This is a genomic window from Leifsonia sp. (assembly GCF_051955155.1).
Lineage (GTDB): Bacteria > Actinomycetota > Actinomycetes > Actinomycetales > Microbacteriaceae > Leifsonia.
Window position 1 is genome coordinate 1 of sequence record NZ_JBQCGZ010000018.1, and the last position, 52,515, is coordinate 52,515.

The 52,515-nt window shown below is 72.6% G+C and carries 65 protein-coding genes (1 of these 65 only partly in view); 35 read left to right on the plus strand and 30 right to left on the minus strand.

The features are described 5' to 3' along the window. Window positions 1-819: carbohydrate ABC transporter permease (locus ACTHMF_RS01775; protein WP_440316054.1), on the minus strand; the 819-nt coding region annotated here is incomplete at its 3' end. After that, window positions 819-1,802, minus strand: coding sequence for a carbohydrate ABC transporter permease (locus ACTHMF_RS01780; protein WP_440316055.1), 984 nt, complete (start codon window positions 1,800-1,802; stop codon window positions 819-821). The genes ACTHMF_RS01775 and ACTHMF_RS01780, both read right to left, overlap by 1 nt. Before the next feature lie 271 nt (window positions 1,803-2,073). Between ACTHMF_RS01780 and ACTHMF_RS01785 the strand changes: the two genes are divergently transcribed. The 4 genes from ACTHMF_RS01785 to ACTHMF_RS01800 all read left to right on the plus strand — a co-directional run bounded on the left by ACTHMF_RS01785 (window position 2,074) and on the right by ACTHMF_RS01800 (window position 4,409). Next, on the plus strand, window positions 2,074-3,108 hold the full coding sequence (locus ACTHMF_RS01785) for a LacI family DNA-binding transcriptional regulator (RefSeq protein WP_440316056.1): 1,035 nt from the start codon (window positions 2,074-2,076) through the stop codon (window positions 3,106-3,108). Between the two features lie 171 nt (window positions 3,109-3,279). After that, complete coding sequence (locus ACTHMF_RS01790) at window positions 3,280-3,696, plus strand: DUF6098 family protein (protein WP_440316057.1); 417 nt, start codon at window positions 3,280-3,282, stop codon at window positions 3,694-3,696. A gap of 131 nt (window positions 3,697-3,827) precedes the next feature. Beyond that, on the plus strand, window positions 3,828-4,040 hold the full coding sequence (locus ACTHMF_RS01795; protein WP_440316058.1) for a hypothetical protein: 213 nt from the start codon (window positions 3,828-3,830) through the stop codon (window positions 4,038-4,040). Between the two features lie 15 nt (window positions 4,041-4,055). Beyond that, entirely contained in the window at window positions 4,056-4,409 is a 354-nt protein-coding gene (locus ACTHMF_RS01800; protein ID WP_440316059.1) for a hypothetical protein, read from the plus strand. A gap of 69 nt (window positions 4,410-4,478) precedes the next feature. On the opposite strand, the gene ACTHMF_RS01805 is transcribed toward ACTHMF_RS01800, so the two are convergent. Beyond that, on the minus strand, window positions 4,479-4,670 hold the full coding sequence (locus ACTHMF_RS01805; RefSeq protein WP_440316060.1) for a hypothetical protein: 192 nt from the start codon (window positions 4,668-4,670) through the stop codon (window positions 4,479-4,481). Window positions 4,671-4,690: 20 nt separating this feature from the next. After that, the gene (locus ACTHMF_RS01810) at window positions 4,691-4,990 is read right to left on the minus strand and encodes a hypothetical protein (RefSeq protein WP_440316061.1); all 300 of its coding nucleotides are present in this window, start codon (window positions 4,988-4,990) and stop codon (window positions 4,691-4,693) included. 90 nt (window positions 4,991-5,080) lie between these two features. Here ACTHMF_RS01810 and ACTHMF_RS01815 point away from each other — a divergent pair, with 90 nt between their 5' ends. Further along, entirely contained in the window at window positions 5,081-5,452 is a 372-nt protein-coding gene (locus ACTHMF_RS01815; RefSeq protein WP_440316062.1) for a cupin domain-containing protein, read from the plus strand. A 5-nt stretch (window positions 5,453-5,457) separates the two neighbouring features. On the opposite strand, the gene ACTHMF_RS01820 is transcribed toward ACTHMF_RS01815, so the two are convergent. The 10 genes from ACTHMF_RS01820 to ACTHMF_RS01865 form a co-directional block, all read right to left on the minus strand. Then, entirely contained in the window at window positions 5,458-6,108 is a 651-nt protein-coding gene (locus ACTHMF_RS01820) for an HAD family hydrolase (RefSeq protein ID WP_440316063.1), read from the minus strand. A gap of 54 nt (window positions 6,109-6,162) precedes the next feature. Beyond that, window positions 6,163-6,861 carry a hypothetical protein gene (locus ACTHMF_RS01825; RefSeq protein ID WP_440316064.1) on the minus strand — a complete coding sequence of 233 codons (699 nt, stop codon included), beginning with the start codon at window positions 6,859-6,861 and terminating at the stop codon, window positions 6,163-6,165. 31 nt (window positions 6,862-6,892) lie between these two features. Continuing rightward, a complete protein-coding gene (locus ACTHMF_RS01830) occupies window positions 6,893-7,141 on the minus strand; it encodes a hypothetical protein (protein ID WP_314148737.1) in 249 nt (82 codons plus the stop codon). A gap of 56 nt (window positions 7,142-7,197) precedes the next feature. After that, window positions 7,198-7,719: a GNAT family N-acetyltransferase gene (locus ACTHMF_RS01835; RefSeq protein ID WP_440316065.1), complete on the minus strand. Its 522-nt coding sequence runs from the start codon at window positions 7,717-7,719 to the stop codon at window positions 7,198-7,200. Window positions 7,720-7,802: 83 nt separating this feature from the next. Then, window positions 7,803-8,825 carry a Gfo/Idh/MocA family protein gene (locus ACTHMF_RS01840; protein ID WP_440316066.1) on the minus strand — a complete coding sequence of 341 codons (1,023 nt, stop codon included), beginning with the start codon at window positions 8,823-8,825 and terminating at the stop codon, window positions 7,803-7,805. 56 nt (window positions 8,826-8,881) lie between these two features. Continuing rightward, window positions 8,882-9,880, minus strand: coding sequence for a Gfo/Idh/MocA family protein (locus ACTHMF_RS01845; RefSeq protein WP_440316067.1), 999 nt, complete (start codon window positions 9,878-9,880; stop codon window positions 8,882-8,884). A gap of 153 nt (window positions 9,881-10,033) precedes the next feature. Beyond that, window positions 10,034-10,849, minus strand: coding sequence for an ABC transporter permease (locus ACTHMF_RS01850; RefSeq protein WP_440316068.1), 816 nt, complete (start codon window positions 10,847-10,849; stop codon window positions 10,034-10,036). Beyond that, the gene (locus ACTHMF_RS01855; RefSeq protein WP_440316069.1) at window positions 10,846-11,880 is read right to left on the minus strand and encodes an ABC transporter ATP-binding protein; all 1,035 of its coding nucleotides are present in this window, start codon (window positions 11,878-11,880) and stop codon (window positions 10,846-10,848) included. Before ACTHMF_RS01855 ends, ACTHMF_RS01850 begins: the two co-directional genes overlap by 4 nt. After that, window positions 11,873-12,853, minus strand: a complete 981-nt coding sequence (locus ACTHMF_RS01860; protein WP_440316070.1) for a permease prefix domain 1-containing protein — start codon at window positions 12,851-12,853, stop codon at window positions 11,873-11,875. Before ACTHMF_RS01860 ends, ACTHMF_RS01855 begins: the two co-directional genes overlap by 8 nt. Then, entirely contained in the window at window positions 12,850-13,236 is a 387-nt protein-coding gene (locus ACTHMF_RS01865) for a PadR family transcriptional regulator (RefSeq protein WP_314148728.1), read from the minus strand. Before ACTHMF_RS01865 ends, ACTHMF_RS01860 begins: the two co-directional genes overlap by 4 nt. A gap of 79 nt (window positions 13,237-13,315) precedes the next feature. Between ACTHMF_RS01865 and ACTHMF_RS01870 the strand changes: the two genes are divergently transcribed. The 3 genes from ACTHMF_RS01870 (at window position 13,316) to ACTHMF_RS01880 (ending at window position 16,166) form a co-directional block, all read left to right on the plus strand. After that, entirely contained in the window at window positions 13,316-14,074 is a 759-nt protein-coding gene (locus tag ACTHMF_RS01870; protein WP_440316071.1) for an alpha/beta fold hydrolase, read from the plus strand. A gap of 88 nt (window positions 14,075-14,162) precedes the next feature. Further along, complete coding sequence (locus ACTHMF_RS01875; RefSeq protein WP_314148726.1) at window positions 14,163-14,507, plus strand: hypothetical protein; 345 nt, start codon at window positions 14,163-14,165, stop codon at window positions 14,505-14,507. A 354-nt stretch (window positions 14,508-14,861) separates the two neighbouring features. Then, window positions 14,862-16,166 (plus strand): sodium:proton exchanger, encoded by a 1,305-nt coding sequence (locus ACTHMF_RS01880; RefSeq protein ID WP_440316072.1) that lies wholly within the window; start codon window positions 14,862-14,864, stop codon window positions 16,164-16,166. Window positions 16,167-16,216: 50 nt separating this feature from the next. On the opposite strand, the gene ACTHMF_RS01885 is transcribed toward ACTHMF_RS01880, so the two are convergent. Further along, a complete protein-coding gene (locus ACTHMF_RS01885; protein ID WP_440316073.1) occupies window positions 16,217-16,777 on the minus strand; it encodes a TetR/AcrR family transcriptional regulator in 561 nt (186 codons plus the stop codon). A 106-nt stretch (window positions 16,778-16,883) separates the two neighbouring features. Here ACTHMF_RS01885 and ACTHMF_RS01890 point away from each other — a divergent pair, with 106 nt between their 5' ends. Further along, window positions 16,884-17,720, plus strand: a complete 837-nt coding sequence (locus ACTHMF_RS01890; protein ID WP_440316074.1) for an alpha/beta fold hydrolase — start codon at window positions 16,884-16,886, stop codon at window positions 17,718-17,720. A 158-nt stretch (window positions 17,721-17,878) separates the two neighbouring features. Beyond that, entirely contained in the window at window positions 17,879-18,196 is a 318-nt protein-coding gene (locus tag ACTHMF_RS01895) for a DUF7882 family protein (RefSeq protein ID WP_314149711.1), read from the plus strand. Window positions 18,197-18,205: 9 nt separating this feature from the next. Here the strand turns inward: ACTHMF_RS01895 and ACTHMF_RS01900 are convergent, their stop codons facing one another. The 6 genes from ACTHMF_RS01900 to ACTHMF_RS01925 form a co-directional block, all read right to left on the minus strand. Then, a complete protein-coding gene (locus ACTHMF_RS01900) occupies window positions 18,206-19,054 on the minus strand; it encodes a hypothetical protein (RefSeq protein WP_440316075.1) in 849 nt (282 codons plus the stop codon). 22 nt (window positions 19,055-19,076) lie between these two features. Beyond that, entirely contained in the window at window positions 19,077-19,343 is a 267-nt protein-coding gene (locus ACTHMF_RS01905) for a DUF7218 family protein (RefSeq protein WP_314149709.1), read from the minus strand. Between the two features lie 131 nt (window positions 19,344-19,474). Continuing rightward, a complete protein-coding gene (locus ACTHMF_RS01910) occupies window positions 19,475-20,188 on the minus strand; it encodes a hypothetical protein (RefSeq protein ID WP_440316076.1) in 714 nt (237 codons plus the stop codon). A gap of 46 nt (window positions 20,189-20,234) precedes the next feature. Continuing rightward, window positions 20,235-21,725 (minus strand): FAD-dependent oxidoreductase, encoded by a 1,491-nt coding sequence (locus tag ACTHMF_RS01915; protein WP_440316077.1) that lies wholly within the window; start codon window positions 21,723-21,725, stop codon window positions 20,235-20,237. 9 nt (window positions 21,726-21,734) lie between these two features. Beyond that, complete coding sequence (locus tag ACTHMF_RS01920; protein ID WP_314149887.1) at window positions 21,735-22,010, minus strand: hypothetical protein; 276 nt, start codon at window positions 22,008-22,010, stop codon at window positions 21,735-21,737. 91 nt (window positions 22,011-22,101) lie between these two features. After that, complete coding sequence (locus ACTHMF_RS01925) at window positions 22,102-22,440, minus strand: hypothetical protein (protein ID WP_314149886.1); 339 nt, start codon at window positions 22,438-22,440, stop codon at window positions 22,102-22,104. Window positions 22,441-22,527: 87 nt separating this feature from the next. Here ACTHMF_RS01925 and ACTHMF_RS01930 point away from each other — a divergent pair, with 87 nt between their 5' ends. From ACTHMF_RS01930 to ACTHMF_RS01955, 6 genes are read left to right on the plus strand one after another with little or no spacing between them, the layout of a single operon-like run. Next, entirely contained in the window at window positions 22,528-23,139 is a 612-nt protein-coding gene (locus ACTHMF_RS01930) for a flavodoxin family protein (RefSeq protein WP_314149885.1), read from the plus strand. 26 nt (window positions 23,140-23,165) lie between these two features. Then, window positions 23,166-23,939, plus strand: coding sequence for a putative protein N(5)-glutamine methyltransferase (locus tag ACTHMF_RS01935; RefSeq protein ID WP_440316078.1), 774 nt, complete (start codon window positions 23,166-23,168; stop codon window positions 23,937-23,939). 47 nt (window positions 23,940-23,986) lie between these two features. Then, a complete protein-coding gene (locus ACTHMF_RS01940; protein ID WP_440316079.1) occupies window positions 23,987-24,823 on the plus strand; it encodes a TspO/MBR family protein in 837 nt (278 codons plus the stop codon). A 21-nt stretch (window positions 24,824-24,844) separates the two neighbouring features. Next, complete coding sequence (locus tag ACTHMF_RS01945) at window positions 24,845-25,768, plus strand: LysR family transcriptional regulator (RefSeq protein WP_440316080.1); 924 nt, start codon at window positions 24,845-24,847, stop codon at window positions 25,766-25,768. A gap of 53 nt (window positions 25,769-25,821) precedes the next feature. Beyond that, window positions 25,822-26,535, plus strand: a complete 714-nt coding sequence (locus tag ACTHMF_RS01950; RefSeq protein WP_440316081.1) for a FadR/GntR family transcriptional regulator — start codon at window positions 25,822-25,824, stop codon at window positions 26,533-26,535. Continuing rightward, window positions 26,532-27,755 carry an MFS transporter gene (locus ACTHMF_RS01955; protein ID WP_440316082.1) on the plus strand — a complete coding sequence of 408 codons (1,224 nt, stop codon included), beginning with the start codon at window positions 26,532-26,534 and terminating at the stop codon, window positions 27,753-27,755. Before ACTHMF_RS01950 ends, ACTHMF_RS01955 begins: the two co-directional genes overlap by 4 nt. Window positions 27,756-27,765: 10 nt before the next feature. Here ACTHMF_RS01955 and ACTHMF_RS01960 read toward each other — a convergent pair whose 3' ends face one another. Together ACTHMF_RS01960 and ACTHMF_RS01965 are read right to left on the minus strand one after the other, a co-directional pair. Beyond that, window positions 27,766-29,187 (minus strand): basic amino acid/polyamine antiporter, encoded by a 1,422-nt coding sequence (locus ACTHMF_RS01960; protein WP_440316083.1) that lies wholly within the window; start codon window positions 29,185-29,187, stop codon window positions 27,766-27,768. A gap of 28 nt (window positions 29,188-29,215) precedes the next feature. Beyond that, complete coding sequence (locus ACTHMF_RS01965) at window positions 29,216-29,566, minus strand: ArsR/SmtB family transcription factor (protein WP_314149662.1); 351 nt, start codon at window positions 29,564-29,566, stop codon at window positions 29,216-29,218. A gap of 278 nt (window positions 29,567-29,844) precedes the next feature. Here ACTHMF_RS01965 and ACTHMF_RS01970 point away from each other — a divergent pair, with 278 nt between their 5' ends. From ACTHMF_RS01970 to ACTHMF_RS01985, 4 genes are read left to right on the plus strand one after another with little or no spacing between them, the layout of a single operon-like run. Continuing rightward, window positions 29,845-30,249: an arsenate reductase ArsC gene (locus tag ACTHMF_RS01970; RefSeq protein ID WP_314149663.1), complete on the plus strand. Its 405-nt coding sequence runs from the start codon at window positions 29,845-29,847 to the stop codon at window positions 30,247-30,249. After that, window positions 30,246-30,974: a GNAT family N-acetyltransferase gene (locus ACTHMF_RS01975; protein WP_440316084.1), complete on the plus strand. Its 729-nt coding sequence runs from the start codon at window positions 30,246-30,248 to the stop codon at window positions 30,972-30,974. Before ACTHMF_RS01970 ends, ACTHMF_RS01975 begins: the two co-directional genes overlap by 4 nt. A gap of 4 nt (window positions 30,975-30,978) precedes the next feature. Further along, window positions 30,979-31,905 (plus strand): AEC family transporter, encoded by a 927-nt coding sequence (locus ACTHMF_RS01980; RefSeq protein WP_440316085.1) that lies wholly within the window; start codon window positions 30,979-30,981, stop codon window positions 31,903-31,905. A gap of 28 nt (window positions 31,906-31,933) precedes the next feature. Then, window positions 31,934-33,049: an FAD-dependent oxidoreductase gene (locus ACTHMF_RS01985; RefSeq protein WP_440316086.1), complete on the plus strand. Its 1,116-nt coding sequence runs from the start codon at window positions 31,934-31,936 to the stop codon at window positions 33,047-33,049. Between the two features lie 10 nt (window positions 33,050-33,059). Here ACTHMF_RS01985 and ACTHMF_RS01990 read toward each other — a convergent pair whose 3' ends face one another. Genes ACTHMF_RS01990 through ACTHMF_RS02000 form a run of 3 tightly spaced genes read right to left on the minus strand, consistent with a single transcriptional unit; the run spans window position 33,060 to window position 34,527 of the window. Beyond that, a complete protein-coding gene (locus tag ACTHMF_RS01990) occupies window positions 33,060-33,503 on the minus strand; it encodes a tetratricopeptide repeat protein (protein ID WP_314149844.1) in 444 nt (147 codons plus the stop codon). Window positions 33,504-33,562: 59 nt separating this feature from the next. Then, window positions 33,563-33,907 (minus strand): iron chaperone, encoded by a 345-nt coding sequence (locus ACTHMF_RS01995; protein WP_440316087.1) that lies wholly within the window; start codon window positions 33,905-33,907, stop codon window positions 33,563-33,565. Window positions 33,908-33,912: 5 nt separating this feature from the next. Beyond that, window positions 33,913-34,527: a TOPRIM nucleotidyl transferase/hydrolase domain-containing protein gene (locus ACTHMF_RS02000; protein WP_440316088.1), complete on the minus strand. Its 615-nt coding sequence runs from the start codon at window positions 34,525-34,527 to the stop codon at window positions 33,913-33,915. Window positions 34,528-34,580: 53 nt separating this feature from the next. Here ACTHMF_RS02000 and ACTHMF_RS02005 point away from each other — a divergent pair, with 53 nt between their 5' ends. Continuing rightward, window positions 34,581-34,850, plus strand: coding sequence for a hypothetical protein (locus ACTHMF_RS02005; protein WP_440316089.1), 270 nt, complete (start codon window positions 34,581-34,583; stop codon window positions 34,848-34,850). Between the two features lie 3 nt (window positions 34,851-34,853). Here ACTHMF_RS02005 and ACTHMF_RS02010 read toward each other — a convergent pair whose 3' ends face one another. Next, complete coding sequence (locus ACTHMF_RS02010; protein ID WP_440316090.1) at window positions 34,854-35,381, minus strand: hypothetical protein; 528 nt, start codon at window positions 35,379-35,381, stop codon at window positions 34,854-34,856. Window positions 35,382-35,416: 35 nt separating this feature from the next. On the opposite strand from ACTHMF_RS02010, the gene ACTHMF_RS02015 reads away from it, so the two are divergent. The 3 genes from ACTHMF_RS02015 (at window position 35,417) to ACTHMF_RS02025 (ending at window position 39,083) form a co-directional block, all read left to right on the plus strand. Next, window positions 35,417-36,346, plus strand: coding sequence for an aldo/keto reductase (locus ACTHMF_RS02015; RefSeq protein WP_440316091.1), 930 nt, complete (start codon window positions 35,417-35,419; stop codon window positions 36,344-36,346). A gap of 165 nt (window positions 36,347-36,511) precedes the next feature. Further along, window positions 36,512-37,774 carry an MFS transporter gene (locus tag ACTHMF_RS02020; protein WP_440316092.1) on the plus strand — a complete coding sequence of 421 codons (1,263 nt, stop codon included), beginning with the start codon at window positions 36,512-36,514 and terminating at the stop codon, window positions 37,772-37,774. 91 nt (window positions 37,775-37,865) lie between these two features. After that, window positions 37,866-39,083, plus strand: a complete 1,218-nt coding sequence (locus tag ACTHMF_RS02025; RefSeq protein ID WP_440316093.1) for a hypothetical protein — start codon at window positions 37,866-37,868, stop codon at window positions 39,081-39,083. Between the two features lie 7 nt (window positions 39,084-39,090). Here the strand turns inward: ACTHMF_RS02025 and ACTHMF_RS02030 are convergent, their stop codons facing one another. Further along, window positions 39,091-39,999, minus strand: a complete 909-nt coding sequence (locus ACTHMF_RS02030; protein WP_440316110.1) for a 5'-3' exonuclease — start codon at window positions 39,997-39,999, stop codon at window positions 39,091-39,093. A 99-nt stretch (window positions 40,000-40,098) separates the two neighbouring features. On the opposite strand from ACTHMF_RS02030, the gene ACTHMF_RS02035 reads away from it, so the two are divergent. The 8 genes from ACTHMF_RS02035 (at window position 40,099) to ACTHMF_RS02070 (ending at window position 49,114) form a co-directional block, all read left to right on the plus strand. Beyond that, the gene (locus tag ACTHMF_RS02035) at window positions 40,099-41,307 is read left to right on the plus strand and encodes an ROK family protein (RefSeq protein WP_440316094.1); all 1,209 of its coding nucleotides are present in this window, start codon (window positions 40,099-40,101) and stop codon (window positions 41,305-41,307) included. Continuing rightward, on the plus strand, window positions 41,307-42,260 hold the full coding sequence (locus ACTHMF_RS02040; protein ID WP_314148369.1) for a carbohydrate ABC transporter permease: 954 nt from the start codon (window positions 41,307-41,309) through the stop codon (window positions 42,258-42,260). The genes ACTHMF_RS02035 and ACTHMF_RS02040 overlap by 1 nt, the downstream gene beginning before the upstream one ends. Next, the gene (locus ACTHMF_RS02045; protein ID WP_440316095.1) at window positions 42,253-43,068 is read left to right on the plus strand and encodes a carbohydrate ABC transporter permease; all 816 of its coding nucleotides are present in this window, start codon (window positions 42,253-42,255) and stop codon (window positions 43,066-43,068) included. Before ACTHMF_RS02040 ends, ACTHMF_RS02045 begins: the two co-directional genes overlap by 8 nt. Before the next feature lie 82 nt (window positions 43,069-43,150). Continuing rightward, a complete protein-coding gene (locus ACTHMF_RS02050) occupies window positions 43,151-44,392 on the plus strand; it encodes an ABC transporter substrate-binding protein (protein WP_440316096.1) in 1,242 nt (413 codons plus the stop codon). Between the two features lie 66 nt (window positions 44,393-44,458). Further along, window positions 44,459-45,619, plus strand: coding sequence for a glycoside hydrolase family 15 protein (locus ACTHMF_RS02055; protein WP_440316097.1), 1,161 nt, complete (start codon window positions 44,459-44,461; stop codon window positions 45,617-45,619). Further along, window positions 45,616-47,844 carry a glycoside hydrolase family 31 protein gene (locus ACTHMF_RS02060; RefSeq protein WP_440316098.1) on the plus strand — a complete coding sequence of 743 codons (2,229 nt, stop codon included), beginning with the start codon at window positions 45,616-45,618 and terminating at the stop codon, window positions 47,842-47,844. The genes ACTHMF_RS02055 and ACTHMF_RS02060 overlap by 4 nt, the downstream gene beginning before the upstream one ends. Continuing rightward, entirely contained in the window at window positions 47,841-48,632 is a 792-nt protein-coding gene (locus tag ACTHMF_RS02065) for a hypothetical protein (RefSeq protein WP_440316099.1), read from the plus strand. Before ACTHMF_RS02060 ends, ACTHMF_RS02065 begins: the two co-directional genes overlap by 4 nt. A 32-nt stretch (window positions 48,633-48,664) precedes the next feature. Then, the gene (locus tag ACTHMF_RS02070) at window positions 48,665-49,114 is read left to right on the plus strand and encodes an SRPBCC family protein (RefSeq protein ID WP_440316100.1); all 450 of its coding nucleotides are present in this window, start codon (window positions 48,665-48,667) and stop codon (window positions 49,112-49,114) included. A gap of 26 nt (window positions 49,115-49,140) precedes the next feature. On the opposite strand, the gene ACTHMF_RS02075 is transcribed toward ACTHMF_RS02070, so the two are convergent. Both ACTHMF_RS02075 and ACTHMF_RS02080 read right to left on the minus strand, forming a co-directional pair. After that, on the minus strand, window positions 49,141-49,494 hold the full coding sequence (locus ACTHMF_RS02075; protein WP_440316101.1) for a hypothetical protein: 354 nt from the start codon (window positions 49,492-49,494) through the stop codon (window positions 49,141-49,143). A 304-nt stretch (window positions 49,495-49,798) separates the two neighbouring features. Next, window positions 49,799-50,158 carry a nuclear transport factor 2 family protein gene (locus tag ACTHMF_RS02080; protein ID WP_314148377.1) on the minus strand — a complete coding sequence of 120 codons (360 nt, stop codon included), beginning with the start codon at window positions 50,156-50,158 and terminating at the stop codon, window positions 49,799-49,801. Window positions 50,159-50,200: 42 nt separating this feature from the next. Between ACTHMF_RS02080 and ACTHMF_RS02085 the strand changes: the two genes are divergently transcribed. The 3 genes from ACTHMF_RS02085 to ACTHMF_RS02095 form a co-directional block, all read left to right on the plus strand. Next, the gene (locus ACTHMF_RS02085) at window positions 50,201-50,605 is read left to right on the plus strand and encodes an NUDIX hydrolase (protein WP_440316102.1); all 405 of its coding nucleotides are present in this window, start codon (window positions 50,201-50,203) and stop codon (window positions 50,603-50,605) included. A gap of 113 nt (window positions 50,606-50,718) precedes the next feature. Next, on the plus strand, window positions 50,719-51,723 hold the full coding sequence (locus ACTHMF_RS02090) for a LacI family DNA-binding transcriptional regulator (protein ID WP_440316104.1): 1,005 nt from the start codon (window positions 50,719-50,721) through the stop codon (window positions 51,721-51,723). Window positions 51,724-51,920: 197 nt separating this feature from the next. Continuing rightward, a protein-coding gene (locus ACTHMF_RS02095) for a xylulokinase (RefSeq protein ID WP_440316106.1) crosses the window boundary here: on the plus strand, window positions 51,921-52,515 show its beginning. The gene runs 1,046 nt beyond the window's last position; the window shows 595 of its 1,641 coding nt (coding positions 1-595); the start codon lies at window positions 51,921-51,923; its stop codon lies off the right edge, out of view.

Here is a 52,515-nt window from a genome sequence, read left to right on the forward strand (position 1 = left end):
CGGGCTGAACGTCGTCATCGCGTACGAGATGCCGAGCGGAACCGTGAAGCCCTCGACGCCTCCCGCGTTCAGGTAGATCAGGGCCGCCTGCAGGTTGTTCCAGCTGGCCTGGAACTCGAACAGGAAGATGATGATGAACGAGGGGATGCTGAGCGGCATCGCGATCCGGGTGAACAGCTTCCAGTAGCTCGCGCCGTCGAGCCGGGCCGCCTCGAACAGCTCGCGCGGCAGCCCCATGAAGAACTGCCGCTGCAGGAAGATGTAGAACGCGGAGCCGAACAGGTTCATCCCGAACAGCGGCACCCACGTCCCGATCAGGCCGAGGTTCTTCCAGATCAGGTACTGCGGCACCATCGTCACCGCGCCCGGCAGCATCATCGTGGCGAGCACCAGCCCGAACAGCAGGGTGCGCCCGGGGAATGCGAAGTAGGCGAAGCCGAACGCGACGATCGAGCTGGAGATCGACACGAAGCCGGCCGCCAGCACGGCGATGACGATGCTGTTGCCGATCCAGGACAGCAGCGGCAGCTGGTTCCAGACGTCGAGGTAGTTGGAGAACAGGAACGTCTTGGGCCACAGCGAGTTGTCGAAGACCTGCTCGCGCGGCTTGAGGCTCGCGGCGAGCAGCCACGCGAACGGGTACAGGAAGAGCACCGCGAACGCGATCGCCACGATCCACAGGATGGTCTTGCCGAGGATCGAGCGGGGCTTGTGCCAGCGGTCGCCCTTCGCCCGGTCGCCGGTCGTCCCGGCGCCGGTGGCGTCCAGCTCGGAGGCGAGCGCGGCCGCGGCCGGCGCGGACTGGGTCGCGGAGGACATCACTTGTCTCCTTCGTAGTAGACGAGACGGTTGCTGACCTTCACCTGCACGAGCGTGATCAGCAGGATGATCATGAACAGCAGCCAGGCCATCGCCGCCGCGAAGCCGAAGTTGAACTGACGGAACGCCTGCTGGAAGAGGTAGACGCCGTAGAACAGCGACGAGTCCGGCGAGGCGTTCGTCTGGTCGCGCCAGAACAGCAGGTAGGCCTGGTCGAACACCTGCAGTGCGGCGATGGTGAGAACGACGACGTTGAAGAAGATCGCCGGGGAGATCATCGGGATCGTGATGGTGAAGAACTGCCGGATCGGGCCGGCGCCATCGAGGGAGGCCACCTCGTAGAGGTCCCGCGGGACGTTCTTGAGCGCCGCGAGGAAGATCACCATCGTGCCGCTGACGCCCCACAGCGTCATCAGCACGATGGACGGCTTGACCCAGTTCGGGTCGATCAGCCACTGCGGTCCCTGGATGCCGAAGATCGCGAGGAACCGGTTGATCGCCCCGGTGTTGCCGTTCAGCAGCAGCAGGAAGATGGACGCGGTGGCCACCGCCGGCGTCATCTTCGGCAGGTAGTAGAGGGTGCGGAACGCGCCGGCGGCGCGGCCGACCCAGTTCAGCAGCAGGGCGAGCAGCAGCGCGAAGACGATCTCCAGCGGCACGGCCATGATCGCGTAGAAAAGCGTGTTGCTGAGCGAGAGCGCGACCTTCGGGTCCTGGAACAGCTGCGCGTAGTTGTCGAACCCGGCGGGGGAGGCGCTGTTCGTCGCGAGGTTGTAGTTGCTGAAGGAGATGTAGAGGCTGTACAGCATCGCGCCGAGGGTGAAGACGAGGAAGCCGACGATCCAGGGGCTGATGAAGAGGTAGCCCGCGATGGCCTCGCGCTTGTTGTACTTCGACGCGCGCCGCTTCGGCGACCGCGCGCGGCCGCCGTGGTCCGCACCCGTGCCGGTGCCGGACCTGGATGCGCCGGTCAGGATGGCCATCGCCGGCCTCCCCGTGCCGCACCGTCGAGTTCGGTGATCGTCATCGTGACCCTTTCGGTCGCTGGGGATGCTCGAGGTGGCATCGTTACCACATCGCGCCGACCCGACCGATCGGGCTGACGGTCATGTCGAACCCCGTGCTCTTCGTGTGCCGTGGACGGTACACCCGCCGCCGTCCCTCGTCAGGGGGCCCGTGGCGGAGAACGCGTCGGTAGCCGGGTCGGCGCGCATTAGGGTGGAGACGCCGGGCGCTGCTCCTGGGAGGGATGCCATGACCGAGAACGACCCCGACGGCGCCCCCCGGCGAGCCACGCTCAGGGACGTCGCACAGGCGGCCGGGGTCTCCCCGTCGACCACCTCGCGCGCGCTGAGCGGCGAGGGGTACGTCGCGGCGGCCGTCAGGGACCGCGTACTCGGCGCGGCGGAGGCGCTCGGCTACGTTCCGCACGCCATGGCGCGCAGCCTTCGAACGAGGGACAGTCGCACCATCGGCGTGCTGGTCTCAGATCTGCGCAACGCGTTCTATGCCGACCTCGCCGCCGGCATCGCCGCACGAGCGCGACGCGCCGGCTACACGATGATGCTCGTCGACGACCAGGGCTCCACAGAGGTGGAATCGGAGGCAGCGCGAGCCTTCGTCGCCACGCGGGTCGCCGGCGTGATCGTCACCCCGCTCTCGGGGGAGGTCTCCGCCTATCTCACCCGGCAGCGCGTGCCGGTGGTGGAGGCGGAGCGCACGCTCGCAGAGGCGGCGGGCGACGCCGTGCTGATCGACAACGCCGGTGTGGCGCGTCGCATGACCGATCACCTCGTCAACCTCGGTCATCGCAGGATCGCGCTGTTCGTCGACGACGGGGCCTGGACGACCGGCGGAGAACGCGCCGCGGGCTACCGCGCATCCCTCGAGGAGTCCGGCATCCCCGCCGACCCGGGGCTGGTCATCGCGACCGGATGGGACGCCGAGGCCGCGCGGAAAGCCGCCATCGACATCCTGGCCCGGCGCGAGCGCCCCACGGCGATCGTCGCCACCAGCATCCCGCTCGCCGAGGGGGTCTGGCGGGCGACGAACGATCTCGGGCTGCGCATCCCGGAGGACATCAGCATCGTCTCGCTCGACGACTCCGAGTGGATGAGCATGGTCACCCCGGGGATCACCGCCGTTGCGCAGGACGCCGTCGCCTTGGGTGAGGCCGCGCTGGATCGCCTGCTGGCGCGGGTGCGGCACCCGGGCGCTGCGGCGGAGACCATCGTGCTGGCGGCGCAGATGCGGCCCCGTGGGTCGACGGCCGCCCCGCGCGTGGTCTGACCGCGTCCCCGTCCTCCACCCCGCCCGGCCGTCGCGGCCCTGGCCCGCCCGGCGCACCGCACCCCGCACACGTCAAGCCCTTGCCGGAGAAGTGCTGCGCTCTAGCGTGAACCGCAGGAGTGGATCCGAGCTGCCGGCCGCTGCGCCGATTCCGCCGAGAGGAGAGTTCCAATGCTGTACCAGCTCGATGACATCGAGCGCCTGATCCTGGAGGGCCCTGGCCTGCACGTCCGGTTCTCGCGCGGATTCGCCGCGGACCTCGAGGATGGCGGGATCGACGGGGAGACCGGTCTCGAGCTTCCCGGCTACGCCGCCCGCCCGCTGGATCCCGAGCCGTGGTGGACGCTTCCCACCGTGGACTGGATCGCCCGCCAGCTCAGCCGCGATCCCGCACCGCGTTCGGGATCGTTCGCCTGGCTGCTGCGCGGCCGGATCGTCGGACGGGACGCCTATGGCGAGCCGCTGCTCGCCGACGTCGAGGTGGTCGGCCGGCTCGCCGACTCGCTCCTGGCCGTGGCGCACCGCGTCTGGAGCGCGCGCTCCGGTGCTGTTCCCGGCGACGAGCAGACCTTGCTCACGCCTGCCTGAGCCGCCCGAGCCCGTTCACGCGATCGCCGATCCGGATACCGCGAAGTGCACGCACTCGGGTGAGCGTACGCGCGCGGAGGCCGGGGCTGAACCCCTTGCGGATGGCCGTGGCCCGGCGTTTCGTAGCCGCCATGAGCGATCCGACACGTGACGACGAACCGGTCGCCGGCCACGACCCCACCAACGGGCTGGCGGGCGATCTCGAAGGCGATGACGGCGGTGCCGTCGAGCAGGAGCAGCACACCTCGCTCGCGGAGGGCATCGTCGCCGGACTCGACCCCGACCGGCCGGTCGAGGACGACGACGACAGTGCCACCGCGTACAGCGAAGAGGGCAAGCCGTAACGGAAGGAGTCAGGCATGAGCGACACGAGCGGACTGCCGAACGCAGACGGACGGGGCGTGCCGGCGGAGGACCGGCCGGAGCGCTTCGAGGACGGAGCGGGAGGCGCCGGTGACGACCGCGACGCCCAGGCGGCGGAGCCGTCGGAGCAGGAGCCCGGTCAGGGCGAGCAGCAGGGGTCCCAGGAGGGTCGGCAGGGCGACCGGCCCAGCGCGCCGCACGACACCGGCGTCGCACCGGAGGGTGCGGAGGACGTCACGACGGCGGCCAACTCCGGCTCGGACAGCGCGGAGCCCCCGCCCGCCGACTTCGACCCGGCGCAGCAGCCGTCGAACCCCGACCTCGTGAAGAACACCGAGCCGCCGGACTGATGCAGTCCGGCACCGGCGACCCCGTCCCACGTCATCCCGGGACGGGGTCGTCTTCTGTCCGGGATGCGGTCAGCGCCCGCGCCCGCCCGCCAGCCAGCCGACCCCCACGACCACGCCGACCACCAGCGCGCCGATGCCGACGACGAGCACCGGCGCCCCTCCCGTCCGCGGCACGATGAGGCCGACCACGAACAGCAGCGCGCCGACGTTGAGCAGCACGGCGGCGATCCAGCCGAGGGTGGTTCGCAGCGCCGCGTTCATCCCCGGCATCCTACGTCAGGTCAGGCTTCTCCCTGGTTCCCCGTCGCGGCCGGCTCGGCGTCCAGCGCCTCGTTGATCAGCGCGGCGACCAGGAAGCGCCAGTCGGATCCCTCGTGCAGCGTCTCGGTGTAGCCGGGCGGGACGGCGCCGAACACGGGCTCGTGCTCCTCGCCCTCGGCGGCGACCCGGATCAGTCGTCCCAGCTCCGCGTGGGACTCGTCGAGAACCACCCAGTCGCCCGGGCCCCGCTTCTCGATGTGGAAGATGCGTTCCCGGTACGGATACCGCACGCTGGACATCTCGAGTTCGCTGGCGGACATGCCTGACCCCTTCCGTCGGTGACCGGTCCTGCACTGCATCCAACGCCCGAGCCGGCGCGCTTGGCAAGAGGCTGCGCCTACGCTGGGCCCATGACCGCTCACGTGCACAACCTCGACGCCGCGTTCGCCCTCGTCCCGGAGGCCTGGCAGCCGCACCGCCTCACCAGCGTCAACGACTACGACGTGAAGGTGGCCCGGCTGCACGGCGACTTCATCTGGCACGCGCATCCGGACACCGACGAGCTCTTCCTCGTCCTCTCCGGCCGGCTCACCATCCGGCTCCGGGACGGGGACGTGCAACTCGGCCCGCACGACGTGTTCGTCGTCCCGCGCGGCGTCGAGCACTGCCCGAGCGCGCCCGAGGAGGTGCTCGCCGTGCTGTTCGAGCCGAAGGGCACCGTCAACACCGGCGACCGCCCGGGCGAGCGTACCAGCGAGCTGCGGGGGCTGCCGGAGGGCTGACCGCGTCAGAGCACGCGGTCGAGCGCTGCGAGCAGAGCGGCGGGGTCGTCGAACACCTCGATCGCGCCCGCCTCCCGCAGCTCGCCCTCCGAGACGCCGCCGCTGCGCAGCCCGACAGTGCGCACGCCCGCCCGGCCCGCCGCGACCATGTCCCACACCGAGTCGCCGACCATCAGCGCGTCGGCGGCCGGCGATCCCGCCCGCTCCAGCGCGACGTTGAGGATGCCGGGGTCCGGCTTCGCGGAGTCCACGTCGTCCGCCGAGGTCGCCGCGTGCACCGCGTCGTCGGCGTCGATCGCCTCGCGCAGCATCGCCAGCTCGTCCTCGGGGGCCGACGTCGCCAGCACCACGTTGATGCCGCGGCCGGCGATCGCGCGCAGCAGCTCCGGTGCGGACGCGAACGCGCGCAGCCGGCCGGCCTGCTCACGGTACAGCCGGGCGTGCGCGTCCTTGGCCCGCTCCATCCAGTCGTCGTCCCGCTCGCCGGCCACATCGCGCAGCAGCCGCGCGGAGTCCTGACCGATCGCGCGGTGGATGCGCCAGGCGTCGGCGTCGAAGTCCACCTCCCGGAACGCCCGCTGCCAGGCGTCGACGTGGAGGTAGTTGGAGTCGACGAGCGTTCCATCGACGTCGAAGAGCACGGCTGAGACGGTCATGCACCCAGAAGTACACCCGCCGGTCGCTCCGGCCCAGGCTCAGCCGATCAGCGCTCAGCCGATCAGCGACACCGCGCGCGCGATCACCAGGGCGAGCAGCACGAAGCCCGCGAACGCCTCCAGCGCCATCAGCAGCTTGGCCCGGTGCGTGAGCGGCATCGTGTCGGTCGCGCTGAACGCCATCGAGTTGGCGAGCGAGAAGTAGAAGTAGTCGACGTAGTTCGGCACCCAGTCCATTCTCTTGCTCGAGCCGCGCGCCACCTCGTCCACGGCGTCATGGTCCTCGTCCTGCGGGAACCGGAAGTCGGCCAGCGGCAGCTTCGAGCGTGCCAGCGTGACGCGCGCCACCGGGCCGCCGCGGTCCATCGTCCAGAACACCAGGGCGAACGCGATGGCGTTCGTGACCCACACCTGCAGCGAGGCCAGGAGGATCTCTGACCCGTTGCCGTGCTTGTTGAGCAGGCGCACCACCGTCTCCACGAACGCGATCTGGTTGGCCACCAGGATGAGCACGGCGACCGCGATCTCGGCCCGTCGCGACCAGCGCGACTCGCGCGTGAACCGGTGCGGGTTGTACGCCACGAGCGCCACGAGCATCAGCACGCAGACGCCAACGACGCTGTAGCGCGCTATCGCTGGGATGACGCTCGGCAGCAGCGCGTAGGCGGCGAGGGCGACGAGCGTGCCGATCATGGCGGGCCAGCGGTGCTCGGGCGAGACGTCGCGCGCCCGTCGTTCGTCCTGTCCGTTCACATCCCAGACAGTACGCCCGCGGCGGCGGCGCTCAGTTGAAGATGGCCCACTCGCTGCGGCTGAGCTTGGCGCGATGGCCGTTGATCACCAGATACCAGCTGTCCTCGTCGCGATGCAGGTACTCGGCCAGCATCGTGGTGTACTTCCACTCCCCGTTCAGCTGCGACCAGCGGATGAGCGAGATGAGCTGTCCCTGCCTCAGGTAGGGGACCGCGACGAAATCGTCGTGTCGTGGATGTTCCGGCCCGCCGGTCTGGCGCCCCGTCTGTGGAGTGCTCATACCGAACTGTAACTCTTTACATGCAATTTAGGTAGGGGAGTGAGGATTACTCAGGATCACTCGTGTGCGCCGAGAGGCAGCAGCCACACGGTCAGCGGGCGACCGTCGACGTGCGTCCCGGTGCGCTCGCGCCGGAAGCCGGCGCGCTCGGCGACGGCCTCGCTCGCGGCGTTGCCGTCGAGGGTGCTGAGCCGCACCAGCGGCTCGCCCTGAGCGCGCAGCCAGGCGGCCATCGCCTCCACCGCGGCGGTGATCAGCCCGCGCCCGCGGCCCTCGGGCAACAGCGCGTAGAACAGCTCGAAGCCCTCGGCCGAGCGGCCGAAGCCCGCGGTGCCGAGCGCTTCGTCGTCCTGCTCGACGACGTAACGGATGCCGTGGCCGGCGTCGGCGGCGCGCACGTTGCGCGTCGCGCGCAGCCGGGCGCCGTCCTCGTCCAGGTCGGCCGGGTACATCGTCCACGTCGGCACGTCGGCGGTGCGGGCGAGCGCGAGCTCGATCGGCCAGTCGTCCTCCTCCAGCCGCCGCAGCACCAGACCCGGACGCCCCGGCACCTCCACCAGCCCCGGAAACCCATCCACGCCCCGACCCTACAACCGCCGAGTACGCAGAGAATCTGCGTACTCGGCGGTTTCGGGCCGAGGTTCTGCGTACTCGGGCGCGGTCAGCGGGTGCTGGTGAGGGCGGGGATGGTCGCGATGGTGCGGGTGCGCGCCGACTCGTACGCGCCCAGGATGATGCCGAGCACCTCGATGCCCTCGGTGTGCGTGTGCAGCGGGCGCGTCCCGTCGAGGATGCTGCGCGCGAAGTGGCCGAGCTCCTCGCCGAACTGGTGCACCGGCTCCAGCTCGAGCACCGTCGGCTGCTCGTCGCCGCGCCTGCGGTAGCTGAGCGTCGTCCCGTCGCTGGTCAGGCTGCCGAGCTCGCCCACTGCGGAGAACTTCTCGGTGCCGTCGGCCGGCTGGTAGGCCCAGCTGGTCACGACGGTGCCGATCACGCCGTTGTCGAAGCGCACGAGCACGGTCGCCGAGTCCTCGCCCTCCATGAACGAGAGGCGGTGCGTCGCGAGCATCGCGGTCACATCCACCGGCGCCCCGCCCGCCAGGTGCAGCAGCAGGTAGGTGGGGTGGTAGCCGGTGTCGATCAGCTCGCCGCCGCCCGAGGTGGAGGCGTGGGCGCGCCAGCCCATGTTCGACGGGTCGAAGTCGTTGTAGAACGAGTCGGTCGTGCGCACCTCGTACACGCGGCCGATCGCGCCGGACTCGATGAGCTCCTTGGCCTTGGCGACGGCCGGGAGGAACAGCTGGTTGTGGGCGCACATCAGGGTGACGCCCGCCTCCTCCACGGCCGCGGCGACCTCGGCGGCCTCCTCCGGTGTGAGGCAGAGCGGCTTCTCGCACAGGATGTGCTTGCCGGCGCGCGCGGCGGCGACGATGGCGTCCTTGTGCAGGTGGTGCGGCAGGCAGATGTCGACGGCGTCGATGTCCGCCTCCGCCAGCATCACGGTGTAGTCCGCGTAGATCGCGGCGCCCGTGTCGGCGGCGCGGCGCTCCGCGGCCTCCCGCACGGGGTCGGCGACGGCCGCGAACGTGATGGTCTCGGGGTTCCGCAGGTAGCCCTCGACGTGGGCTCCGGCGATGCCGCCGGCGCCGATGAGGCCGATGCGGACGGTCTTCTGGGTGGTCATGGTGGTACTCCAAAGGTCTGCGTGCGAACGCGAAGAAGAGAAGAAGGGGAAGGCGCTCAGAGCGACGCGGGAACGGCGTCCAGCGTCACGGCGCGGCCGGTGGCGGCCGCCTCGTTGGCGGCGACGACGCTGCGCGTGAGTGCCACGGCGTGGTCGAGGTTGGCGTCCGCCCGGGAGCCGTCGTGGATGTGCTGCACCCACTGCGCGAACGCGCCCGGCTCGGCGTCCGGGAGCGGGACCTCCCGCCAGCCGTCGCCCGTGTCCACGAGCAGGCCGGTGCCGCCGGCGCCGAACGTCGCGGAGCCCGTCGTGCCGCGCAGCTCGATGGAGAAGTCGCCGGGACCCTGCACGACGCTGGCCTCGAACACGCCGATCGCCCCTCCCGGGAACGCGGCCGTCACGACGGCGTTGTCCTCCACCTCGCGTCCGGTCACGCTGCCGTAGACGGCGGTGACGGCGAGCGGCTCGGCGCGGTGGAAGAGCCGGGTGAGGTAGGCGGGGTGGCAGCCGAGGTCGGTCAGCGCGCCGCCGATCGCCGCCTTCGGATCGCCGAAGCGGTCGGGCAGCCAGCCGGCGACCCAGCCGTCGTGCGCGAGCCGCACCCGGCTGTAGGTGAGCTCGCCGATCGTCCCCCCGTCCAGGAGGCGCTCGATGGCGACGGTATAGGCGTCGTAGAGGCGCGGCAGCGAGACGACGAGCGCGACGCCTGCTGCGTCCGCCGCCGCCACGATCTCCTCCGCCTCAGCGACGGTCGGCGCCAGCACCTTCTCGGTGAAGACGTGCTTGCCGGCGCCGATCGCCCGCAGCATCACGTCCCGGTGCTGGTCGGTGGCGGTCGTGATGGTCACGGCGTCGAGGCCGGGGCGGGCGAGCAGTTCGTCGAGGTCGGCGACGAACTCGACGCCGAACTGCTCCGCGGCCTCGCGGCCGCGTTCGTGGTCGTCGTCCCAGACGGCGACGAGGGTGGTGTCGGGATGGTTCTGGGCCGCGCGCGCGTAGTCGCCCGCGTGCACATGCCAGAAACCGAGCGCGGCGACAGCGAGTGGATGGGACATGCCTGTGAAGGCCTCCTTGCCTGGATACGTTGCGCGCGAACGTCTCCAGCCTAACCACTTCTCACCGGGCGGCGCAGGTCTTTTGCGCGATTGGCAGCAGAAGTCGGGAGGTCGGCGACTCCAGAGTCCCGTGCGGCGCGAAGTGGCCCAGGCTCAGAGCGAGCGCTGGTAGCCGCGCAGCGCGCGCACCGACCAGACGAAGGCGAGGGCCGCCAGCACGACCAGGCCGCCGACGTGCCAGCCCCAGGACGGGTCGCCGGTGCCGGCGAGCGCGTCGCGGGCCAGATCCACCGCCCACGTCATCGGGTTGTACGTGGAGACCGTCTGCACCCACTCCGGCTGCAGCGAGGTGGGCATCATCGTGGACGACAGGAACGTGACCGGAAGCACCACGATCTGCGAGATGCCGATCAGCGCCACCTGGTTCCTGGCGGTGAGGGCGGCCGCGGTCGAGAGCGAGCAGAAGATCATGCCGAGCAGCAACGCGACCCCCAGCGCGACCGCCATGCCGCCGACGCCTCCGGGATAGGACGCGCCGCCCAGCCAGCCGATGCCGAGCACCACGATGGACTGCGCGAGGCAGATCACGAGCTGCTGGACGAGCTGGCCGGTGACGATGGCGGTGCGGGCGATCGGCGCCGTGAGCAGCTGATCCATTACCCCGGACTTCATGTCGTCGATGTAGCCGGTGCCCGCCCAGGCCCCGCTGTAGAGCACGGTCATCATCAGCACGCCCGGCACCAGGAAGGTCACGTAGCCGGCATCGCCGAAGCCGGGCAGCTTCGACAGCGACGAGAACACCTGGCCGAACAGCAGGATCCAGACGACGGGCTGGACGAGGGAGAACGCGGCGCCCCAGACCTGTCTGCGGGTGTTGGTGAGCCAGCGTCCGGTGATCTGGGCGGCCTGGGTGAACCAGCCCGCGCGGGCGGGGGCGCCGAGTGCGACGGCGGCGGTCGTGGTGGTCATGCTGCTTCTCCGTTCGCTGAGGCGGCCGGGGCCGGGGACGCGTCCGCGCGCTCGAAGGACCGGCCGGCGTAGTGCAGGTAGACGTCGTCGAGGCTCGGCCGGGCGGCGGAGACCGCCCCGAACGGGACCCCGGCGGCGTCGAGGGCGGCGATCGCGGGAGCGACCGCGGCGGAGGCGTCGTCGGTGCGGGCGACGAGCTGGCCGCTCGGGCCGTCCGCCTCCACGACGACGTCGCGGAGGCCGGGCACGGCCGCGACGGCGCGGCGCACGCGCTCCACGTCCGGCTCGACGAGCGCGACCCGCAGGGTGTCGCCGTTCAGCGACGCCTTGAGTGCGTCCGGGCTGCCGCCGACGACGCGGGTGCCGTCGTCGATGATCATGATGTCGTCGGCCAGGCGGTCGGCCTCCTCCAGGTAGTGCGTGGTGAGGATGACCGTGATCGCGCGCTCCGCCGACAGCCGGCGGATCTCCGACCACATCGCGGCGCGCGCCTCCGGGTCCAGCCCGGTCGTCGGCTCGTCGAGGAACAGCACGCGCGGAGCGTGCACCAGGGCGGCGGCGACGTCGAGCCGTCGCCGCATCCCGCCGGAGAACCGGCCGACGGGGCGGTCGGCGGCGTCGCCGAGGCCGAACTCGGCGAGCAGGGCGGAGGCGCGGCGGCGCGCGTCGAGGGCGTTCATCCCGCGCAGCCGGCCGGCGAGCGTCAGGTTCTCGGCGCCGGTCAGCAGCGGGTCGGTGCTCGCGCCCTGCGAGACGTAGCCGATGTGCCGCCGCACCTCGGCCGGCTTCGCGACGACGTCGATCCCGTCGATGCGCGCGCTGCCGCCGCTCGGCCGGCTCAGCGTGGTGAGGATCTTGGTGGTGGTGGACTTGCCGGCGCCGTTGGGGCCGAGCATCCCGAAGACGATTCCGGCCGGGACGTGGAAGGTGAGGCCGCGCAGGGCGTGGACCGGGGCCCGGTGCGGGCCGCGGTAGGTCTTCGTGAGCCCGGAGACGTCGACGGCGGGCGGGAGGGAGGCGAGGTCAGTCACGGTTCGCTCCGTTCGTGTGGGTGTCGTTCGATTCGCTGGATCCGGAGGGGAACAGCATGCGCGCCAGGACGACGAAGAACACGACGAACCCGGCGACCAGCGCCAGCCACGACCAGGCGAACCCGACCGTGAAGCTGAGCACGATGAAGGCGGCGATGGCGACCACGACGATCACCACCGTGTAGATGCCGAAGCGCGCGGCGGCGGCTTCGTCCTGGCTGAACCGGTCGGCGCCCTGGTAGTGCGACTGGAGGTCGCGCAGCCACGGCTTGGTGCGGTTCGTCTGCGTCGCGGCGAGGTAGCTCAGCCAGCCGATCGCCGCGAGCAGCAGTGGGGCCCCGACGATGACCAGCCAGATCTGGGACAGGTCGGTGAGGGAGGCGGCGCCGAGCCCGAGCGCGGCGAAGCCGAGGAACGTGGAGGCTCCGTAGCCGGCGGCCCGGCCGGCGGGCACCGGGTAGTGCGCCGTCGTCTCCTGGTGCACGGCGTCCCCGGCGATCACCCCGAGCGGGACGGCCACGAGGAGGACGGCGATCAGGATCGTGAGCCAGAGCGGAGTCGCCAGCACGCCGAGGACGGTCAGCACCGTCAGCGCGGCGCCCGCGGCGGCGACGATCCCGAGCAGGACGGTCCGCACCACGAACGCGGGCTTCGGGCGCACGCGGTGCCGCGCGCTGAGCTCGGCGGCCCGCGCTCCCTGCGCTGTGCGGGAAGGCTCGGCGGAGGCGTCGCTGCCGCGCAGCGCCGCCGGTCCGACGACCTCCACCGCGATCTCGCGCACGTCGCCCAGCTCGGCGAACGCCGTGGCGATCGCGGCGGCGGGGCCGGAGCCCTCGGCCTCGAGCTCGGCGACGCGGGCGGCGAGGCCCGCCCGCAGCTCGTCGCGCAGGTCGCGCAGGTCCTCGGTGTCCGGCAGGCTCCGGAACGCCTCGTCGAGGCGCGCGTCGAGCTCCGCGTTGTGCTGGTCGCTCATGCGCGACCCCCCTTCAGGTTCAGAAGCGTGTTGATGATCTGCTGGGTGGCGATCCAGTCCTCGACGTTGCGGCGGAACACCGCGCGGCCCGCGTCGGTGATCCGGTAGTACTTGCGCCGGCCGCCCTGCGTCTCGTCCCCCCAGTACGGCTCGATGAGCCCGTCCTTGGTGAGGCGGCGGAAGCTCGCGTAGAGCGTCGCCTCCTTGATCTCGTACTGGCCGCCCGCGGCATCCCGGATCGCCTTGTGGATCTCGTAGCCGTAGCTGTCGCCGGACCGCAGCACGCCGAGCACGATCGTGTCGGTGTGTCCGCGCAGCAGGTCCGCGGCGAAGGCGTTGGAGGCCTGGTCGCCGGCCGTGCCGTCGTTCGAGTTCACTGCCATGTCGAGTACTGTAACAGATCAAGTACTCGTGCTGTCAACACTCTTTCTGGAGAGCGGCCCGCGGTGTAGCTTCGGGTCCGTGACGCGCATCCGGCTGCACCGCGAATGGCACGGCGACGAGGACTCGCCCCACCCGCCGCTGCTCCTCATCCACGGCGGCGGCTCGACCATCCCGTCGAACTGGGGCGCCCTGATCCCGCTGCTCGTGCCGTCGCGTTCCGTGCTCGCGGTGGAGCTGCAGGGCCACGGACGCACGCCCGCGGGCGACCGCGAGCCGTCGTTCGTCGCATCGGCGGACGACGTGGATGCGGTGCTCGCCGAGCTCGCCCTTCCCGCCGTCGACGTGCTCGGCTTCAGCAACGGCGGCCAGGTGGCGCTGCAGCTGGCCGCGCGGCACCCCGAGCGGGTCCGGCGCCTCGTGCTCGCCTCCACGCCGTTCCGTCGGGACGGCATGGTCGACGGGTTCTGGGAGGGCCTCGCCGCCGGCCGCTTCGAGGACATGCCGGCCGTCTTCATCGAGGCCGACCTCGCGGTGAGCCACGACCCGGAGCACGCCCGCCGCATGTTCGAGCTCGACCAGCAGCTCATGCTCGGCTTCGAGGACTTCCCCGACGAGCTGGTCGCCGGGATCGCCGCGCCGACGCTCGTCGTCGGCGCCGACCGCGACGTGATCCGCGTGCAGCATTTCGTCGAGCTGGCCGCGCTGCTTCCGGACGCGCGGCTGCTGATCGTTCCCGGCAGCCACGGCGACTACCTCGGCGAGCTGCTCGCCGCCGGTGGGGACACGGAGCCCGTGCGCGCGCTCGCGCCCTACCTGCTCCGCTTCCTGAACGGCTAGGTCCCGTTCCGGCGTTTCTGAGGACTTTCTCACGAAAGGCCGATAATGTCTCAGATTCGCTCTGTGCAGCTGGAAGAAGGAGGATGCCATGCGAGCGTTCCTGCGCCGGGTCTCGACGTTGACCGCCGACGACATCGCCCGGATCGTCGAGCTACAGCTCGCCGCGCAGCGCGGCGGGCGTCGCACGCTGGAGAAGGCGGCGCGCGTGAAGGTGTCGCGGCTGGACGCGGAGCACGACCGGGTGGCCGCGATCGACGCCGCGTTCCTGGAGTCGGCGCGTGCTGTCGGCTACGTCGGGATGCGCCAGGTGGCGCAGTCCGCGGTGCGCTGGGCGGGACTCGCGGAGGCCTACCGCGCCGAGCTGACGCCGGACGAGGTGGAGGCGCTGCAGTCCGTCTGGCTGCAGGCCACGCGCACCCGCGTCCCGGCCTGATCCCGGTCCTCGACGGCGAGCCTGACGCGGGGATGCGGGCGGGCTTCGCGCGGAGTTAGGCGGCGCGAAACGCTGGCAATCCGCTCGCGCGGCGGGGGTCGCAGTCGCGTTCTCTGTCAGGGTGGAGGGGTCGAAGGGGAGTAGCTCCCACCGCGGCACGTCTTCCATCCCGGGCGCCCGAAGCGCCGGGGTGACGTGCCTGCACAGCGGCACGTCGACACACTGGCCGGCCACGACGCCCGGCCCGGCGTGCCACCCGCGGTTCTGCGCGGGCGAGCGAGACCTTCGGCCGCCCGTTCACGGCGGCCGGCCTTCCCTCGCGCCCGGTCGCCGTGCCACCGAGAGGACCGCACGATGACCGACCGCGCCGCCGCGCCCCGCAGCCGCCCCACCCCCGCCGCGTCCGGCCGCGGACGCCGCAGCCCCTGGCTGCGCCTCCTGCTGCCGCTCGGCATCGTCGCGGCGATCGCCGCGCAGGGCGTCGCCTGGCGGCTGAGCGGCGTCGACCTCGCCCCGGCGGTGGGCATCCTGTGCTTCGGCCTGGCGATCGTCGCCGCGGCGTTCGCGCTCGCGTGGGCGGGCGAGGCCGCGGAGCTCGACATCTCGGGCGGTCTCGCGGTCGGGCTGCTCGCGATCATCGCGATCCTGCCCGAGTACGCCATCGACCTCTACTTCGCCTTCTCCGCCGGGTCCGATCCCTCCCAGGCGCCGTACGCGGCGGCGAACATGACGGGATCCAACCGGCTGCTGCTCGGGTTCGGCTGGCCGTTCCTGCTGCTCGTCGCCTTCCTCGTCTTCCGGGGGCGTCGCGCACGGCGGCGTCCCACCGACCCGGACGTGGTGACCCGGCCGTTCGCGATCGCGCTGCCGCGTGACAACCGGGTGGAGCTGGGACTCCTGGCGATCGCCTCCGCCCTCACCCTGGTCATCGCGCTCACGGGCCGGATCCACGTGCTGCTCGGGGTTGTGCTGCTCGCGCTGTTCGTCTGGTACCTGGTGCGGGTCGCGCGCACCGAGAGCGAGGAGCCCGAGCTGGTCGGCGTCGCCCGGGACCTCGGCCGGCTGCCGGTGGCGGCGCGCCGCACCGTGGTGGTCGCGATCTTCGTGCTGTCGGCGGTGGTCATCCTGCTGCTCGCCGAGCCGTTCGCGCACAGCCTGGTCTCGGGCGGACGGGTGCTCGGGATCGACGACTTCCTGCTCGTGCAGTGGCTGGCGCCGCTGGCGTCGGAGGCGCCGGAGTTCGTGATCGCCGTGCTCTTCGTGGTCCGCGGGCGTGCCGCGACCGGCCTCGGCATCCTGCTGGCCAGCAAGGTGAACCAGTGGACGGCGCTGGTCGGCACCCTGCCGATCGCGCACGCGGTCGGCGGCGGGGGCTGGGCGCTCCCGCTGGACGGACGCCAGACCGAGGAGTTCGTGCTCACCGCCGCCCAGACGCTGCTCGGCGTCGCGATGCTGCTCAGCCTGCGCTTCGACTGGCGCTGGGCGACCGTGCTGTTCGCGTTGTTCGCCGCGACGTTCGTCTTCCCCTCCACCGAGGCCCGCTGGCTCGTCTCCGCCTCCTACGCCGCCCTCGCCCTCGTGCTTCTCCTCGCCCGCCTCCCGCGCCTCGCCCACCAGGCTCGCGAGCACAGGAAAAGCGTCGCGAATCGGCCGGAATAGCGACGTTTTCCCTGTGCTCGGCGGACCGGGGGCTGGCGGTGGGGCGCGGGTCAGTGGGGGAGGGCGGCGGAGATGAGAACGTGGGCGGCGGCGCGGGCGTCGGCGGCCGCGTCCGGCGTGCCCGCGATCGCCGCGGTGGTCTGAGCGCCCTCGGCGAGGATGGCCAGCTGCGGGGCGAGCGCCGGGTTCGCTCCCGCCTCGGCGGCGAGCTCGGCCACGAAGCGCTGGAACGACTCCTTGTGCGCCCTGGCCACCTCCGCGACGCGCGGATCGGCGGCGCCGAGCTCGCCGAACGCGTTGATGAAGCCGCAGCCGCGGAAGGTGTCCTCCACGAACCAGTCGGCCAGGTAGTCGTAGATCGCCAGGAGCTTCGCCTCGGGGCCGGCGGCGGAGGCGACGCGCGCGCTCACGCCGTCCGTCCACATCCGGTGCCGCTTCTCGAGCACCGCGAGCACCAGGTCGTCCTTCGAGGGGAAGGCCGCGTAGAGCCTCCGCAGGGACACGCCCGCCGCGTCGCGCACTGCATCCATCCCGACCGCGTGGAAACCGCGTGCGTAGTAGAGCGCGTCGGCCGCGTCCACGACCCGATTCCTGATGTCGTCATCGATCATTCTCCGAATATACCTTGACCGAGAACGATAGTTCTCGCTAAGGTGGCAGCACGAGGTGAGAACGATCGTTCTCGCCGAGCCGGACCCAGACGAAAGGAACGGATCGATGGCATACATCACCGTCGGAACCGAGAACAGCACCCCCATCGAGCTCTTCTACGAGGACCACGGAAGCGGCCAGCCGGTCGTGCTCATCCACGGCTACCCGCTGGACGGCCACAGCTGGGAGAAGCAGGCCGCTGCGCTCCTCGACGCCGGTTACCGCGTCATCACCTATGACCGCCGCGGGTTCGGCCGCTCCAGCCAGGTGACCACCGGCTACGACTACGACACGTTCGCCGCCGACCTGCACACCGTGCTCGAGACGCTCGACGTACGGGACGCCGTGCTCGTCGGCTTCTCGATGGGCACCGGCGAGGTCGGCCGCTACCTCGGCCACTACGGCTCGGACCGCATCGCCAAGGCGGCGTTCCTCGCCTCGCTCGAGCCGTTCCTGCTCAAGACCGACGACAACCCGGACGGTGCGGCTCCCGTCGAGTTCTTCCAGGGCATCGTCGAGGCCGTGAAGGCCGACCGCTACGCGTACTTCACGCAGTTCTACAAGGACTTCTACAACCTCGACGAGAACCTCGGCACCCGCATCAGCGAGGAGGCCGTCCGCAACAGCTGGAACATCGCCGCCGGCAGCGGCTGGTTCGCCGCGGCCGCCGCTCCGCACACCTGGTACACCGACTTCCGCCAGGACATCCCGAAGATCGACGTCCCGACCCTGATCGTGCACGGCACCGCGGACAACATCCTGCCGATCGATGCGACCGGCCGTCCGTTCGCACAGCTGCTCCCCTCGGCGAAGTACGTCGAGATCGAGGGCGCGCCGCACGGCCTGCTCTGGACGCACGCCGACGAGGTGACCGCGACGCTGCTCGAGTTCCTCGCCGAGTGACGCTCCGCTGAGCTGCAGGAGGGACGGGACCGGTCACGGCCCGTCCCTCCTCGCGTCTCGGGCCCGGCGCGGAGCCGAGGCTTATGGTGGAACCGTCGCAGTGTCAATCCCCCTGACAATGCCAACAGCGAGTGCCTCCGTTAGGGCACTATGTATGCATGGGAAAACTCGTCTACGGCGCAGGTCAGGAATACGACCTGGACGACCGCGTGCTGAGCCATGTCAAGCTCGCGATCGTCGCCAAGCTCCGCCGCCACGAGAGCTTCCTGCTCAACTGGGACGTCCCGGTCGAGCAGGGGTCGGGACGCGTTTCGCTCTGGATCAGCCGCGAGGTGCCGCTGGCGTTCCAGTTCAACGGCAGCCGCCCGCCGGCGATCAACCCGCAGTGGCTCGAGGCTCTGATGCACACCTCGCAGCGCACGGGCGGCATGGTCGTCATGGCCGAGGATGAGATCGGCGGCCACCTGCCCGGCTGACCGGTCCGCTCACTCGCTCTCGGCGGACTGCAGCTCCTTCTCCGCCGCCCGCACCGCGCGCTGCGCGTCGGCGATCCGCCCGCGAAGCTCCCGCTCCGCCGCTCGCGACTCGGTGAGCTCGTCCACGGTCCTCCGCAGGCGCCGCTCCAGGGTGTCGCGCTCCGCCTCCAGGTCGCCGCGGCGGTCGACCTCCTCGTCCAGCTCGTCGTCGAGGGCGTCCGCCTCCGCGCGCGCCCGCTCGAGCGCCTTCTGTGCGGCGCGGAGCCGCCGCTGACGCTCGCGACGCTCGGCCGCGGACTCGCGCGGCTCCGGCTCCGGTTCCGGCTCGTCCCGCTTCGCCGGGCGCGCGGGATGGGCGCGCTCGGCCGTGCCCTCCGCCAGCAGCACGACGCCGGGCACGGCGACCGCCTCGTCCGCGTCCACCGTGTCCACGCCGGTCGACTCCAGCGCGCGCACCAGCATCCCGCTGCGCACCGCGGCCGCGGCGGACGCGTCGATCACCGCCGCTTGCAGCGTCTCCTCGACCTCGCGCAGCACCGCCGGGCTCGCCTCCAGCGCGCCCGTCGCCTCGTGCAGCAGCCGCTGCCGCTCCCGGGTCAGGTCGCGGATCGCGTCCCTGTCCCGCTCGGCGAAGGCGTCGCGCAGCCGGTCGCCGACCGCGAGCACCGCGTCCACCAGCTCGGGACGCGTCCGCACCAGCGTGTTGACGGCCGCCGCCGCGGCGGACGGCTTGCGCAGCGCGCGGATGCGCTTGGCGAGCTCGCGGTCGTCCGCCGCGGCCGCAGCCGCCGACCGCTCGGCGACGAAGTCGGCCGGGTCGGCGGCGTACAGGCCTGCTGCCACCTCGCTGAGCTCCATGCCGCGAGTGTACGCGGCGGGCTCAGTGGTTCCGCAGCTCCTTCACGAGCTCGGACTTCCTCTTCGAGGAGTAGCCGCTGAGGCCGAGCTCCTTCGCGCGCTTCTTCAGCTCGGGCACCGTCCAGTCGTCGTACGACCCGGACTCTCCGCCCTTGCGACCGACGGACTTCCGGCCGCGCGCGGCGGCGGCGTTGGAGATGCGCGCCGACTTCTCCTTGGAGTTGCCCTCGTCGCGCAGCTTCTCGTACAGCTCCTGGTCCTTCAGCTGTGGTTCGCTTCGTCCCGGCATCGTGTCTCCTTCCGTTCCCTGCGAACGGTACGCCGCCTTCGGCGAGACGCCACCGGTGCGGCGGAAACGCCGAGAGGCCCGCGACGCACAGGTCGCGGGCCTCTCGGTGAGGGCGGGAGGTGCCCGGTGCGCTAGGCGCGCGGGGCCTTGGACGCCTTGATCGCGGCGAACCACTCGGACGACGGCCGCAGCCAGATCAGCACCAGCGCGACGATCGACGCGAGCACCTGGAGCAGGCCGAACGGGAAGCCGGGGATGATGTTCAGCAGCGACAGAGCGGTCAGCACGGTGAGCACGATGCGCGCCCAGTTGGCGCCGCGGCGCAGGAAGAACGCGAACAGCACGAACACGATCGCCCAGAAGATCAGCGTGATGATCGACCAGGTGACGGCGAACCCGATGATCGCGTCCACCACCTGCTGGGCGTTCTGACCGTTGAGGTCGGTGCCGTTGCGCTGCAGCTGGTCGAGTGCGGACTGGCGGCCGGCGCCGGCGGACACGACGGTGACGATGCCGGAGACCACGCTCAGGACCGCGCTGGCGATGTACAGCCAGAAGGCGATGTTCACCGTGTTCGGGACCGCGGTGGGCGCAGCGACAGGGGCCGCGGGCGCGGAGCCGTATGCGGGGAACGCGCCGGGAGCGGGCGGAGCAGGCGGCGCGGGCGGGAAGGAGCCGGCCGGCGCTGCCGGGGACTCGGGCGCTGCGGAGGGGGGAACGGGCGCGTCGGCGGCCGGCTCGGCCGGCGGAACGGGTGCCGCGGGCGGGACCGGCGGCACACCACCGGCGGCAGCGCCCCCCTCGGCGGGCTGCTGGGGCTTGTTCTCGTCCTCAGGATTACTCATGCCGCCGACCCTACTGCACAACCGTTCGAGCGTGAAGCACCGCCGCTCAGGCGTCCGGTGCGTGGCCCAGCGGTTCCGTGGCCGGTCCCTCGAGCACGGAGCCGTCCGGAGCGAACCGGGATCCGTGCAGCGGGCAGTCCCAGGACAGCTCCGCGTCGTTCCAGCGGACCACCCCGCCGAGGTGGGTGCAGACTGCGCTCAGCGCACAGGTCGTCCCGTCGACGGTCGACACGGCGACCGGAGCGCGTCCGCGCCGGCCGACGACGCCGTCCCCCTCGCCGGGCGCGTCGGCGCCGAGCTCGGGTCCGGTCTCCGCCGCCGCCCACTCGCGCACCGCCGCGGCGCCGACGGCGGCGTTCGCGCGCACGCCGTCCGCCAGGTCGATCGGCTTGGTGACGCGGTGGTGCAGCACGCGCGCCCACTCCGGCTCCCCGCCCGTCAGATCGGCGGCGAGGCTGAGCGCGGCAGCGACGGCGTTCGTCATCCCCCACTTGCCGTAGCCCGTCGCGAGATAGACGCGCCCGCGGCCGCGCGGCAGCCAGCCGACGAACGGCACCCGGTTGACCGAGCGGTAGTCCTGCGCCGCCCACCAGCCGACCCGCTCGGCGCCGGGGAACCACTCCTCCGTCCAGGTGGTGAGGTCGGCGACGCACTCGGCGGGCGACGGCGCCCGGCCGGCGGGATGGCCGTTGCCGCCCACCAGCAGCAGCTCGCCCTCGGCGTCGCTCGCGGTGCGCAGCGACCGGGTCGGCGTGTCCGCCGACAGGTGCATGTCGCGCGGGATCGGCCCCGGCACCCGGAACGCCGCGATGTAGGAGCGCTCCGGCTCCAGCTTCGCGAAATAGAGGCCCCGGTCCAGGATGGGAGTCCCGCTCGCCAGGATCACGGCGTCCGCGCGCGTCCGGCCCGAGGTGCTGGTGAGCACCACCGGGTGCGCGGCGCTCACTCCGGTGACCCGCTCGCCCTCGACGATGCGGCCGCCGTGCGAGCGCAGCTCCGTGGCGAGCGCGGCGAGGACGAGCATCGGGTGCACCTGCGCCTGACCGGGCAGGCTGAGCACGTCGGCCACCGGGAACGGCAGCTCGGAACGCCCGCCGCGATGCACGGGGAGGCCGGCGCTGCGCGCGGCGTCCTCCTCCGCGTCAAGCCGGCGGGCGCCGTCCTCGGTGGTGGCATAGGTGACGGCGCCTCGCACGTCGTAGGAGACGCCCGTGGTGTCCAGGAAGTCGAGCAGCCAGCCGCGTCCGGCCGCGTTCGCGTCGACGTACGCCGACAGGACGCGGTCGGAGGAGTACCGGCGCACCTCCGAGAGCACGGTGCCCTGCAGCAGGCTCACCTTGCCCGTGGTGTTGCCGGTCGTGACGGCCCCGACGCTCCGCGCCTCGAGCACGCAGACCCGCATGCCGGCGCGGGCCAGCAGCAGCGCGGTCGTCAGCCCGGTGAGGCCGGCGCCGACGACCGCGACGTCGTACTCCCCATCCGGCTCGAACGGGTCGGCCGGGATTGCCGGCGACGTGTCGAGCCAGAGCGAGGACACGAGGCCGGGTTAGGCCAGCGAGTCGAAGTCGAACCAGAAGGCGTCGTCGTCCTCCTCGGAGACGCCGACGTTGGACGGTTCGCGTGGAATGGTCGCGGTCTCGATGCGGACCTTCGTCTGGCTGGTCACGAAGATCTCACTCGGCGGCCGGCTCGAGTGAGTGATGGCGACGAAGTCGCCGTCGTTCCTGCTGGCCTCGATGACCTTGTGCTTCAGTTCTTCGACCGGGGCGCGGTCGACGAACGTGAACCTCAGCTCGTCGATGTAAACGTGGAACACCTGCATGTCCTCTCCCGGTCTTCGTTACTGTGCCCGATAGTACGCGGCATCGCTCGATCCGCCAGTGCACTGATGTATCGAAGACCCTGTGAGTCGTTCAGAGCAGATCGGCGTCGAGATCGTCCAGCTCCTCGGTCCCGTTGCGGACGAATCCCGCTTTCATCGGGCCCAGGGCCGCGATCCGCTCTTCCAATTCGCTGACGAACTCGGTGTCGGTCAGCTCGGTCTGGCTGCCCGGCTCCTGCTCGGCGAGGATCTGGCTGGCGGGCCCGAGCAACATGACGGCCTCGCCATCCTCCCCCGTCTCGAGTCTGACGGGCGCGTGGACTTCGGCGGCCGCGTTGTTGGCCGCCAGCGCAGCCGCGTATTGGACCAGTGCCTCGGCGATCGCGTCGCCGGTGAGCACTGCTCCGCTCGCGTAGTGGATGCGCTTCATGGATACATCTGTACGAGCAGAACGGGCTCTTTTCAAGGTTTCGCCCGGGGGTTGCATCCTGGCGATCCGGCGTGTTGAGTTCGCGCCATGACCGATCGGAACCGTCCGCTGACCGCGCTGGCCCTCGTCTGCTCGCTCAAACCCTCGCCGGCGGAGTCGAGCAGTCAGCTCCTGGCGAAGCAGCTGCTGGACGAGCTCGCGAAGCACGACGTGACGGGCACGGCGGTGCGCCTGGCGGACTTCGACATCAAGCCGGGCGTCGAGCTCGACGAGGGCGACGGCGACGCGTGGCCGCGCATCCGCGAGCAGGTGATCGCCTCCGACATCCTGGTGTTCGTGACGCCGACCTGGATGGGGCACCACTCCTCCATCGCGCAGCGCGCGCTGGAGCGCCTCGACGCCGAGCTGTCCGAGACGGACGACCAGGGCCGTCCCGTGGTGACCGGGCGGGTCGCGCTCGTCGGCGTCGTCGGCAACGAGGACGGCGCGCACGCGATCATCGCGGACGTCTTCCAGAGCCTCAACGACGTGGGCTTCAGCATCCCCGCGCAGGGGGCGACGTACTGGAACGGCGAGGCGATGCAGACCGTCGACTACAAGGACCTCGACGAGACGCCGGAGTCGGTCGCCAGCTCCACGGCGATCGCGGCCGCCAACGCCGCGCACCTCGCGCGTCAGCTGCGCACGTCCCCCTATTGACTCCGCATCGTCCCTAGCATGGCCGGGTGAGCGCAGAACCGGACGAGTGGATCGTGGCGCGGCTGCGCGCCGCCGGCTGTGTCTTCGCGGAGGACGAGGCCCGGCTGCTCAGCGACGCCGCAGCGAGCCCGGACGAGCTGAAGGCGCTCGTCGCGCGCCGCGTGGCGGGGGAGCCGCTGGAGCCGCTGCTCGGCTTCGCGGAGTTCTGCGGGCTGCGCATCCACGTCGAGCCCGGTGTGTTCGTGCCGCGGCAGCGGACCGCGCTGCTCGCCGAGCGGGCGGCGGCGCTCGCCGCGCCCGGGATGCCGGTGCTCGACCTGTGCTGCGGCGCCGGCGCGATCGGCGCGGTCGTGGCGGACCGCGTGCCCGGCGCGGAGGTCTACGCCGCCGACGTCGAACCGACGGCCGTGCGCTGCGCCCGGCGGAACCTGCCCGGCGCGCGCGTCTTCGAGGGAGACCTCTTCGATCCGCTGCCGCCGGAGCTGCGCGGGCGGTTCGGGGTGATCGCCGTCAACGCGCCGTACGTTCCGACGGACGCGATCGCGATGATGCCGCCAGAAGCGCGGCTGCACGAGCCCGCTGTCGCGCTCGACGGCGGCGAGGACGGGCTGGACATCCATCGCAGGGTCGCGGCAGCGGCGGGCGCGTGGCTCGCGCCGGGAGGAACCCTGCTCATCGAGGCGGGGGACGAGCAGGCACCCGTGAGCGCGGCCCTCTTCTCGGCGGCCGGGCTGAGCGCGCACATCGAGTCCGACGACGAGCGCGGGGCCACCATCGTCGTGGCCGAGCGCCGTTGCTGAGATCACGTCACTTATCCTGAGCCGGATTCGGGTCTACCGTGCACGGCATGAGCACGCTGACCCGACGTCTCCCGCTGGGCGTTAGCCACCCGACGGCGACCGACCGCGTGCGCCAGACCGCCGTGATCGCGGGGACCGTCGTCGCGCTGATCGGCGCGGTGGTGGGTTCCGGGTTCATCGGCGGCACGCCCATCCCGAAGGTCGCCGGCGGTGCCCTCGGTCCGGACGCGACGCTGGTCGCCCCGGCCGGTCCGGCCTTCGCGATCTGGTCGGTGATCTATCTCGGGCTCGTCGCCTACGCGATCTGGCAGGCGCTGCCGTCGCAGGCCGCCCGGCCCCGGCAGCGGGCGATCGGCTACTGGGTGCTCGCCTCGCTGCTGCTGAACGCCGCGTGGATCCTCTCGGTGCAGGCGGGGCTGCTGGCGCTGAGCGTCGCTGTGATCGCCGCGCTGCTCGTCGTCCTCATCGTCACCTTCGTGCGGTTGCAGCGCGAGCCGGCCGGGACGACGGCCGATGCCGTCCTGCTCGACGGCACGGTCGGCCTCTACCTCGGCTGGGTGATGGTGGCCACCGTGGCCAACATCGCGGCGGCGCTGGTCGCCGCCGGGTTCACGGGGCTCGGCATCAGCCAGCATGTGTGGGGGATGGCCGTGGTCGCGGTCGCCGGGATCGTCGGCTGCGCTCTGGCCGTCTGGGACCGCGGGCGGCTCGCGCCCGCTCTCGCGTCGGCGTGGGGCCTGATCTGGATCGGCGTCTCCCGCCTGACCGGGACGCTGCAGAGCCCGACGGTGGCGGTCACGGGGATCGCCGCCGGAGCGCTGATCGTGCTCGTCGCCGTCGCGGTGCGGGTGAGCCGAGGCGGGAGCGGCGCGCGCCGGCGCTGAGACCGCGGGTATCCTCGGCGGGTGACGTCACAACCTCCGCTTGGATCGCGTCTGCCCGGCGCTGACCTCGTCGCGCTCGAGATGCTGTGCGCGGTGGCCGAGCGCGGCTCGCTCTCCGCCGCAGGCGCGCAGCTCGGCGTCACGCAGCAGGCCGTGTCCGCGCGGATGCGCCGGCTGGAGCAGTCGCTCGGCGTCGTCCTGCTCGAGCGTTCGCCGTCCGGCTCCCGGCTCACCGCGGGCGGCGAGGTCGTCGCCGGCTGGGCGGCGGACGTCGTCGCGGCGGCGCGGCGGCTCGCGGACGGGGCGGAGGCGCTGCGCGACCGCGCTCCGGAGGCGGCCTCCGTCGCCGCGAGTCTCACCGTGTCCGAGTACCTGCTGCCGCGCTGGCTGACCCGGCTGCGGTCGACGACGCCGGACGCCCGGGTGGCGGTCGAGGCCGTGAACAGCGCGGCGGTGCTGCGGCTGGTCGCCGACGGCGTGCATCCCCTCGGCTTCGTGGAGACACCGGGCCCGACCCCGGGGCTGCGCACCAGCCGGATCGCGTGGGACGAGCTGATCGTCGTCGTCGCGCCGCGTCATCCGTGGGCGCGCCGCCGCGGGGTCACGGCGGCCGAACTCGCCGCGACACCGCTGGTCGCCAGGGAGAGCGGGTCGGGCACCCGGCTCGCCGCCGAGCGCGCGCTCCGGGACGCCGGGTTCGAGCCCGCGCTGCCGGCCGCCGAGCTGCCCACCTCGTCGGGCATCCGCACCGCCGTCGCCTCCGGGCTCGCTCCCGCGGTGCTCAGCATCCTCGCGGTGCGCGACGACGTCGACGCCGGTCGCCTGGCGCGCGTGCCGGTCACGGACCTGCGCATCGTCCGCGAGCTCCGCGCCGTGCGGAGGCCCGACGGGGAGCTGCCGTCCGTGCTCCGCGCCCTGCTCCGGGTCGCGCGCAGCGTCGACTGAGCCAGCTCACCAAATGTTGGACATTTAGCCACCGAGGCCGATACGGTGGAGCGATGCACCCCATCGCTCCACCCGTCACCCTGCCCGAACAGGTCGCCGAGCAGCTGCGCACGCGCATCGCCGCCGGCGAGTTCCCCATCGGCTCGCTCCTGCCGGGCGAGACCGAGCTCGCGCGCCAGCTCCAGGTGAGCCGCAACAGCGTCCGGGAGGCGCTGCGCTCGCTCGTTCACGCCGGACTGCTGGGGGCGCGCGCCGGCTATGGCACGTTCGTCCGGGCGACGAACGACGTCGCACCGACGCTCGCGCGCCGGCTCGGCCAGGAGCGGGATGCGGACGTGGCCGAGGTCCGCATGCTGCTGGAGCGGGAGGGAGCGCGCCTCGCCGCGCTCCGCCGGACGCCGGAGCAGGTCGACCGGCTGCGGCATGCCCTTGCGGCCCGCACCGCCCTGATCGGCCGGCCGGGCTACGACGACGCGGACGTCGCCTTCCACCAGGCGCTGCTCGACGCCTCCGGTAACGCGCTGCTCGCGGAGCTGTACCGCGGCGTCGGCGGCAACGAGCGGGCGCTGGAGGCGCTGCGCGACCACGTCGAGACCGGCGAGGGCGGGGAGCCCGCGGCCACGGACATCGACGAGGCGCACGGCCCGATCGTGGAGGCCGTCGCCGCGGGAGACCCGGACGCGGCCGTCTCCGCCGCCGAGCGCATGGTGCGCCTCATCAACGACCGCCTCGGCGTCGCCACCGCGGCGCGGGAGGGCGACCGATGAGCGTCGGAGAGCGCACCCGCTCGGCCGTACCCGTTCTGAGCCCGATCCTCGTCGTCGCCGGGCTGCTGCTGGTCGCGGGGAACCTGCGGGCCGGGCTCACCACCGTCGGCCCGGTGCTCGACCAGATCCGGGCCGACCTCGGGCTGACCTCCGTCGAGGCGTCCGCGCTGGTGAGCCTGCCGCTGCTCGCGTTCGCCGTGGTGTCGCCGTTCGCGCCGCGCCTGGCGAGGGCGCTCGGGCTGGAGCGCTCGCTCGCGCTCGCACTCGTCGTCCTCGCGGCCGGCCTGGTGCTGCGCTCGCTGCCCGCGCTCGCCGCGCTCTGGGCGGGGACGGCGCTGATCGGCGTCGCGATCGCCGTGCTCAACGTCATCCTGCCCGCCCTGGTCAAGCGCGACTTCCCGACGCGGATCGGCCAGATGACCGGCGCCTACTCGGTGGTGCAGTCGGTGTTCGCGGCGCTCGCCGCCGGCGTCGCGGTCCCCGTCGCCGGGCTGTCGGCGGTCGGCTGGCGGCTCCCGCTCGGGATGTGGGCCGTGCTCGCGCTCGTCGCCCTCGCGGTGCTCGCGCCGCAGCTGCGCCGCCGCACCGTCGTGCCGGAGAGCCAGGACGACGTCACGCTGGACACCGGCGCGGTCGCCGCGCAGTCGCTGCGCTCCCCATGGCGCTCGGCGCTCGGCTGGCAGGTGACCGCGTTTATGGGGCTGCAGTCGGTGGGGTTCTACGTCTTCATCACGTGGCTGCCGTCGATCGAGACCGCCTCCGGCATCAGCCGGGAGGCCGCGGGTCTGCACCAGCTCTTCCTCAACGGCTTCGGCATCGTGGGCAGCATCGCGTGCTCGTTCCTCATCCCGCGGTTCCGCGACCAGCGTCTGCTCGCGGTGCTCGCGCCGTCCCTGATCGTGGTCGCGGTTCTCGGCGTGCTGCTCGCGCCCGCCCTCTCGGGCGTGTGGGACAGCATCGCCGGGGTCGCCGGCGGCGCCAGCATCGTGCTCGCGCTGTCCTTCTTCGGGCTGCGGACCACCCACCACGCCCAGGCGGCGGCGCTCTCCGGGATGGCGCAGTCGGTCGGCTACCTGGTCGCGGCCGCCGGGCCGATCGCGGTCGGAGCGCTGCACGACGCGACCGGGTCGTGGACGCCGCCGCTGCTCGTCCTCGCCGGCATCCAGCTCGTCCTGATCTGCTTCGGCCTGCTCGCCGGCCGGGCGAGGGTGATCGGCTGAGCGGGCGCGCTCAGATCCGGACGGCGCCGGTGGCGAGCGCGACCACCGCGGCGACCGCCAGCAGCACCGCGAGCACGCACAGCGCCGCCTCCAGCGGCCGGAAGACGCGCAGCCCGCGCTCCCGCCTGGCGCGCGCGAAGAGCAGCGTGCCCGGCGCGTAGATGATGAACGTCATCAGCAGGTATTGGGGGCCGGCGGCCACGACGAGGAACAGCGTGTAGACGGTGGCGACGACCGCCGCGGTGAGCCCGCGCCCGCTCCGGCCGCCGGGGTCGTCGCCCGCCGCCGTCTCCAGCTTGAGCGCGTATCCGGCGGTCAGCACGTACGGGATGAGTGCGAGCGAGCTGCACAGGCTCACCGCGAACCGGAAGGCGTCGGTCGCGAACAGCGTCACGATCAGCAGCGCCTGGACGAGCAGGCTGGTCAGCAGGATGGACGACGCGGGCACGCCGCCCGCGGTCGTCCGCGCCAGGAACCGCGGCGCGTCCTCGTTGCGCGCCGCGGTGAACAGCACCTCGGACGCCATCAGCGTCCAGGACAGGTACGCGCCGAGCACGGAGACCACCAGCCCGACGCTGATGAACGCGTACCCCCACGGCCCGGTCACCGCGGCGAGCACGCTCGCGACCGACGGCTCCCGCATCGCGCCGATCTCCGCGCGCGGGGCGACGCCGTAGGAGAGCACGGTGATGAGCGCGAACAGGCACAGCACGCTGAGGAAGCCCAGCAGGGTGGCGCGGCCGACGTCCCGGCGGGACCGCGCGTAGCGCGAGTACACGGACGCCCCCTCGACCCCGAGGAACACGAACACGGTCAGCAGCAGCGTCTGCTGGATCTGGCCGCCCAGCGAGCCGAGGTCGGGCGCGCCGCCTCCCCAGAGGTTGCCGGCGAAGGTGTCCCACGAGAAGCCGACGGTGACCACGACCACCAGGAACACGAGCAGCGGCAGCACCTTGGCGACGGTCACGATCGTGTTGATGAAGGCCGCCTGCGGAACCCCGCGCCGGATGAGCATGTGGAAGCCCCAGACCAGGACGCTGGAGACGCCGACGGCGACGACGGTGTTCCCGGCGCCGAAGGCGGGGAACAGCGCACCGAGCGTCGACCCGATCAGCACGAGGTAGGTGACGTTCCCCGCGCAGCCGCTCGCCCAGTAGCCGAACGCGGAGAAGAAGCCGACGTAGTCGCCGAAGCCGGCCTTGGCGTACGCGTAGATCCCGGAGTCGAGCTCCGGCCGGCGAACGGCCAGCCGCTGGAACACGAAGACCAGGGCGAGCATCCCCGCACCCGCCAGCGTCCAGGCCACCACGGCCCCGACGACACCCGTCGCGCCGGCGAACGTGCCGGGCAGCGAGAACACACCGGCTCCGACCATCGAGCCGACGACCATGCCGGCGAGGACGAGGACGGGGAGCTTGCGGGTCTGCTGCACCGCGCAATCGTACGCGTGCGCGCGGGGGTCAGACCGCCGAGAAGAACGAGGTCACCGCGTCCAGCGCGCCGGGGGCGATGCGGTAGTAGGCCCAGGTGCCCCGCTTGGACCGGGTGAGGAAGCCCGCCTCGGTGAGCACGCGCAGGTGATGCGAGACGGTCGGCTGGGACAGGCCGAGCGGCTCGGTGAGGTCGCAGACGCAGGCCTCGCCGTCCTCGTGCGCGGCGATCATCGACAGCAGCCGCAGCCGGGCCGGGTCGGCGAGCGCCTTGAGGGTGTGCGCGAGCGAGGCTGCGTTCGTCTCGCCGATCACGTCACGCGTGATGGGGGCGCAGCACGCCTGCAGGTCGCGCAGCGGCAGCAGCTGGGGAGAGGCCATGCAGCGATTCTGATCTATATATTGACAACCGTCAATGTTTAACGGGAGGCTGACGCTCGTATCGACAACCGTCGATGAAGGAGGTTGGATATGACTGGATGCTGCGACAGCGCACAGTGCCAGCCGCTGCCGGACGGGTCGTGCCCGCCCGACTGCTGCTGAGCACCGGGGCCGTCGTCCGTCCGGGCGGCGGCCCGCCTCCGGCCTCGCCGCCCTCCCGTCCCGTCGGTCCCGTCCCCGTCCGTCCCCGTCCGTCCCGTCCCGCCCTGGAGCCCGTGATGTCCGTTCCCACCGTCCTCTTCGTCTGCGTCCACAACGCCGGCCGCTCGCAAATGGCCGCCGGGTACCTGCGGAGCATCGCCGGCGAGCGGGTGCGCGTGCTCTCCGGCGGCTCCGAGCCGGGCTCCGCCCTCAACCCGGTCGCCGTCGCGGCGATGGCGGAGGAGGGCATCGACATCTCGGCGCAGGTGCCGTCCATCCTGGAGACCGAGCAGGTGCGCGCGTCCGACGTGGTCATCACGATGGGCTGCGGGGACGCGTGCCCGATCTTCCCCGGCAAGCGCTACGAGGACTGGGAGCTGCAGGACCCGGCCGGAGCGGACCTCGAGACCGTCCGCGGCATCCGCGACGAGATCCGCGGCCGCGTCGAGGACCTGGTCCGGTCGCTGGCCCTTCCGCAGTGAGCCGCGGGGACGCGCGCGAGCTGTTCGTCCGCACCCACCTCGTCCGCGCCTCCCGTCTCGGATCGGACGACGGCATCGCCTGGTTCGCCACCGGTGCGCCGGTCGACGAGCTGAACGGCGTGCTGCTGGCGGAGCCGGGCCGGATCGCCGAGGCGGCGGGAGCGGTCGCCGGGCTGCCCGCGCTCTGGCACTCCTGGCCGGGGGACGAGCGCTTCGACATCGAGAGCGAGCTGCTCGCGCTCGGCCTCGGGTTCGTGGAGGAGGAGCCGCTGATGACGCTGCCGCTCGCGGACGCCGGCCGTCCCGGCGCTCCCGCCGGCCTCCGGATCCGGCGCGCGACCTCGCAGAAGGACCTGCGCGCCTGGGCGGCCGTGTGGCTCGGCGCCGCACCGGAGCCCACGGTCGTGGCCGCACTCGCCGCCGCGCCGACCGCGCGCTACCTGCTGGCGGAGACGGCGGACGGCGCCGTCGGCTGCGCCGCCGCCGTGACCGCGGGGGACGCCGTGTCGGTCGAGCACGTGGTCACCTCCGCCGCGCACCGCGGCCGGGGGATCGGCACCGCCCTCACCTCCGCCGTGCTGGCCGCGGGGCGCGACGCCGGGGCGTCGATCGCCGTGCTCACCGCGTCCCCCGACGGCGCCGGGATCTACCGCAGGCTCGGCTTCGCCGAGCAGCGGGTGGTGCGCCGCTTCGCGACGGGCGAGGCTCCGCCGGCCCTAGGCTGAAGCGATGGGCGGAGTGCTGACCGGGTTCGGGATCATCGCCTTCGTCATCCTCGTCGGCTACCTCGCCGGGCGGTTCGGCGTGGGCGGCCCGACCGCGCCGTTCGTGCTCAACCGGATCGCGTTCTTCGTCACGAATCCCGCGCTGCTGTTCGTCACCCTCGCGCACGCCGACCTGAAGGTCGTCTTCTCGACGCAGCTCGCGGTCGCCGCCGTCGCCGCGGTTGTGGCGGGCGGCGCGTACCTCGCGCTGTCGCGACTGTTCTTCCGCCGGCCGGCGCCGGAGACCACGATCGGGATGCTCGGCTCTGGCTACGTGAACGCCAACAACATCGGCCTGCCGGTGGCCGTGTACGTGCTCGGCAGCGCGTCCTATGTCGCGCCGGTGCTGCTGCTGCAGCTGATCGTGTTCGCGCCGATCGCGCTCACGGTGCTGGACGTGACGAGCCGCGGCAGCGCCTCCATCCGGTCGATTGTGACCCAGCCGGTCCGCAACCCGATGATCATCGCGTCCGTGCTCGGCATCGTCGTGGATGCGACGGGCTGGCCGGTGCCGGACGCGCTCTTCCAGCCGTTCGAGCTGCTCGGCGGGGCGGCGGTGCCGCTCGTGCTGATGGCGTTCGGGATGTCGCTGCACGGCTCACGACCGCTGCAGGCGGGGCACGGCCGGGTCGAGATCGTGACCGCGGTCGCGCTGAAGGCGGTGCTGATGCCGGTGGTCGCCTACCTGCTGGCCCGCTTCGCGTTCGGGCTGGACGGGCACGCGCTGTTCGCGGCCGTCGCGCTCGCCGCGCTGCCGACCGCCCAGAACGTCTTCAACTTCGCCGCCCGGTACGAGCGCGGGATGCCGGTCGCGCGCGACGTCGTGCTGCTCACCACCCTGTTCGCCGTGCCGATGCTGCTGGTGGTCGCCGCGCTGCTCGCGCCCGCGTGAGCCCACCCGGGTTCGCTACCGTGGCGGGATGACCGTGGACTGCATCGTGATCGGAGCCGGCATCGTCGGCGCGGCCGCCGCCCGCTCGCTCGCGGAGGCCGGCGCCTCCGTCCTGCTGCTCGAGGCGTTCGAGCGCGGGCACGACCGGGGATCGTCGCACGGCGCGAGCCGGATCTTCCGGCACGGCTACCCCGCAGCCGACTACGTCGGCCTGACGATCGCGGCGCGGGAGGCGTGGCGGCTGCTGGAGCGGAGCAGCGGCCGGCGCATCCTCGACGCCACCGGCGCCGTCGACCACGGCGACCCCGCCGCCCTCGATGCGATCGCCGCGGCGATGGGAGCTGCGGGCCTGGACCTGGACGAGCTCTCCGGGGCCGAGGCGGCGCGGCGCTGGCCGGGGCTCCGGTTCGAGGAGCGCGTGCTGTTCAGCCCGGACGGGGGGCGCCTGTACGCGGCCACGGCCATCGACGCCCTGCTGGATGCCGCGGAGGCGGCGGGCGCCGAGCTGCGCTTCGGCGCCCGCGTCGAGGCAATCGGCGTGGACGACAAGGGGGTGGTCGTGCGCGCGGGCATCGAGGCGCTGCGCGCGACCCGGGTCGTCGTCGCGGCCGGATCGTGGACACCCCGACTCGCCGGGGGACTGCTTCAGGAGGCCGGTCGCCCGCTGCCGCGCATCCGCGTCACCGAGGAGCAGCCGGCGCACTTCCCGGTGCGCGCCGGGCTCGCGGACGCGGCCTGGCCGAGCTTCGTGCACTACCCGAGCGACCCGGATGCGCCGGACGTCTACGGTCTGCTGACGCCCGGCGAGGGCGTCAAGGTCGGCATCCACGGCAACGGCCCCGAGGTCGACCCCGACCCCGGCCGCCGCGATCGCCGCATCGATGCCGGCCGGCTGCGGCGTCTCCAGGACTACGTGGAGCGCTGGGTGCCCGGCGTCGACGCCGCGCGTCCCGCGTCCATCAGCTGCCTGTACGACAACGCGCCGGCGGACGACTTCGTCCTGGACGCCGTCGGCCCGCTCACCGTCGCCACGGGGTTCTCCGGCCACGGCTTCAAGTTCGGCCCCGTCCTCGGCGATCTGCTCGCCGGGCTGGCGCTGGACGGCACGCCCGTCCCGCAGCGGTTCCGGCTGGCGCCGGCGTGAGCGCGCGCACTCAGCGCGCCGCGTCGACCTCGCGCAAATACTCGGCGTTGCCGCGCAGCGCCGCCTCGTAGCGGAGCAGGTCGGGCGTGCGGATCTCGTCGGCCGTCAGCTCCATCAGCTCGGCGACCGCGGCGTCGCTGCGGCCGGCGGCGTGCAGGGACAGTGCGTGCCAGACCCGGACGGACGGCGAGCCGGGGAAGCCCTCCCGCGCGCGCTCCAGCACGGCGAGCGACTCGTCGAAGCGGTCGAGGTTGCGCAGCGTGCTGCCGTACTGCAGCAGGCAGCGCCGCAGCGCGTCGCCGTCCAGGCCGGCCGCGAGCGCGCGCTCGTAGTACCCGGCCGCGGTCTCCTCGTCGCCCGCGGTGTCGTACGACCCGCCGACCTCGTAGAGCACGTGCGGGTCGTCGGGATGCTCGGCGAGCACGGTGAGGAAGGCGTCGATCGTCGGCTGCATGTCGGCCCGGTCGCGCGCGGCGAAGATCGCCGCGAGCCGGTCGAGCAGCTCGGGGGCGGTCACCGGGCGTCTCCCGCCCGCGCGATGCTGCGGGCCACCTCGGCGATCAGCTCCACCGGGACGTCGGTCAGCGGCAGGTTCACGGTCGAGGTCGTCGTTCGGTACGGCAGGATCCTCTCCTCCAGTTCGGCGGTAAGCGGCGGCACCGGGTACACGCCGAGGTGGTGCTTCCAGGCGCCGACGTGCATCCATGCGCCCGGAGCGAGCTCGACGGCTGGCATCCCGTAGCGCAGCTTCTCCGGCGCGCCGGGCGCGGCGCCGCGGATCGCGTCGAGCACGCGCGTCAGGGCGGGGCGCGCGTCGTCGGAGGCGCCGTCGATGTACGCCTGGATGCCGTCGGTCACGGCGCTCAGCCTAGATCGGAGCGGCGCCAGAGCGCGACGGCGCGCAGCGGTTCCGGCAGCGCGTCCGCGGTCAGCGCCGCGGTCAGCGCCCGGCCGTACTGCTCCTTCCTGCCGGAGGTCGTGCCGAGGAAGCGGTGCAGCTGATGCGCGGTCGGGCGCCCGCGCTGGGCGGGCTGCTGCTGGAACATCCGGAACAGGCGCAAATCCCCCTCGTCCGCCAGGATCTCCTCCACCCCGGCGACCCCGAGCGCCTGGATGAGCTCGCCCTCGAGGTCCGGCCGGCACACGGCGATCGCCTCGGCGGCGAGGCCGGCGCGCTCGAAGAACCGCACCTCCCCGGCGTCGCAGAGCCCGCGGAGGCGGAGGCCGGACCCGGACGCGCCGAGAAGTCCGACGTATCGGCGGACGCTCATCGCGCCGCCCATCGGGAGCACGGCGACACCGTCCCCCGCGAGGTCGCGGTCGAGGACCCGGGCGGCGGCGAGCACCGCGGCGCGGTCGCTCGCGCCCTCGACGAGCACGGCGGCCCCGACCGAGGCCGGGGGCGGCACCGGACCCGCCCCGCCGGCCCACGCGGCGACGGCGGCCTCGAAGACCGGGATGCTCGACGACGGCGTCACGCACGACATTCTGCCCCTGTCGCGGCCTCCCGGGCGCGCGTACCCTGCACGCCATGAAGTTCATCATCTTTCTCGCAGGCGTCGGTGTCGGGTTCGTGATCGGGTCGAAGGCGGGGCGCAGCGCCTACGAAGACCTGCGCCGCAAGTGGCAGGGCTTCTCGAACTCGGATCCCGTGCAGCAGGTGAAGGGCGAGGTCCGCGACCTCGCGGGCAAAGCCTCGGACAAGCTCGGGGACAAGGTCACCGAGGTGGTCGGCAAGGCGTCGGACAAGCTGGACGACGTGACAGGCAAGAAGGCGGACACCACTCCCACCGAGGCCTGATCCTCACGCCCCTTCCGGCGGGTTCGTGAGCAGGTCGACGCGCTCCGCCAGATAGTCGGCGAAGTCCACGTGCTGCGCGGCGGTGGCGCTCCAGCGCACGAGCACGCGCCCGTCGCGCAGCAGCACGGGACCGTCTCCGGCGGACAGCGCGCCCGCGGTCAGCTCGATCGGCGGCGCATCGAAGTTCACCGTCTCGCCGTCGCGGAAGTGGCCGCGCTCGGCGGCCGCCCGGTACGCGCGCCTCGTCTCGGCCGACGCCGAGATGTACTGCGTGCGTCCCGGCGGCGTCGCGCGCACCAGCTGCCCGGTCGCGTGCAGCCCGCCGCCCGCGTCCAGCAGCAGGACGCCCAGGCGCCAGACCCGTCCCGCCGGGCGCAGCACCGGCTCGCGCGGGATCAGCAGCTTCCGCTGCCGGGGCACGTAGACCGCGAGCGCCTCGTCGCGCGCTCCGGCCGCCGACAGCGCCTCCACGGCGTCGGCCACGGCCGCGCGTGCGGCGGCGACCGCGCGCTCGTCGTCCGTGTCCGTCACGCTCACACCCTAGCCGGGCGGTGTTGGATGGAGGCATGAAGACTTTCACCCTCCCCGGGACCGGCATCGACGCCTCCGACATCATCCTTGGCCTCATGCGGATCAGCCCGCTCGACGACGAGCAGATCCGCACCCTCGTCCGCACCGCGCGGGACGCGGGCATCACCATGTTCGACCACGCGGACATCTACGGCGAGACACGGCACGGCTCCGAGCGCCGCTTCGGCGAGGCGGGGGCCATCCCGGCGGCCGAGCGCGACCAGGTCGTCATCCAGTCCAAGGTCGGCATCCGCGACGGCTTCTTCGACTTCTCCCGCGAGCACATCCTGACCACGGTGGACGAGTCCCTCGCCGCGCTGCGCACCGACTACCTGGACATCCTGCTGCTGCACCGGCCGGACACGCTCGTCGAGCCGGAGGAGGTCGCGGCGGCGTTCGACGAGCTGCAGGCGTCCGGCAAGGTGCGCGCGTTCGGCGTCTCCAACCACACCCCCGGCCAGATCGAGCTGCTGAAGCGCTGGGTGAAGCAGCCGCTGGTGGTCAACCAGGTGCAGCTGAGCATCACGCACGCCCCGCTCATCGCGCAGGGCGTCGCCGCGAACATGGCGGGCCTCGACCAGTCCGTCTCGCGCGACAACGGCATCCTCGACCACGCCCGGCTGAACGACATCACGCTGCAGGCCTGGTCGCCGTTCCAGAAGGGCTTCTTCGACGGGGTCTTCCTCGGCGACCGCGAGGACTACGCGGAGCTGAACGACGTGCTCGACGAGCTCGCGGAGCGCTACGGGGTGACGCCGACGGGCATCGCCGTCGCCTGGATCACCCGGCACCCCGCGCAGATGCAGGTGGTGCTCGGCACCACGAACCCGGAGCGGGTGCGCGACTCCGCCGCGGGCTCGGACGTGCGCCTCACGCGCGAGGAGTGGTACCGGCTGTTCACGGCGGCCGGGCACATCCTGCCGTAGCGGCCGCCGGTGGCGCCGCCGGGGTTTGCTATCCTTGCGGCGTGCTTCACATCGTGATGTTCATCTGACGGTCCTGCGTCCCACCTGCGCAGGTTCCCCGCCGTCGAGGGTCGCGTCGCCGACCCCGCGGAACCCCCACCGTCAGACCCTTCTTCGGAGCATCCCGTGTTCGCATCCCTTCGCATCCCCGGCGCGCTGCGCGCCTTCCTGCCCGCCCTCCTCGGCCGCTCGGCGCTGGCGATGGCCGGGCTCGCCGTCCTGCTCGCCGTGCAGGAGAGCACCCGGTCGTTCGCCGTCGCCGGCCTCGCATCGGCCGCGTTCGGCATCGCCAACGTCGTCGCGGCGCCGTGGCGCGCCCGCGCCGTCGACCGCTGGGGCCAGCCGCGCGCCCTCGGCCTGCTCGCCGTCGTGCAGGCGGCGGGCTTCGCGGCGATGGGCGCCGTCGCCGCGCTGGCGGGCGACACCGTGCCGTGGTTCCTCGCCCTGGCGGTCGTCATCGGCCTCTCCGCGCCGCCGCTCGGCGCGGCGATGCGCGTCGTCTGGAGCTCGCTGACCGAGCCCGGCGCGCAGCGCGAGCGGGCGTTCAGCCTGGACGCCGTTGCCGAGGAGCTGCTGTTCGTCGGCGGACCGGTCGCGATCACCGCGATCATCGTCGCGTCCTCACCCGCGGTCGGGCTGTTCGTCACCGCGGCGGTGGTCCTGGTCGGCACGCTCGGGCTCGTCAGCAGCCGGGCGTCCTCTGCGCTGTCCGGATCGCCGGCGGGGCAACGGGCGCAGAGCGCACGGCCGCTGCGCGTCCCCGGCTTCCTGCGCGTGCTGATCGTCCTCATCGGCGTCGGCGCGGTGCTCGGCGTCGTGGAGATCGGCGCGCCCGCGCTCGCGGCGGAGCGGGACGCCGTGCCCGCGGCCGGCTGGCTGCTCGCCGCCTTCGCCGCGGGCAGCGCGCTGGGCGGCCTGGTCTACGGGCACATCCGCTGGCGCGTCTCGCTCGGCGTCCGGCTGCTGGCGCTGTGCATCGGCATGGGAGCGACCGCCGCCGCGGTCTCCGCACTCGGATCGCTGCCGCTGTTCGCCGCCGGCCTGGTCGTGCTCGGCGCGTTCCTGGCGCCGTCGCTGATCACCGGCTACCTCGTCGCCGACGCCGTGGTCGCCCCGGAGGGCCAGACCGAGGCGTCCACGTGGATCAACACCGCCGTCAACCTCGGCGCCGCCGTGGCGTCGGCCGTCGCGGGCGCGGCGATCGACGCGGCGGGCACCGGCATCGCCCTGCTCGTGGTCGGCCTCGTGGCGCTCGCCCTCGCGACGGTCGTCCCGGTCCGCCGGCTGCGCCGGGCCCGGGGGACGGAGGCGGGCGCCGCAGAGCCGGAGACCGAGGCCGGTGCCGTCGCCTCCGCGATGGACCTCGAAGCCGGCCCCGGCGATGCCTGACCGCCCCGCACCGTCCGCGCGTCGCGGCGGATCTCCGGAGGAGCGGACGGCGAACTACCTGGTTCGCCGGAGCCGGGATAACGTCGATCGCGTGGAAGAGCACACCCCCAGCGCGTTCCGGCGGCTCGCCCTGCGCGCGCGGCTGCTGCGGGCGACCGCCGTCCGCTCTTCCATCGTCCGGCCGTCGGACGCCCCGCAGGCCTTCGTCGGCGGGCGCAGGAGCATGCGCGTCCTGCTCGCGGGCTCCGGCCCCGCGGTCGGCTGGGGCGTCGGCAGCCACGACCTCGCGCTGCCCGGCGCGCTCGCCCGCGCGCTCGGCGCGACGACGGGGCGCGGCGCCGTCGTCGACGTCCTGCCGCATCCCTCCGGCGGAGTGCGCTGGCTGCGGCACGCCCTCGCCGGCGCCGAGCTGGGCCGCTACGACGCCGTCGTGCTGAGCGCGACGGTCGCGGACGCGCTGCGCGTCGCCGACCCCGAGCGCTGGGGCCGGCGGGTCGAGGGCCTGCTGCGGCTCGCCGGGGGCGGCGGCCGCACCGTCGTCTGGCTGGGCGCGCAGCCCATCCGCTCCATCCCGCCGTACGCCACGGCCGACGGCGAGCTGGCGGAGCGGCACGCCGAGCGGCTGAACGCCGTCGCGCGGGCGGCCTGTCACGCGTCCGGGGCCGTCTTCCTGCCGATGCCGGCGCCGCCCGCGCCCGAGGCCGGGCGGCATCGCGGACCCGCCGACTACCTGTTCTGGGCGCGGCACATCGCCGACGCCCTCGCGCCCGCCGTCGAGGAGCGCGCCCTCGCCGTCACGCACGCCAGCGGCGCGGAGGAGCGCGTGCAGGCGATCGAGCGGCTGGGACTGCCGGGGCCGGGCGAGCAGCCGGCCGAGCGGAACGCCCGGCTGGAAGGGCTCGTCGGCACCGCCCGCAGGACGCTCGGAACCGAGATCGCGATGTTCACGGTCCTGGACGACCGGCGCGAGTGGCCGCTCGCCGCCGTCGGGGCGACGCTCACCGAGATCCCGATCGAGCAGTCCGCGTGCATCCACACCATCCGGACGCCGGACGGCATGGTGGTGCCGGACGCGGGGCGGGACGAGCGCTTCGCCGCGAGCGACCTGGTGACCGGCCCGGCGAACCTGCGCTTCTACGCCGGCTACCCGGTGGAGGCGCCGGATGGCACCCGCATCGGCGCACTGTGCGTCTTCGGCCGCACCGCCCGGGACGCGGCGGAGGCCGAGACCGATCTGGACGTGCTGCGCGAGCTGGCCCTGCTCGCCCAGCGCGAGCTGTGGCGCTGGGAGCCGGGGACGACGACCTGAGGCGCGGTCAGGCAGCGCCCTCCAGCGCGGCGAGCACCCGCTGCAGCGATCCGCCCAGGTTCCAGGTCTCCGAGAGGGCGTCGAGCGCGGCGCGGTCGGCCGGCGGCCGGATGCGGGCGTCGAGCTCCGGCAGGTCGAGGTCGCGCACGACCTCCACGACGCGCGGCGCCACCGCGAGGTAGTCGAGCGCCGCCTCGAACTTCTGGCGCAGCGCGGGCCGCATCGCCGAGGCGGGATCGGCCGCCGCCGCCTGGATGCCGGTCAGGTCGCCGTGCTCGGCGAGCAGCGTGGCCGCGGTCTTCTCGCCGACCCCGGCGACGCCGGGCAGGCCGTCGGAGCTGTCGCCGCGCATGACGGCGAAGTCCTTGTACTGGCCGGGCCGGATCCCGTACTTGGCCACGACCGTCTCGTCCGTCAGCACCTCGAGGTTGCTCATCCCGCGCGCCGTATAGATCACGCGGACGCCGTTCGCGTCGTCCACCAGCTGGAACAGGTCCCGGTCGCCGGTCACCACGTCCACCGGTCCCGGCGTGCGGGTCGCCAGGGTGCCGATCACGTCGTCCGCCTCGGCCTGCGGCGCGCCCTGGATGACGATGCCGAGCGCGTCGAGCACCTCGCGGATCACCGGGACCTGGGCGACGAGCGCCTCCGGGACCTCTTCGACGTCCACGCCGCCCGGCACCTCGCGCGCCACGCGGTGCGCCTTGTAGCTCGGGATGAGGTCCACGCGCCAGCGCGGCCGCCAGTCGTCGTCCCAGCACGCGACGAGCGCCTCCGGCCCGTACTCGGTGACCAGCCTCGCGATGATGTCGAGGAAGCCCCGCACCGCGTTGACCGGCGTCCCGTCCGGCGTGCGCACCGTGTCCGGCACCCCGTAGAAGGCCCGGAAGTAGAGCGAGGCGGAATCGAGCAGCATCGTGGGTCCGGTCACGGTCCCGATCATGGCACGGGAGGCGTCTTGTGTTTGTTCAGGACTATGTTCTATGGTTTATTTAGTTCTGAAGAAAGGGAGGCGATGGCGCCCTCATCCCCGTCTCGCACCGACGTGAACCGCACCGCGATCCTCGCGCACCTCGGAGCTCACGGCCCCGCATCCCGGGCCGAGCTCGCGCGCCGCATCGGCGTCTCGCCGGCCCTCGTCACCCAGCTCACGCGCGACCTGCTCGCCGACGGCCTGATCGAGGAGCTGGAGCACGCGAGCTCCGGCGGCGGCCGCCCCGCCCGGATGCTCGGCCTCGTCTCCCGCACCGCATCGTCCATCGGCGTCAAGGTGGCCCCCGACCACATCGCGTTCGTGGAGGTCGGCATCGACGGGTCGGTGCTCCGCTCGGCGACCGAGCCGTTCGATGCCGTCTCGCCGCTGGCCGCGTCCGGCCTGGTCGAGCGCCTGCGTTCGTTCATCGACGCGGGCGACGGCAGCCGGCTGCTCGGCGTCGGCGTCGGCCTGCCGGGCACGGTGCTGGAGCAGGGCGTCGGCGTCGTCGATTCCACCCAGCTGCGCTGGAACCAGGTCCCGCTCGGCGCGACGCTCCGCCGGGCGCTCGACCTGCCCGTCGTGGTCGAGAACAACGTCAACGCCCTGAGCGTGGCGGAGAAGCTCTTCGGCCAGGGCCGCGACTGCGACGACTTCCTCGTCGTCACCATCGGCAACGGCGTTGGAGCAGGAGTGGTCGCGGGCGGCAGCATCCTGCGCGGCCGCGCCGGCGGCGCAGGGGACATCGGCCACGTGCCCGTCGTCGAGGACGGCCCGCTCTGCCAGTGCGGCAACCGGGGCTGCCTGGAGGCGATCGTCGGCCAGGGCGCGCTCGTCGCCGCGGGCAGGGCGGCGGGCGCCATCGCCGTCGACCAGGGCATCGACGAGCTCCGGGCCGCCGCCGACGCCGGCGACGAGCGGGCGCAGCGCATCTTCGCGGACGCCGGCCGCGTCTTCGGCCGGGCGCTCGCTGGGGTCGTCAACGTACTCGACCCCGAACTGGTGGTGCTGCTCGGCGAGGGCGTCGAGGCCTGGGCGCACTGGGCGGGCAGCTTCGAGCCCGCGCTGCGCGCCTCCCTCGTCCCCGGCAAGCGCGGCGTCGCCGTCGCCGTGGAGAGCTGGCAAGACGACCGCTGGGCGCAGGGCGCCGCCGCGCTCGTGCTGGCCACGCCGTTCGACGCGGACGGGGTCGCCGGCGAGCAGGGCAGGCTGGTGCGCGAGCGCCTGGTCTCGAGCGCTGGAGCGCGCTGATGGCCCTCTCCGCCCTCCGCCCGGACGCGGTCGCGCAGCGCAGGCCCGGCGGAACCCGGCCCGCCAGGAAGCGGCCTCTGAAGCGCCGGCTCGGCTACGCGGCGACGGTCGCGGTCTTCCTGCTGCCGAGCCTCATCCCGCTGCTCGCCTTCGTGATCGGGCCGATGATCTCCGCCGCGTGGACCAGCCTCCACGAGTGGAACCTGATCGGCGACATGACGTGGGTCGGCTTCGACAACTACGCGCACCTGATCTCCGACCCGGCGACGCAGCAGGCCTTCCTGCACACCGTCTACTACATCGTCGGCTACCTGCCGCTGGTCTACGTCGGCGGCCTCGCGCTGGCGCTCGCGCTCAACTCCAAGCTCAAGGGCCGCTCGTTCCTGCGCGGCGTCTACTTCCTGCCCGTCGTCACGAGCTGGGTCGTCGTCGCGCTGGTCTGGCGCTGGCTGCTGAATCCCAGCGTCGGCGTCGTGAACTACCTGCTCGGCCTGATCGGGATCGACGGCCCCGGCTGGTGGAGCGACCCCGCGTGGTCGATGCCGTCGATCATCCTGGCGTCGGCGTGGAAGGACCTCGGCTTCGTCATGGTCATCCTGCTGGCCGGCCTGCAGACCATCAACCCGGACCTCTACGAGGCGGCAGAGATCGACGGGGCCGGATGGTGGCGGCGGCTGGTCAGCATCACCCTGCCGATGCTCTCGCCGTCCACGTTCTTCGTCATCGTGCTCTCGCTCATCAACGGCTTCCAGGTCTTCGATCAGGTCTACGTGATGACCGGCGGCGGCCCGAACAACTCCAGCCAGGTCGTGGTGCAGCAGGTCTACGACCTGACCTTCCGCTACGGCCAGGCCGGGATGGCGTCCGCGCTCTCCTGGCTGCTGTTCCTGGTCATCCTCGTGGTCACGCTCGTCCAGTTCTACGGCCAGAAGAAGTGGGTGAACTATGCGTAACCCGGCCGCGAAGACGTTCCTCTACCTGGCCGTCGTGCTCGGCGCGATCGTGATGATCTTCCCGTTCGTCTGGACGGTCGTCACCTCGATCAGCCCGGGCGCCAGCCTCACCACGACACCCAAGCTCATCCCGGACAACCCGTCGCTCGCCCCCTACCTGCAGCTGTTCGAGCGGGTGCCGTTCGCGCAGGTCATCCTCAACTCCGTGATCGTCGCGGTGATCAGCACGGTCTTCCAGCTGGTGACGAGCGCGATGGCCGCGTACGCCTTCGCCCGACTGCCGTTCCGCGGTCGCGGCGCGATCTTCCTGCTCTACCTGGCGACGATGATGATCCCGTTCCAGGTGCTCATCGTCCCGCTGTTCGTGGAGATGAAGTCGCTCGGCCTCATCAACACCTACGCCGGGGCCATCCTGCCGACCATCGCCTCCGCGTTCGGCGTGTTCCTGCTGCGGCAGGCGATGAGCACGGTGCCGTACGAGCTGGACCAGGCGGCGACGCTGGACGGCGCCGGGCACTTCCGGGTGTTCTTCCAGATCATGCTGCCGCTGGTCCGGCCGGCGCTCGCCACCCTCGCGGTGTTCGGCTTCCTGAACACCTGGAACAGCTTCCTGTGGCCGCTCATCATCCTGCGCGACCCGCTCATGCAGACCCTCCCGGTCGCCCTGTCCAGCCTGCAGGGCCAGTACTCCACGCAGTGGGACGTGCTGATGGCCGGCTCCGTCATCAGCATCCTGCCGATGTTCGCGCTCTACGTCTTCGCCCAGAAGTACATCGTCCAGGGCGTCGCAGGGACCGGCCTCAAATAGGCCGGCCCGACCCATCCCCATCCCCCATCCCCGACACACGCAGCAATCCGAAGAACCCCTGCATCGAAGGAGATCGCACACCATGAAGAAGTCACTCGTCGCCGGCGTCGCCGTCGCCGCGCTCGCCGCCGTCGGCCTGGCCGGCTGCTCGTCCTCCGGCGGATCGGACGGCGGCAAGGCCACCGTCACCTACTCGAACTTCATCTCCAACGGCGGCAACGAGAAGAACCTCACCGCCATCGTCGACGCGTTCGAGAAGGCCAACCCCGACATCACCGTCAAGGTCACCACCACCGACTACGCGAACTACTTCACCAAGCTGCAGACCGACCTCTCGGCAGGAACGCAGTCGGACGTGTTCGACGTGGACGCGGGCAGCTACGCCACCTACCAGGCCGACGGTGTGCTCGCCCCGCTCGATGGCGTCGACTCCGCGAAGTACCGCACGTCGGTGCTCGACACCTACAAGACCGACGGCAAGCAGTACGGCCTGCCCACCTCGTTCTCGAACGTCGTGCTGTTCTACAACAAGGACCTCTTCGACAAGGCCGGCGTCTCCTACCCGACCAAGGACTGGACCTGGGCCGACGAGAAGGCCGCCGCCGAGAAGCTGACGGACAAGACCGCCGGCGTCTGGGGCGACTACCAGCCGGTGACGTACAACGAGTACTACAAGGCCGTGCAGCAGGCCGGCGGCGAGTTCCTGAGCTCCGACGGCAAGAAGGCCGCGTTCGACGACGCCGCGGGCAAGAAGGCCGCGGACTGGATCGCCGGCAAGTCCGGCACCGTGATGCCGACCGCCGCCGACGGCGCCGGGACCGCCGACTTCGACACCAACCTGTTCAAGGACGGCAAGCTCGCGATGTGGCACACCGGCATCTGGATGTTCTCGACCCTCGGCACGCTCCCGTTCGGCTGGGACGTGCAGGTCGAGCCGGGCGACACGCAGAAGGCGAGCGCCACGTTCTCCAACGCGGTCGTCGTGTCCAAGGACGCCAAGAACAAGGCGGCGGCGCAGAAGTGGGCCGAGTACCTCTCCTCGTCCAAGGAGATGGTCGACGTCCGGCTCAAGGCCGGCTGGGAGCTGCCGGCGATCAGCGACGACGCGCTGCTCAAGCCGTACCTGACGGCGGGTGTTCCCGCGAACCGCCAGGCGGTGTTCGACTCCCTCGAGCACGTCGCGGTCGCGCCGCAGCTCGGCGCCAACTCGCAGAAGATCCAGGACGACGTGACCAACGCCCTCGGCGAGATCGCCGCCGGCCGGCAGAAGACCGCCGACGCCATCCCGTCGACTGCCGACCAGGTCACCTCCCTGCTCAAGTGACACCGCTCCCGGCCGCGCTCGTCCCCCTTCGAGCGCGGCCGGGCCCCCTCGACCCGGAAGATCCCCGTGCACCGCTACACCGCCTCCCGCCTCGCCGAGCGCAGCCTCGCCCTGATCGCGGACCTCCAGACCCCGGAGGGCGCCTACCCGGCGAGCCCCACCTTCTCCGCCTACGCCGGCTACTGCTGGTTCCGCGACGGATCGTTCATCGCCGACGGCGTCTCTGCGGCCGGAGAGGTCGACGGCCCCGGCCGGTTCTTCGACTGGTGCGCCTCCGTGCTGCGGCAGCGCGCCGAGCACATCCGCTGGATCGTGGGGGAGTCTCGCGCCGGCCGGGCGCCGGAGGGCTCCCGGATGTTGCCGGCGCGATTCACCTTCGCGGGCGCCGACGGCGCGGACGAGTGGTGGGACTTCCAGCTGGACGGCTACGGCACCTGGCTCTGGGCGCTCGTCGCGCACGCCGACCGGCACGGCGTCGACGCCGCCCGCTGGCGCGACGCCGTCGAGCTCACGGTCGACTACCTCACCGCCTCCTGGCAGCGGCCATGCTACGACTGGTGGGAGGAGCACAGCGAGCACGTCCACGTCTCGACGCTGGCGTGCGTCGCCGCCGGCCTCGACGCCGTCGCGGACGCGGGCCTGATCGACGGCGACCGCGCCGCAGAGGCCCGCACCGCATCCCTCGCCATCCACGGTCTCGTCGCCGAGCGCGGCGTGCGCGCGGGGCACCTCGTCAAGTGGCTCGGCAGCACCGCGGTCGACGGCAGCCTGGCGGCCGCGCTCGCCCCGCTCGGGTTCGTGAGCGCCCGCTCGGAGCTCGGCGACCGGACGATCGACCTGCTGGAGCGTCACCTCACCGTCGACGGCGGAACGCACCGCTACCTCGGCGACACCTTCTACGGCGGCGGCCGGTGGCCGCTGCTCAGCTGCTTCCTCGGCCTGGCGCACCTGGAGGCGGGCGACCGCGTCAGGGCGGCCGAGCTGTACGACTTCGCCGCCTCCACTGCCACCGCCTCGCTCGACCTCCCCGAGCAGGTCGACGGTCACCTGCTGGCGCCGCGGATGCGTCAGGAGTGGCTCGACCGCTGGGGACCGGTGGCAACGCCGCTGCTCTGGAGCCACGCGATGCTGCTGCGTCTCGGCGCGGCGCTCGACGCCTCCGCCGCGCCCGCCGCCCCCACTCCATCCCGCACCGCCGTACCCGTCCAGGAAGGACTCGCCCGATGATCCGTCACCGGCCCGCCGGCTCCGGTCACCCGTACTCCGTCGACACCGAGCAGCGCTGGCCGGTCGTGCCAGAGGCCGGTGCGACCGCGACCCTCGGCGTCCGCGCCGACGCCACCGTGGACGCCGTGAGCGTCGAACTGGTCTGGCGCCCGGACGCGGGGACCGCTGCGTCGCAGGAGCTGCCGCTGGAGCGGGTCGCGACCACCTCGCGCGGACGGGTCACCGACGGCGGCCACCTCGCCTCGGCGCAGGCCAGGCTGGCCAGGGCGGTCGGCGGCTGGCAGGCGACGACCCCGGAGCTGCGCACCGGCGGAGAGTACCGCTACCGGTTCACTGCGACGCACGAGGACGGCAGGGTCGAGCGCACCCGCTGGTTCGCATTCCGCGCCGCCGCGTGGCGCGCCGCGGACGACGCCGTGACGGTCTCCGGCCGCTCCCGCGTCGTCTCCGGAAGCGTCTCCGTCCTCGACGACGGGGTGCGCATCCACCGCGCCCGGTTCGCGCTGCCGCTCGCACCCGGCGAGCACCTCACCGGGTTCGGCGAACGCTACGACGCGATCGACCACACCGGCACCGAGCTCGACGCGGTCGTCTTCGAGCAGTACAAGAGCCAGGGCGCCGAGCGGAAGACGTACCTGCCGATGCCGTTCGCGCACGTGGTCGGCGGCTCCGGCTGGGGCTTCCACGTCGACACGTCCCGGCGGGTGTGGTTCGACCTGGGCGCCTCGGACGCGGGCACGATCGCGGTGGAGGCGGAGACCGGAGAGGACGGCGCGCTCCCCGTGCGCTTCTTCGACGGCGACCCGCTCACCGTGCTCAGCGGCTTCCTCGACGGCGCCGGCCGGGCGGAGGAGCTGCCCGACTGGGTCTTCCGGCTCTGGGCGAGCGGCAACGAGTGGAACACGCAGGCCGAGGTCATGCGCCAGATGGATCTGCACCGCGAGCACGACATCCCGGTCGGCTCCGTTGTGATCGAGGCGTGGAGCGACGAGAGCACCTTCACCGCGTTCCGGGACGCGCGCTACGCGGTCACCGAGGACGGCGCCCCGCACGCCCTGGCCGACTTCACCTTCCCCGCCGACGGCGCGTGGCCGGACCCGAAGGGGATGGCCGACGAGCTGCACGCGCGCGACATCCGGCTGCACCTGTGGCAGATCCCGCTGCTCAAGATGCGTCCGCACCCCGAGGGGCAGGCCGCAGCGGATGCGCGCGCGGCGATCGCGGACGACGTCCTGATCGCCGAGCCGACGCCCTCCGGCGGCACACGGCCGTACCGCAACCGCGGCTGGTGGTTCCCGCTCGCGCTGATGCCGGATCTCACCGACGAGCGCGCGGCCCGCTGGTGGACCGAGAAGCGCCGCTACCTGGTGGAGGAGGTCGGCGTCGACGGCTTCAAGACCGACGGCGGCGAGCACGCCTGGGGCGCGGAGCTGGTCTACCTGGACGGCCGCCGCGGCGACGAGAAGAACAGCACGTTCCCCGTCGCCTACGCCGCCGCGTACGGCGACCTGCTGCGCTCGGCGGGCAAGGCGCCTGTGACGTTCAGCCGCGCCGGGTTCACCGGCTCGCAGGCGCACGGCGCGTTCTGGGCGGGCGACGAGAACTCGACGTGGGATGCGTTCCGCTGGTCGATGAACGCCGGGCTGTCCGCCGCGTCCTGCGGCATCGTCTACTGGGGCTGGGACATCGCCGGCTTCTCCGGCGACATCCCCGACCCGGAGCTGTACCTGCGCGCCACCGCCGCGAGCGTCTTCGTGCCGATCATGCAGTACCACTCCGAGTTCAACCACCACCGGACGCCGTCGCGCGACCGTACGCCGTGGAACATCGCTGAGCGCACCGGCGACGAGCGCGTGCTGCCGGTGTTCCGCTCGCTCACGAAGCTGCGCGAGCGGCTGGTGCCGTACCTCGCCGCCTCCGCCGCCGACACGGTGCGCACGGACCGCCCGCTGATGCGGCCGCTGTTCTTCGACCACCCGGACGCGCCGGAGGTGTGGACCGCGACGCAGTGGATGCTCGGCGAGGACCTCCTGGTCGCCCCGGTGCTCGAGCCCGGCGTCGACAGCTGGCCGGTGGCCCTCCCCGCCGGCGAGTGGACGGACGTGTGGACCGGCGAGACGGTGACCGGCGGTCGCACCGTGCGGGTGGAGGCGCCGATCGACCGCGTTCCGGTCTTCGCCCGGGCGGGCGCCCCGGCCGACCTGCTGGCGGTGTTCCGGCCGTGACCGGCTCCGACCCGGACTCCGCCGCGCTGGCGGCGTTCGACGCCTACACGCGCCGAGTGGTCGGCTGGGCGCGCTCGGAGCCACGAGTGCTCGGCGTCGCCCTGCTCGGCTCCGGCGCGGACCGCGGGCGCATCGACGACTGGTCCGATCACGACCTGCTCGTCCTCGCCGAGCCGGACGCGGTGGCCGGCCTCCGCCGCGACCTGTCCTGGCTCCCGGACGCGACGGCGATCGCCGCGGCCGGGCACGAGTGGCACGACGGCGTGAAGGTGCTGTTCGACGACGGCCGCGTGCTGGAGCTCGGGATCACCGACCCGGCCGGGCTGGCGACGTTCCCGATCGCAGCGGCCGCGGTCGTCTACGACACCGGACCGCTCGCGGCGGCCATCGCCGCCGCCCGCGCAGGCACGAGCACGCGCCGGCTCTCCGAGCCCGCCGACGCGGCGGCCGTCCTGCTCGTGGAGCTGGTCGTCGGCGTCGGCCGCGTGCGCCGCGGCGAGCACCTGAGCGGCGGGAACGTGATCCGGTCGGAGGCGGCGCTCACGCTCGCGGACCTGCTCGTCGCGCGCTCCGGGGCCGGCCATCCCGACCCGTTCGACGGCTGGCGCCGGCTCGAGGCCGTGCACCCGGAGGCGGCGGAGCGGCTGGCCGTCGTGCTGGCGCGGGCGCCCGAGGACGCCGCGCGGGGCATCCTGGAGCTCGCCGAGCGGCTGCTCGCGCCGGGCTGGGCGCAGTGGCCCGCCCGCGGAGCGCAGGCGGTCCGCCGCCGGCTGGGCTGGCTGCCGTAGTCCGCTGGTCCGGCCGGCGCTAGGGTGTGCGCATGGCCGACACCGTCATCGTCGAACGCACCGAGCGCATCCTGGCCACGCCGGAGCGGCTGCTGCCCATGATCGCGAACCTGCCCCGCTGGATCGAGTGGTCGCCGTGGGAGGGCACCGATCCCGGCATGAATCGCGAGTACGGCGGCGCGTCCGGCACCGTCGGCTCGACGTACAGCTGGGAGGGCAACCGCAAGGCGGGCGCCGGCTCGATGCGGGTGACCGCGGTGGGCCCGGACGGCGTCGGCATCGCGCTGCGCTTCACCCGGCCGTTCCGCTCCGCCAGCGACATCCGCTTCGTGCTGGAGCAGGAGGGCACGGACGCCACCCGGGTGATCTGGCGCATGGAGAGCCCCAAGACGTTCTTCTCGCGGTTCTTCAACCTGGACAAGCTCGTCGGCCCCGACTTCGAGAAGGGGCTGCGCCAGCTCAAGCAGGTCGCCGAGTCCTGACCGCTCGCGGGCTGTCGGGCCGCCCGTCACCGGTGCGCGCGCGACACCACGACGACGACGACGGCGCCGGCGAGCAGGACCGCGTCGAAACCGGCAGCGAAAGCCAGGAGCCACCCCCACCGTCCGGTGTCGAAGGTGACGGGGATGAGGGCAGCAAGGGGGACGCAGACAGCAACGGCGAGTAGCCAGGCGGAGAACGCACGGCCCCATGCCGATATTGGCATCGTCTCCCGTGCGCGACGGTTCGCCGCCGGGACTCCGAAAGCGCCGGCGATCACGGCTGTGGTGAGCATCATTGTCAGCCAGAGCGGGACGCCCTGTCGGAGTGATGCTGCGATCCACGCGGCCACGGTCGTTGCCGCGACCAGTGCGAGTGACACGATGAGCGGGAGACCAAACTCGGGGAGGAAGCTCCGGTCTCCGCGTCCGCTCGTGGCTGAATCACGCATGAGACCACCCCCAGCTTGCCGCTTGCATCAGCAAGGCTGTCATGGTGCCGATTCGCGTGTTCTCATCCTTCGTTGAACGCATCAATTGCGCATCCGATATTGCACAATGTTAGCTACATCTTCTTGCGAATGACAGGGCCAGTTGATCGACGGCGGTGCGAACTTCCGCAGCATGGATACCGGCGATGACCGCGGACCCTGCCTGGGAGCGTCTGCGGGTGACGGCTCGCGGGACTCAGGCGGCGAGGTACGTGCCGTGCCCGCGGCGCACCAGCTCGCCGTCGAACTCGAGCACCTCGCAGACGACCCCGCCGCTCTGGTTGCGGTATCGGATGACGATGGTCGACGCCCCAACGTAGTGCTCGAGCACCTCGAAGCGCAGGTCGGGCAGGGCGGCGAGGCCCGCCGTCCAGTAGCTGCGCAGCGCGTCCTTGCCGTGGGCGACGCCGTCGCTGCCGGGCAGGAAGCGCTCGGCGAGCGGGGAGGTGAAGACCACGTCGTCCGTGTAGTGGCCCAGCAGGGCCTCCAGGTCGTGAGCGTTCCAGTCCGCGACCCAGGCGTCGACGAACCGGCGGGCGAAGTCTGCGCTGATCATGCCTCCAGCATGGCACCGGCCGCGACTCGGTAGCGTGGAGGGATGACCCTGCCCCCGCTGCTCGTCGCCGCCGTCGCCCTGGTGCGCGACCGCCGCGTGCTCATGGTGACCGCCCGCGACCGGGATGTCTACTACATGCCGGGCGGCAAGATCGACGCGGGGGAGACCGCGGCGGAGGGCGCGGCTCGGGAGGCGCGCGAGGAGGTGTCGCTCGTGCTGGACCCGGCGGACCTCGCCGAGCTGTTCGAGGTGCGGACGCAGGCGCACGGCGAACCGGACGGCCGCGAGGTGCACATGCGCGTCTTCCGCGCCGAGACCGACGCGGAGCCGGTGGCCTCCGCCGAGGTGGGCGCCCTGCACTGGGTGACGACCGAAGACGCCGACCGCTGCCCGCCCGCCGGCCGCGAGGTCCTCACCCGCCTCGCCGCCCTCTCCCTCATCGACTGACCCCCGCCCTCCCCGCACCCGCGAGTACGCAGATTCTCTGCGTACTCGCGGGTTTTCGGTGCACTTTCTGCGTACTCGGGTGGTCGCTCGGGGCGGGTCGCTAGGGTGAGGATGTGAGCGAGAGCGTGCGCGTGCCAGGGGTGCGGGAGGTCGCGGCGGCGGCCGGGGTCTCGCGGCAGACCGTCTCGCGCGTGCTCAACGCGCACCCGAGCATCCGGCCGGAGACACGGGAGCGCGTGCTCGCCGCGATGGCGGACCTCAACTTCCGGCCCAATCGGGCCGCTCGCATGCTCACCACGGCCCGGTCGCGCACGCTCGGCGTGCTGGCGGCGTCCGCCTCGTCGCTGTTCGGCCCCGCGTCCAGCCTCGACGCCGTCGAGACGGCGGCGCGTGAGGCCGGCTACTTCGTGACCGTCGCGCACGCCGCATCCCTCGACAAGGAGGGTCTGGAGGCGGCGCTCGACCACCTCCTCGCGCAGGCGGTGGAGGGCGTGATCGTGATCGCGCCGCAGGCGCGGGCGCAGGACGCGATGCGGGCGCTGGCGCTCGACGTCCCGTCCGTCACGCTGCACGGCGCGGGCATCGAGGGCGATGACGGCGTGTTCGTGGACCAGGTCGAGGGCGCGCGGCTCGCCACCCGGCACCTGCTCGCCGCCGGCCACCGCAGGATCGCGCACCTGTGCGGTCCGGCCGACTGGTCGGAGGCCGTCGCCCGCCGCGACGGCTTCCTCGCCGAAATGGCTAGCGCCGGCGCCGGCGCCGACGCCGTGGTCTCCCGCGGGGGCGACTGGACGGCCGCCTCCGGCGCGGCGATCGCCGCAGAGCTGCTGACCGACCGGACGATCACCGCGGTCTTCTCGTCCAACGACCAGATGGCGCTCGGCGTCCTGCACGCGGCCCGCGGGCTCGGCCTCGGCGTGCCGGGCGACCTCGCCGTCGTCGGCTTCGACGACATCCCGGAGGCGGCGTTCTTCGCCCCGCCGCTGACCACCGTCCGCCAGGACTTCGCCGAACTCGGCCGCCGCTGCGTCGCGCGCCTCGTCGCCTCGATCGAGGGAGGCGACCCCGGCACCGCCGCCCCCGTGGCGCCGCGCCTCATCGTCCGCGACTCCGCCTGACGCCGCGCCTGCGCCGTCCACCGGGTCCACCATTCGGCGCAAATCGCGCCTCGCACGGGCGGAGCCGCCATTTGGCACAAATCGCGCCTCGGGCGCGGGCGGAGCCGACATTTGGCACAAATGTTCCCGGCTTGACACGCGGGTAGGCGCGAGGCTTATGCTCGAGACTGCGTGTGACCGGTCACAACGAGGTGAGGATGACGATGACACTCGACGACAGCGCAGCAGGGCGCGCCATCGCGGAGGCCCGCACCGCCCTCGGCATCGAGTTCGGCTCGACCCGCATCAAGGCCTGCCTGGTGCTGCTGGACGACCCCGCGACCGTTCTCGCCGTCGGCGGCCACGAGTGGGAGAACGCGTTCACCGATCGGATCTGGACCTACCCGGACGAGGCGATCTGGTCCGGACTGCAGGCCGCGTACGCGGACATGGCCGCCGATGCCGAGCGCCGCCACGGGGTGCGCCCCGAGAGCCTCGGCGCCGTCGGCGTCTCCGCGATGATGCACGGCTACCTCGCCTTCGACGCGGACGGCGAGCTGCTCGTCCCGTTCCGCACCTGGCGCAACACGACGACCGGCGCCGCGGCCACCGAGCTCTCCGCGCTGCTCGGGGTCAACCTCCCGCTGCGCTGGTCGATCGCGCACCTGCACCAGGCGCTCCTGGACGACGAGCCGCACCTGGCCCGGCTCCACTCGATCAACACCCTCGCCGGCTACGTGCACCGCCGGCTGACCGGCCGCACCGTCCTCGGGGTCGGCGACGCCTCGGGGATGTTCCCGATCGACCCGGCCA

What these genes read in the sequence shown, in the direction of transcription:
- ACTHMF_RS01780 (WP_440316055.1), bottom strand. Translation starts at nt 1,802, where the DNA reads ATGGCCATCCTGACCGGCGCATCCAGGTCCGGCACCGGCACGGGTGCG.
- ACTHMF_RS01785 (WP_440316056.1), top strand. Translation starts at nt 2,074, where the DNA reads ATGACCGAGAACGACCCCGACGGCGCCCCCCGGCGAGCCACGCTCAGG.
- ACTHMF_RS01790 (WP_440316057.1), top strand. Translation starts at nt 3,280, where the DNA reads ATGCTGTACCAGCTCGATGACATCGAGCGCCTGATCCTGGAGGGCCCT.
- ACTHMF_RS01795 (WP_440316058.1), top strand. Translation starts at nt 3,828, where the DNA reads ATGAGCGATCCGACACGTGACGACGAACCGGTCGCCGGCCACGACCCC.
- ACTHMF_RS01800 (WP_440316059.1), top strand. Translation starts at nt 4,056, where the DNA reads ATGAGCGACACGAGCGGACTGCCGAACGCAGACGGACGGGGCGTGCCG.
- ACTHMF_RS01805 (WP_440316060.1), bottom strand. Translation starts at nt 4,670, where the DNA reads ATGAACGCGGCGCTGCGAACCACCCTCGGCTGGATCGCCGCCGTGCTG.
- ACTHMF_RS01810 (WP_440316061.1), bottom strand. Translation starts at nt 4,990, where the DNA reads ATGTCCGCCAGCGAACTCGAGATGTCCAGCGTGCGGTATCCGTACCGG.
- ACTHMF_RS01815 (WP_440316062.1), top strand. Translation starts at nt 5,081, where the DNA reads ATGACCGCTCACGTGCACAACCTCGACGCCGCGTTCGCCCTCGTCCCG.
- ACTHMF_RS01820 (WP_440316063.1), bottom strand. Translation starts at nt 6,108, where the DNA reads ATGACCGTCTCAGCCGTGCTCTTCGACGTCGATGGAACGCTCGTCGAC.
- ACTHMF_RS01830 (WP_314148737.1), bottom strand. Translation starts at nt 7,141, where the DNA reads ATGAGCACTCCACAGACGGGGCGCCAGACCGGCGGGCCGGAACATCCA.
- ACTHMF_RS01840 (WP_440316066.1), bottom strand. Translation starts at nt 8,825, where the DNA reads ATGACCACCCAGAAGACCGTCCGCATCGGCCTCATCGGCGCCGGCGGC.
- ACTHMF_RS01845 (WP_440316067.1), bottom strand. Translation starts at nt 9,880, where the DNA reads ATGTCCCATCCACTCGCTGTCGCCGCGCTCGGTTTCTGGCATGTGCAC.
- ACTHMF_RS01850 (WP_440316068.1), bottom strand. Translation starts at nt 10,849, where the DNA reads ATGACCACCACGACCGCCGCCGTCGCACTCGGCGCCCCCGCCCGCGCG.
- ACTHMF_RS01860 (WP_440316070.1), bottom strand. Translation starts at nt 12,853, where the DNA reads ATGAGCGACCAGCACAACGCGGAGCTCGACGCGCGCCTCGACGAGGCG.
- ACTHMF_RS01865 (WP_314148728.1), bottom strand. Translation starts at nt 13,236, where the DNA reads ATGGCAGTGAACTCGAACGACGGCACGGCCGGCGACCAGGCCTCCAAC.
- ACTHMF_RS01875 (WP_314148726.1), top strand. Translation starts at nt 14,163, where the DNA reads ATGCGAGCGTTCCTGCGCCGGGTCTCGACGTTGACCGCCGACGACATC.
- ACTHMF_RS01880 (WP_440316072.1), top strand. Translation starts at nt 14,862, where the DNA reads ATGACCGACCGCGCCGCCGCGCCCCGCAGCCGCCCCACCCCCGCCGCG.
- ACTHMF_RS01885 (WP_440316073.1), bottom strand. Translation starts at nt 16,777, where the DNA reads ATGATCGATGACGACATCAGGAATCGGGTCGTGGACGCGGCCGACGCG.
- ACTHMF_RS01890 (WP_440316074.1), top strand. Translation starts at nt 16,884, where the DNA reads ATGGCATACATCACCGTCGGAACCGAGAACAGCACCCCCATCGAGCTC.
- ACTHMF_RS01895 (WP_314149711.1), top strand. Translation starts at nt 17,879, where the DNA reads ATGGGAAAACTCGTCTACGGCGCAGGTCAGGAATACGACCTGGACGAC.
- ACTHMF_RS01900 (WP_440316075.1), bottom strand. Translation starts at nt 19,054, where the DNA reads ATGGAGCTCAGCGAGGTGGCAGCAGGCCTGTACGCCGCCGACCCGGCC.
- ACTHMF_RS01905 (WP_314149709.1), bottom strand. Translation starts at nt 19,343, where the DNA reads ATGCCGGGACGAAGCGAACCACAGCTGAAGGACCAGGAGCTGTACGAG.
- ACTHMF_RS01910 (WP_440316076.1), bottom strand. Translation starts at nt 20,188, where the DNA reads ATGAGTAATCCTGAGGACGAGAACAAGCCCCAGCAGCCCGCCGAGGGG.
- ACTHMF_RS01920 (WP_314149887.1), bottom strand. Translation starts at nt 22,010, where the DNA reads ATGCAGGTGTTCCACGTTTACATCGACGAGCTGAGGTTCACGTTCGTC.
- ACTHMF_RS01925 (WP_314149886.1), bottom strand. Translation starts at nt 22,440, where the DNA reads ATGAAGCGCATCCACTACGCGAGCGGAGCAGTGCTCACCGGCGACGCG.
- ACTHMF_RS01930 (WP_314149885.1), top strand. Translation starts at nt 22,528, where the DNA reads ATGACCGATCGGAACCGTCCGCTGACCGCGCTGGCCCTCGTCTGCTCG.
- ACTHMF_RS01940 (WP_440316079.1), top strand. Translation starts at nt 23,987, where the DNA reads ATGAGCACGCTGACCCGACGTCTCCCGCTGGGCGTTAGCCACCCGACG.
- ACTHMF_RS01950 (WP_440316081.1), top strand. Translation starts at nt 25,822, where the DNA reads ATGCACCCCATCGCTCCACCCGTCACCCTGCCCGAACAGGTCGCCGAG.
- ACTHMF_RS01955 (WP_440316082.1), top strand. Translation starts at nt 26,532, where the DNA reads ATGAGCGTCGGAGAGCGCACCCGCTCGGCCGTACCCGTTCTGAGCCCG.
- ACTHMF_RS01965 (WP_314149662.1), bottom strand. Translation starts at nt 29,566, where the DNA reads ATGGCCTCTCCCCAGCTGCTGCCGCTGCGCGACCTGCAGGCGTGCTGC.
- ACTHMF_RS01970 (WP_314149663.1), top strand. Translation starts at nt 29,845, where the DNA reads ATGTCCGTTCCCACCGTCCTCTTCGTCTGCGTCCACAACGCCGGCCGC.
- ACTHMF_RS01980 (WP_440316085.1), top strand. Translation starts at nt 30,979, where the DNA reads ATGGGCGGAGTGCTGACCGGGTTCGGGATCATCGCCTTCGTCATCCTC.
- ACTHMF_RS01985 (WP_440316086.1), top strand. Translation starts at nt 31,934, where the DNA reads ATGACCGTGGACTGCATCGTGATCGGAGCCGGCATCGTCGGCGCGGCC.
- ACTHMF_RS01990 (WP_314149844.1), bottom strand. Translation starts at nt 33,503, where the DNA reads ATGCAGCCGACGATCGACGCCTTCCTCACCGTGCTCGCCGAGCATCCC.
- ACTHMF_RS02005 (WP_440316089.1), top strand. Translation starts at nt 34,581, where the DNA reads ATGAAGTTCATCATCTTTCTCGCAGGCGTCGGTGTCGGGTTCGTGATC.
- ACTHMF_RS02015 (WP_440316091.1), top strand. Translation starts at nt 35,417, where the DNA reads ATGAAGACTTTCACCCTCCCCGGGACCGGCATCGACGCCTCCGACATC.
- ACTHMF_RS02030 (WP_440316110.1), bottom strand. Translation starts at nt 39,999, where the DNA reads ATGCTGCTCGATTCCGCCTCGCTCTACTTCCGGGCCTTCTACGGGGTG.
- ACTHMF_RS02035 (WP_440316094.1), top strand. Translation starts at nt 40,099, where the DNA reads ATGGCGCCCTCATCCCCGTCTCGCACCGACGTGAACCGCACCGCGATC.
- ACTHMF_RS02040 (WP_314148369.1), top strand. Translation starts at nt 41,307, where the DNA reads ATGGCCCTCTCCGCCCTCCGCCCGGACGCGGTCGCGCAGCGCAGGCCC.
- ACTHMF_RS02045 (WP_440316095.1), top strand. Translation starts at nt 42,253, where the DNA reads ATGCGTAACCCGGCCGCGAAGACGTTCCTCTACCTGGCCGTCGTGCTC.
- ACTHMF_RS02050 (WP_440316096.1), top strand. Translation starts at nt 43,151, where the DNA reads ATGAAGAAGTCACTCGTCGCCGGCGTCGCCGTCGCCGCGCTCGCCGCC.
- ACTHMF_RS02060 (WP_440316098.1), top strand. Translation starts at nt 45,616, where the DNA reads ATGATCCGTCACCGGCCCGCCGGCTCCGGTCACCCGTACTCCGTCGAC.
- ACTHMF_RS02070 (WP_440316100.1), top strand. Translation starts at nt 48,665, where the DNA reads ATGGCCGACACCGTCATCGTCGAACGCACCGAGCGCATCCTGGCCACG.
- ACTHMF_RS02080 (WP_314148377.1), bottom strand. Translation starts at nt 50,158, where the DNA reads ATGATCAGCGCAGACTTCGCCCGCCGGTTCGTCGACGCCTGGGTCGCG.
- ACTHMF_RS02085 (WP_440316102.1), top strand. Translation starts at nt 50,201, where the DNA reads ATGACCCTGCCCCCGCTGCTCGTCGCCGCCGTCGCCCTGGTGCGCGAC.